This window comes from Streptomyces sp. NPDC088147, assembly GCF_044741565.1.
GTDB lineage: Bacteria > Actinomycetota > Actinomycetes > Streptomycetales > Streptomycetaceae > Streptomyces.
In genome coordinates this window covers 55163-110803 of record NZ_JBIUSY010000008.1, presented here as the reverse complement: position 1 = coordinate 110803, position 55641 = coordinate 55163, and the positions used below count along the sequence as shown (strand labels likewise).

Genomic DNA, 55641 nt, shown 5'->3' with positions numbered 1-55641 from the left:
AGCTCGCCATCCGGCTGGAACAGTCCCTCGAACGAGAGAGCGCGGAGCACCAGGACGAGGAACGCCACGAGGAATTCGCCACGGCGCTGATCGCCCAGATCGACCACCAGGGGCAAACGCTGCTGGTGATCAACCGAGGACACCCCGAGCCCTACCTCATCCGCACCGGCAGCGTCACCGCCCTGACCGCCACCACACCCGACGTCCCCCTCGGAATAGGGGCCCTCACCAGACAGCGCTCCGGCCCCGACCTCTTCCCTCTCGCACCTCGTGACATCCTGCTGTTCGTCACCGACGGCGTCACAGAAGCCCGAGCCCCGGACGGCGCCTTCTACGCCCCGGAAACGGAGCTCCGCCTCCCTCGTACCCGGGACATCACCCCGGCCGCCCTGCTCGATGAACTTGCCGACGCCATCCACCACTGGACCGGCGGCCCCCGCGACGACGACATGGCCACACTCGCCCTCAAGATCCCCTGACGTGGCCGGACGCCCTCCGCGTCGGTCAGTCGCGGTATGGAATCGAGCCGTATCGCGGCTACGGGGACACGATGACCGCCGAGAGCGCCGACGGCCCGGCGGTCCACCATGACCGCGAGACCTCGGTCGTCGTCCTTGAACACGTCGTACACGGCCGGGCGGTCGCCACGGGACGGCCCTACCACAACCACTTCGTCTCCGTGATCACCCTCAGGGACCGCAAGATCACGCACTGGCGTGACCACCTCGATCCGCAGGCCGTCTTTGACGCGATCGGCGCGGCGCGGCAGTGCCGGTGCGCCGTGCCGAAACCGACACCGGCACCGGCTCCTAGCCCCCGCCGAGCCACGCCGCGCGCCCCCCGCACCAGCCGGACAGGTTCCAGCCGGACAGGTTCAGGCCGATTGACCGGCCGCGGCTGCGGCGGCCGGCGTCGACTGCCGGTTGAGCTTCTCCAGGACGCGGTCACGGAGAAGCTCGTACTCCTCGCGGAGTCTGCGCAACTCGGTCACCGGCGGGCGGGGAATGACGATGCCTCCGGTGACGATCTCCTCCGGCCCGAACTGCTCGCGGGTGAGGTCGATCTCGATGCCCATGCCGAGGCGGTTCCACCAGTGGTAGTCCACACGCTCCGCGTTGACGTGGACCTCTCCCCGGATCAGCTCGCCTCCCAGCAGATCATTGAGGACCAGGGCGGTCACCCCGCACTGGTCCCGGGCCGGGTTGTCGTTCTTCCAGCGCGACCGGAACTCAGGCGTGCATGTCTCGGCACTCCAACTGCTGCGGACGGCTTGTTCGATGTCGGTGAGAAGCAACGGTGTCATGCCGGTGATCCTGCCAGGAGGCACTGACAATGGCCGGTGGCGCCCGGCAGGCGGGGCGAACGCCCCTGGATCCCTGAGGACCGGTCGGCGCCCTCACGTCCACCGGGCGACGGCCTGGACCACGTGAAGAGCCGTTGGACCGGGACGGAACCGGCTGTCCCGGTCCACCGCTCCTCGTTATCCGAACTGGCCGGGCTGGTAGTCACCGGCGGGCTGCTGGACGATGACGTTCATGCGGTTGAACGTGTTGATGAGGGCGATCGCCAGCACCAGGGCGGCGAGCTGGTCCTCGTCGTAGTGCTTGGCGGCGTTCGCCCAGACCTCGTCCGTGACTCCACCGGCCGCGTCGGCGATGCGGGTACCCTGCTCGGTCAGCTCCAGGGCGGCGCGTTCGGCATCGGTGAACACCGTGGCCTCACGCCAGGCCGCGACCAGGTTGAGGCGCACCGAGGTCTCCCCGGCGTGCGCGGCGTCCTTGGTGTGCATGTCGGTGCAGAAGCCGCAGCCGTTGATCTGACTGGCGCGGAGCTTCACCAGCTCCTGCGTCGTGGCCGGCAGCGCCGCGTCCGAGAGCACCTTGCCCGCCGCGACGATGTGCTTGAGGGCCTTGGCCGCGATCGGGTTGCCGAAGAGATTCAAGCGGGCATCCATGAGGGACTCCTTGCCGTGTTTGGTGATGACAGCTCACTGACGGAGCGCCTCGGGGAGATGTGACACGACCGGGTGTGACGTGCGTCTCCCTTGCCGCACCGGGGCAAGGACCGCCTGCGACCAGGGTCGGAACCACACCCTCGGCCCGCTCACAGGGCCGCGGGAGCCACGGGCAGCAACGGGCGGCCACGGGCAGCCACGGGAATTCCGGGCCGCCGGCGCCCGAGGGCGCGTTTGCCGTGCGGGAAGCCGGCGAGGGGCGGGTTCGGTTCATCCGCATTAACTTGGTTTTGTCTGCATCCCCGCCCCAGAGGAGACGCCATGAACGACAGCGCGATGGACAAAGCCAAAGGCAAAGCCAAGGAGATGACCGGGAAGGCCACCGGTGACCGGCGCAAGGAAGCCGAGGGCAGGACCGACCAGGCCAAGGGCAAGGCGAAGGACGCCATGGAGGATGCCCGCGACCGCGCCAAGGGCGTGAAGGACTCGATGAGCGACGACGACTGAGCCCGCCCCTCTTCTTGCGGGCCCCGCCGAGCCCGGCGGGGCCCGCGCATGCCGCTCAGGGCCCCGCCGTACTGTGAACGCCCCGGAACGCGATCCGCGCTCCGGGGCGTACGGTCACTCCCGTCCGGGGTCCCGTGCCGGGTGTCAGTCCACGATCATGACGTTGAGCGGCACCGTTCCGGCCGTCCGCGAGAACGCACCGCCGAAGTTGCCCTCGACCTCCGCCTTCTCAGCGGTGTTCGGGTACGGGTTCGTGCAGGTGGTCCCCGCTGTGGAACCGGACATCAGGCTCGAACAGGGGCCGGGCTTGCGGTCCGGCAGGCCCAGGATGTGGCCCAGTTCGTGAGACGAGATGCGGATCGTGTTGTGGCCCTCGTTCACCGCCTGCCGTCCGATGTAGACGGTTCCGTTGCCGAGCGAGGTGGTGATGGCGCGAGGCCAGCCGTTGTCCGCCAGGACCCGTATGTTCGCGCGTTGCCCGGCCGTGACCGGCCGCAGTTCGACGGCGTCGACACTCTCGTTCCATATGGCCGCTCCCCGGTCGACCGCCGACCTGAATTCCGCGGAACCGCTGGCGTCGTAGGTGACGACACGCGCGGCCAGGGCTCTGTCGGCGTCCGCGGACGGAGCGGCCACGGCCTGGCCACCCACCAGGGAAAAGGTCAGGGCCACGGCGGCAGCGAACCCGCTGGTCAACTTACGGACGTGCATGGTCGGCCTCCTTAGAGGAGAGAGATAGTCGTGCACATGACATGACTTCAGCTCACTGCCCAGCGAGGACCGGCACCAATCCGTCAATCCGGCGACCATGTCGAAGGCCATGGCCATCTGGCCCAACCTGTAGGCCTCGGGCGGGAGTTGGTGGCCTCGGGCGGACAACGTCATGTGCGGACAGGGCCTAGCCAGGTGGCCTCCGGTTCGGCATTCTTCAGCCTGACCGGCCCACCACTGAGGGGCGCCGACCGATACCAGGTCCGGAGCCCCGACGAGTCCACACCGGCTGCGATGCTCTGCTTCTCGCAGCACGGCGCCCGGTACAGCGTCCGGCTCGGCGCCTCGGACGACTCCCGGGACAGTGGCGGGTTCGGCTGTATGTGGGCAGACATCAGCGGCAGTTACTGGCCCGACCGAGAGGCGTTGCTCCGATGGCGATCTACACCTACGGCGGCACCCCGTCCGATGTCCTCACCACCGCGACCGGAGGAGTGTTGCCCGACTGCCCCGTCACCGTCCGTGTCGCCGGCACCGGAGAGTTGATCACGGCCCTGTACGAGGCCGATGGCACCACCCCGATCGGCGCTCTGCGCTCCAACCCGGCGAGCCACCCCGCACCGGGGGCGGTCCGCACCTTCAAGATCGACGGCATCGCGGCGATCGAGTACGAGTACCTCGACGCGGCGGGGCGGCCGGTGCGCCGGCACCAGGCCGCGCGTGAGGCCGCGACAAGGGCTCTCGAACACGTCCAGGGCACATTCGACACGACAACCACCCCCGGCCCGCTCGCCGCGGCCCGGTTCGGTTCCTCCGGGCAGAGCCTGTTCGATGTGACGGCGTTCGGGGCGAAGGGCGACGGCATCGCCGACGACACCACACCCATCCAGGCCACGCTGGACGCCGCGTACAACGTCGGCGGCGGCAGCGTGTTGTTCCCGGGCGGCCGTACGTACAACGTCAGCACGTTCATGGTGGTCCGGGCGAACACCACGGTCTGGGCCTACGGGGCGTCCATCCGCTCCACCCACGCGACCACCGGCGTCCTGCGCAACTTCTACGGCACCGATGTCTTCGACGGATATGGCGGGCACTCCCACATCAAGATCCTGGGCGGCACCTGGGACTGCAACGCCTACTCCGCGAGCCTGGGCACAGGTATCGTCACCGCCACGACGAACACCATGTGCTTCATCCACTGCGCGGACATCACCGTGCGGGACTGCCGCCTCCTCGACTCGTCGAGCGCTCACGCGCTGGAATTCAACGCGGTCAAGGGCGCTGTGGTGGAGGCCTGCCGCTTCGAGGGCTTCATCGACAACAGCGGCGACGGCTCACGTCGGTCGTCCGAGGCCGTCCAGATCGACATCGCCAAGTCGGGCAGCAGCAGCATCGGCGCGTTCGACGGAACACCGGCGGTCGACATCCGTGTCTCCGGCTGCTGGTTCGGCCCGAGCGCACGTCTGGGCACCTTCGGCCGCGCGATCGGCTCGCACGCCCAGGTCGCTGCCAGGTATTTCGACGACATCGTCATCGAGAACTGCGTGATCGAGGGAGCGCTGGAGAGCGGAATCCGCGGCTGGAACTGGCGCCGCGCGAAGATCCGCGGCAACACCGTCCGCGACACCGCGGCGTCCGGTGTCCACGTGTCGGTCCCGGACCCGGCCGCCGGCACCGTCTACACCTCGTACGGCATCACCATCACCGACAACATCATCGAGGGCACGCGGACCGGATCCGGGATCCGGGTCCTCGGGTACGACACGGCCCCGATCACCGACGTGGTGATCAACAACAACACGATCAGGGGCGCGGCCGCCACCACCGCGAACGGCATCCAGCCGCAGTGCACGCCGGGCGCGGTCGTGTCCGGCAACACCGTGGACGGTGTGCGGTCGACGGGCATCTTCCCGCAGTACTCGGACGGCGTGAACCTGACCGGCAACACGCTCACGAACACCTTCTCGAACGCGGTCAACGTCGCCGGGTGCACGGCCGCTTCCGTCACGGACAACGTGGTCGACACCACCGGCTCCAACCACGGCATCGTCATCGGCGGCGGCACCGACGGCCGCGCCGGGGCCGGGGCCCTCGTCGCCGGAAACAGGATCCGCGCGGCCGCCGTCGCCGGAATCCGGTTATCGCAGTCCGGCTGCCACATCACCGGCAACAAGGTGATGAAGGGCTCCGGCACGACCGTCAACGGGGTCTCGCTCACCTCGGCCGCGACCGGGTGCGTGATCACCGGCAACGACCTTTCCGGCAACGGCTGGACCGTCGCCGCGGCGCTCCTCACCTCGACGGCGGCCCCGGTCGTGACCGCCAACGGCGGAACCGTCCTGCCGGGATCGAACCTCGTCCACGCCATCGTGTCCAACGGGACGCTCGCCACCGTCGCCGACACGACCACCGAGACCGCCATCGCCACCGTCACCATCCCCGGCAACGATCCTCAGCCCGGCTCCGCCTACCGGGTCCGGGTGTACGGCACGGCGAGCACCACGGCGACGCCGACGCTCGGCTTCGGCCTGAAGATCGGCGGCACGGTGGTCGCCGCACCGGCGACCGTGACGGCCCGATCCGGGGTGTCCGGGAAGGGATGGATGATCGAGGCCGTCCTGCACTGCGTCGGCAACGGCGTCTCCGGCACCTGGGCCGGCGGACTGACGCTCATGCAGCAATACGGCACCACCTCCGTCGTGACGTCCCTGTCCGACGGCGCCATCACGAACGACACCACAACGGACATGGTCGTCGCCGTCACCGCGAAATGGTCTTCGGCCGGCGCGAGCAACACCGCGACGGCGACGGCAGCGGTCATCGAGCGGATCGGCTGACCCCACCGTCCTCCGACGGCCCAACGGGGTGGCCGGACCGGTCAGGAATCGAGAAGCGCGCGTCACGAGCCGCGCCTAGCATGATCGTCATGGACATCACCATTCACACGAGCTTTCTCCCGCATGTCGACCCGGACGCGTCCGTGGCCTTCTACCGCGACGTCCTCGGCTTCGAGGTCCGCACCGATGTCGGACAGGGCACGATGCGCTGGATCACGGTCGGCCCCGTCGGCCAGCCCAGCACGTCCATCCTTCTGGCACCGCCGACCGCCGACCCCGGGATCACCGACGACGAGCGACGCGTCATCACCGAGATGATGGCCAAGGGCACCTACGGCTGGATCCTGCTGGCGACCCGGGACCTCGACGGTGTCTTCGAGCAGGTACAGGCCGGCGACGCCGAGGTCGTCCAGGAGCCGACCGAGCAGCCGTACGGCATCCGCGACTGCGCCTTCCGTGATCCCGCGGGCAACATGGTCCGCATCCAGGAGCTTCGCTGAGCCGTGCGGCGGTGCCGCGTCGTGGCGGCCTCGGCGTCACCGAGGTCCGCCTCGCGGCCGGACCGTCTCAGTCCGACCTGATGATGAGCTCGTCGGTGACCCACCGTGCGACATCGGCGGGGTAGGGCGCCGGCAGTCCGAGGACGATATGCCGGAAGCCGGCGTCGACCGCCTCACCGATCGCGTCGCGCGTGACGGCGGGCCGGTCGTAGGAGACGGGCAAATGGATCGAGCGGGTGATCGAGGCGGGGTCGCGGCCGATCTCGGCGCAGTAGCGGTCCAGCAGTGCGCCGCGGCTGACGACGTCGTCGATGTCGCCGCCCGGGATGTTCCACAGGTCCGCGTGCTCGGCGACCACGCGCAGCGTCGGGGACGAGCGTCCGCCGATGAGGATCGGCGGATGGGGGCGCTGGACGGGCTTGGGGTTGCCGAACGCTCCCGTGAGGTGGTGGTACGTGCCGTGGAAGTCGAACGGTTTCTCCTCGGTCCACAACCGCCGGATCACCGTGCAGGCCTCGGCGAGACTCCCCACCGCGTGCGCGGAGTCGTGGTACGGCAGGCCGTGTGCTTCGTACTCACGGCGGGCCAGGGGATGGCCTGGGCGTGATCCGACGCCGATGCCGAAGTCGAGCCGCCCGCCGGAGACGATGTCGACGGTCGTGGCGATCTTGGCCAGCATCGCGGGTGGCCGGAACCGGTTGCTGGTCACCAGTACGCCGAGCCGCAGTCGTCGGGTGTGGGCGGCGAGGGCCGAGAGCAGCGTCCAGCCCTCGTAGGCCGGTCCGTCCGGGTCACCGCCGATCGGCATGAGGTGATCGAACAACCACGCGTGCTCGATCTCCGGGATCGTGTCCGCCTCGCGCCAGACCCGCAGGACGTCGTGGTAGTCGACCTGCGAGGGGGCGGTCATGATCCCGAAACGAGGCCGGGGTAGGTGCGACATGGAGCTGTTGGTCCTTTCGGCACCGGCAGCGCCGGATGGGGCGCGCTGCCGAGGTTCCAGCGGGAGACTCGTCCGGTACGGTGCGGGACGTGCTCCGCACCGTCAGCGTCGCCGCAGCGACGGGTCGAGCAGCGACGGCGGAGTGTCGTGCTTCTCGTGCGCGGCCAGGTCGACACCGGGGGCCACGATCGCGTCGATCGCGTCGAGTACGTCGGCGGAGAGCACCGTGTCCGCGGCGGCGAGTTGCGAGTGCAGGTGCTCCAGCGTGCGGGGGCCGATGATCGCGCTGGTCACGGCCGGGTGCGCGGTCACGAATCCCAGCGCGAGCTGGATCAGGGTCAGGCCCGCCTCGTCGGCGACTCCGGCCAGCTGCTCGACGGCGTCGAGCCTGGCCCGGTTGGAGGGGATGGTCGTGTCGAAGCGCTGCGGCATCAACGTGGAGCGACTGGTGGTGATGTCCCGGCCCGCGCGGATCGCGCCCGACAGCCAGCCCGAGGCCAGCGGGCTCCACGCCAGCACACCGAGCCCGTACTCCTCGGTCACGGGCAGTACGTGGGTCTCGATCCCGCGCTGGAGGATCGAGTAGCTGGGCTGTTCGGTGACATAACGGCCGAGCTGGTTGTCCCGGGCGGCCCACTGGGCTTGCACGAGCCGGTACGCGGGGAACGTCGAGGAGCCGAAGTACCGGATCTTTCCGGCACGTTGGAGGTCGGTCAGAGCCGACAGCGTCTCCTCGTCGCTGGTGCGCGGGTCCCACCGGTGGATCTGGTAGAGATCGACGTGGTCGACACCGAGACGGCGCAGGCTGTTGTCCAGCTCGGTGACCAGCCAGCGGCGCGAACTGCCCTGATGGTTGCGCTCGCCGCCCATCGGCATGCCCGCCTTCGTGGCCAGCACGATGTCGTCGCGGCGGCCGGCGATGGCCTTGCCGACCATCTCCTCCGACTCACCGTCGCTGTACATGTCGGCGGTGTCGATGAGGTTGATCCCGCCCTCGAGAGCGGCATCGACGACGGCGGTGGCCTCGTCCTGGGTGGTGCGCCCGATCGTGCCGAAGTTCATCGCGCCGAGTGCGAGGGTGCTGACCTGCACGCCGGTGCGGCCCAAAGTGCGGTACTGCATGACCGTGTTCCTCCATTGCGGGTGAGGCGTGGTGGCCTCAGGTGGTGACACACGCGTGGTGACAACGCGTGGTGTGGTCGTCCGGCCCGTACTCCGGCATCATGAGTAAACGGAACCTTGTTCCGGTACGGACGATACGGAACGCTGTTCCGTTTGGCAAGCGTGACAGCGGAGGGGTGCGCGGTGAACGGGGCGCTCGCCCGCCGGCATCACCGCCTCGCTCGGCGAAGCGTGCGGGCAGGGCGGAGCACGGTCATCGCCATCGGGAGTGTGTCGGCGTCATGCGGCCCGTCAGCCGTGACGGGCTGCACGTCGGCGCCCGGTCTCGGTGACCCCGGCCGCTTCGAGGGCCTTGGTCCACCGTGCGCGGACGTGGATGAGAGCGTCCTGCGGTGAGGGCGTCAGTTGCCAGTCGGCAGCAGCATCTTGATCGCCGCGACGGCGGCACGCGGTTCGTCGGCGTGACAGCGGATGGTGTGCACCTCCGTGCGCCGTCCCAACAGGCTTACGGCGGTGACCGGGTGGGCCAGTTCGATGGTGACCGAGGTCTGCGATGCGACGGCCACGGTCAGCACCCCGTCCTCCGACTTGTTCGCGTCGGGGAACCGGAGATCATGGCGTGCGGACACGATCAGATCGAGAGGTAGGTGAAGGTCGAGCCGTGCTCCGCGTCGTATCCGCAGCCCGCCCGGCCCCACGGTGTGCGGGCGTGTGACGGCGGCGGCGTGCAGCCCCAGTGCGAGCAGCACCGTGTAGAGGTCGACCAGCAGCATGACCAGGTGGACGGCCGGATAGGGGGCGAGCATGATCGACACCCCGATCGTCTCGATCACCAGCACGAGCACCAGCCCGTACATCGTGGGTGCTTGAGCGCGCGCATACCCAAGAGCGGTATCCGCGACCCCCACCCCGTTCGTACGCCGAACCGCCCAGAGTCCGAGGCTCGCCATCCAACGCACCTCGTGTGCCGCCAGCCGTCGCGTGCGTGCGATGAGTTCCCCGGTCCCCATACGTCCCAGTGAATCAGAGGAACACCCCGAATTCTCCCGATAAGCCGAAGAGGAGCCAAGGGCAGGACCGGGCCGGGCCTCGCGACCGAGCATCGCCGTGTCCGGCGCACACGCCCCGGCGTAGGGTGCGCATTGACATTCTGATCGATCACGCAGAGACTCCATCGCATGGATGAGGTCCTGCTGCTCACGCGCGAGCTGTGTGTCGACCTCCTTCGTGTGTCCAGCGCACGCTGTTGACCTTCCAGCCCCTCCCCGTATGGCGTCCGCGACGACGGACGGGACGTCGCTCGTCCTGAGGGGCGAGCGTTCGCGCGGCTGCGTGGCGACGTCCTGACCGGTGCCGGACTCGGCGATGTGCCTCGCCGCCCCGACCGCGCGCAGGTGCGGTCCGCCCAACTCGCCGCCACCGCCGCGGTGTCTGCCGAGCAGAGATCGGAATCATGATGAGTCTGGAATTTCTCTGGTACATCCCCAACACCATCGAACCGGGCCACCGCGGCGACGACACGACGACCGGCTGGGGCTCCATCGAGTACTCCACCGAGCTCGCCCGCACGGCGGAGGCGCACGGCTGGGGCGGTGCGCTCCTGGGTACCGGCTGGGGGCGCCCGGACACCTTCACCGTGGCCACCGCGCTGGCCGCCCGGACCAGCACCTTCAAGCCCTTGATCGCGATCCGCCCCGGCTACTGGCAGCCTGCCCACTTCGCCGCCGCGGCGGCGACACTCGACCAGCTCAGCCGCGGCCGGGTCCTGGTCAACATCGTCAGCGGACTCGACCATCTGGCCGCCTACGGCGACACACGCAGCGACCCCGCGCAGCGGTACGCCCGTACCCAGGAGTTTCTGCACCTCGTACGGCGCCTGTGGACCGAGGAGGACGTGACGTTCGACGGCGAGCACTTCCAGGTCGGCGGATCCACGGTCGCGCCACGCCCGTACGCCACCGACACGAGGACGCATCCGACGCTCTACTTCGGCGGCGCCTCCGAGGCCGCGGAACGGGTGTCGGCGGCGGAGGCGGACGTCCAGCTCTTCTGGGGCGAACCGCTCGACGGCCTCGCCGAACGCATCGACCGGCTCAAGGAGTTGAGCGAGCGGGTGGGACGCCGGCACAAGCCCCTCCAGTTCGGACTGCGGATCACCACGCTGGTACGCGACACCACGGAGGAGGCATGGCGGGCGGCCGAGGAGAAGGTCGCGAAGATGGCGGAGGACTCGGGGGAGTCCACCTGGACGGGGAACCGTATGACCGCCGCCGGGCAGCAGCGGCTCTTCGACCTCGCGGCGCGGGGCGAGGTCCTCGACACCTGCCTGTACACCACCCCCGGCAAGGTCGGCGGCGGGGGAGCGGCGACCACCTGGCTGGTCGGCTCCGCCGCCGACGTGGCCACGGCGCTGGACAACTACCGCGCGCTGGGCATCACGCACTTCGTCCTCTCCGACACCCCGTACAAGGAGGAGACCATCCGCATCGGAGACCAACTGCTGCCCAGGCTGCGCTGACCACCGTGAGCGGCGGCGCGGCGCCGGTCGCCCGAGGCTCCGAGGCTCTGTGTTTCTGGACTTGCTGGTCCATTTTTGTCGGCCTAACGTTCAGAACATCGAATCCGCGCGCAACCTGATCGCGGCGGAGCGCGAGGCGACAGGAGAGTTCCCATGCATGCGATATTCGTACGCGAGTACGGCGGCCCGGAGGTCATGGCCTGGACCGAGTTCCCGGACCCTGAGCCCGGTCCCGGGCAGGCACTCGTCCGGCTGGGCGCCGCCGGGGTGAACTTCATGGACGTCGGCGCGCGGACCGGGCCGCTTCCCGCCTGGTCGCTTCCCGCCGTCCTGGGCGTCGAGGGCATGGGCCGGGTCACGGCGGTGGGTGACGGAGTGCACGACCTGACCGTGGGCGACCGCGTGGCCTGGTACTACCACAAGGGCAGCTACGCCGAGCACCTCGCGATCCCGGCGGCCTCCCTGGTGAAGGTCCCGGACGACGTGGACGACGAGACGGCCGCGGCGGTGATGATGCAGGGGCTGACCGCGAGTCACCTCATCACGGACATCTACGCCGTCAAGCCCGGCGATACGGCCGTCGTGCACGCGGCCGCGGGCGGTGTCGGCCTGATGCTCACCCAGATGATCAAGGCGCGCGGCGGCGCGGTGATCGGCCTGGTCTCCCGGGAAGAGAAGGTCGCCGTCGCGAAAGAGGCCGGGGCCGACCACGTCCTGGTCTCCAGTGGGGGCGGCTTCGAGCGGCAGGTCAGGGAACTGACCGACGGCGAGGGCGCGCACGTCGTGTACGACGGCGGGGGGCCTGCGACGCTGCGCTCGTCCCACCTGGCGCTGCGCACGCACGGCGTCCACGCGTACTACGGCGTCCTGATGGGCGACATGCTGCTCAATCCGAGGGACATGCCCCACAGCATCCTGATGTCCTATCCGGTGGTCGGCGACCACGTGCGCACCCGTGGCGCGCTCGTCAGGCACTCCGGCGAGATCTTCGATCTGATCCGGGCCGACCGGGTCACCGCGCGCATCGGAGCGCGCTACCCGCTGGCGGACGCGGCCAGAGCGCACGCCGACATCGAATCGCGCGGCACGACCGGAAAGCTTCTGCTCATACCGTGACGGATGCCGGGTTCCGGGCAGGCCGGCCCTCCACTACAGTGGACTGACTGGTCCAGTATGCGAGGTGGGTCGATGGGCGCCGTGCTGACGCCGAAGGGGCGGGCCACCCGGGCGCGCATCATCGAGGGCGCCGCCCAGGTGCTGCGCGAGCGCGGTGTGGCGCTCGCGACGCTGGATGACGTACGGGCGCGGACGGGCACGAGCAAAAGCCAGTTGTTCCACTATTTCCCCGACGGCAAAGACCAATTGCTGCTGGCGGTGGCGCGGTACGAGGCGGACCGGGTCCTGGACGACCAGCAGCCCTATCTGGGCCGGCTGGACTCCTGGGAGACCTGGTACCGATGGCGGGACGCGGTCGTCGAGCGCTACGAGGCCCAAGGCGACCAGTGCCCACTGGGGTCGCTGTTCCTTCAGGTCGGCCGCTCGAATCCCGGCGCCAGGGCGATCGTGGTCGAATTGATGCGCCAGTGGCAGCAGTACCTCGCCGAGGGGATCCGCGCGTTGCGGGACCGGGGTCTGGTCGGAGCCGACCTCGATGTGGAGCAGGCCGCGGCCGCGCTGCTGGCGGGTATTCAGGGCGGCGTGTCCATCATGCTGTCCACGGGCCGGTCCACACATCTACGGGCCGCGCTCGATGTCGGGATCACGCGTCTGCGGTCCGGCCCGACCGGCGGCTGACGGCAACCGGCGGGGCGGGCAGGCTAAGGGCGCGGCGTGGAGAGCGGCCGTTCCGGAGCGGGAGTGCCGCCAGCTCGGTCGATGGCGCGCAACTCGTCGAGGCTGTCGGCGAGGGTGCGCCCCGCCAGTGCGCCGAGGACAGCCGCCTCGGTCTCGTCGGTGAGCCTGGCGAAGTACTCGGCGGAGTGGTGGGTGACCAGGCACTCCCGGGGCCCCTCGGGCCGGGGGGCCCACAGCGGCTTGTCGCCGACGGATGAGCGGTAGATCTCGCCCAGGGTGATCCGGTCCGCGGGCCGGCCGAGGCGGACGCCCCCGCTGCGGCCTCTGATGGACGCGACGAGAGCGTCCTGCACCAGTGGCACCATCAGTTTGCGTACCAGGCTCGGGTTCGTGTCCAGACTCCTGGCGAGCTGGGTCGAGCTGAGGACGGGACTGCCCTCTTCCTCGGCGTGGCCCAGCAGAAGCATGGCCTTCAGCGCGCTGGAGAACCTTACGTCCAGCATGCTCGTACCTCTCTCTTCCGCCGCTCGGCCGGGTGGATCCCGACGCCTCCATATTAGCAACTTTCACAGTTGCATTTCCGTCGAAGAATATGTACTTTTCACGCGTACGGATTGCGCTCACTTGAGGTGCCCGCCTGCGGAGGACATTGACCGGTCGTCCACCTGCCGCACGAACCCGGACAACGACAGGCACCACTGAGAGAACCGGAGAACGCCATGAGCACGGAAAACGAGATCAGAGAGATCGTCTCCCGGTACACCCGGGCCGCGGACTGGCGCGACGGCGAGACACTGTCGAAGCTCTTCGAGGCCGACGCCGCCGTCGAGATCCACTACCGCGGGCCCGACGGGACGGAGTTGCTGGGAACCCTCTCCGGAGGGGCGCAGATCGCGACGGCCATGTCCACGGCGATGGCGCCGCACGCGCCCCTGGGCTGGAGCCACCACACCACCTACGACCATCTGGTCTCCGTGGATGGCGACGAGGCGAGCATCGACACCCAGTTCATCACCTTCGACGTCACCGCGACCAGCGAGCCCGAGGGCGGGTGGCCCGCCGGCACCTTCGGCGCCCAAGGCGCCATCAAGCCCATCGAGTCCGGCTACTACCGCTTCGCCTTCCGCCGAACCGACGGCGTCTGGCACATCCGTCACCTGGACGTCCTGCACGACCTCCCCTACGTCTTCTGATCACCCGTGTCCCGCGGTGGCTTGCTCTCGACGATCAGCAACCGGTGGGTCAGCCTGACGATGTGCACCCTCGGGTCATACGGCGACGCGATGCGGTACAGCCACATCAGCCGCGAAATCCCAGGCGTCAGCCAGAAGATGCTCACCCAGACCCTGCGCATGCTCGAACGCGACGGCATAGTGAAGCGGACGGCCACACCGACGGTGCCGGTACGCGTCGACTACGAGTTGACCCCGCTCGGGCAAGGGCTCTACGGCCTGCTGTCCCAGGTGCGGGACTGGGCCGTGGACAAGACCGACGAGGTCGACGAGGCCCGCGCACGCTACGACACCCGGCAGGCCGGCGCGTAACCTGCCACACCTCGGTGAGCGGCTTCCGGCCCGGCCGGGAGCCACCGGAGTACCGGGCCGCCGGTTCCGGTCAGGACAGGGCGGAGGGCTTACGGGGCGGTGGCAGCCGGTTGAGGATCTCCCACAGGGGCCGGGACCCTGCGGCCCATTCGCCCAGCAGATGCCGGTCGACGAGGTGGAGGCGCTGGGACTTCGCGTACGGAGGGCACTTCGAGCTGAAGCGGCCGTTCGTGACGAGGACGATGACATCGCCGCCGTGGAGCTGGCGGCCCGTTCCGTTGAGGACGTGGAGGTCGGGGGTGCCGATCGCGGACCCGGACCAGCCGGCCCGGCGGTGTTTGCACTGGATGACCCAGCGGCGCCCGAGCGGATCGGTGGCCTTCACGTCCGCTCCGTTGTCCCCACGGCCGCCCACCTGGACCGCGTCGCGGCAGCCGTCCCGCTTCATCAGATCCCGCACCGCGTACTCGAACTCCCGGTGGCCCAGGGCGTCCAGCTGTGCGAGCTGGTAGCGAAGCCCCCGCTCCTTCACCCGCGCCCACCGCGCGTGCTGTCCACGCCAGTGCGCCCAGGCCACCGCGGCTCCGGCCGCCGGCACACCCAGGACCACCAGCACCCACCCATGCGCCGCCAGCCACTGCACCACCGCCACCGCGACCGACACCCCTGCCACCGCGATGAGCAGCAGTCCCACGCCTTCGATCCGCGCGGACTGCTTCCCGCGCGTCCGACGCCCGGCCGCCCTGCCGCGCCGCGCCGCGGGACGACGCCGGGCCGGCGGCCTGCGCCGGGTCACCGTCCCGCCCCGGAACCACCCATGACGTCCGCGCCTCGGGTCGGCCCGTCACGTAAGCACGCCGGCCTCGGCAACATGACCGCCCGCAGTACCCGGTCCGCGAACTGTCGGCCCCCTGAGACCTGGTGGCCACTGCGCTTCACACGGACGTCAGTCCACATAACTCTCCCCTTGAACGGACCGGCGCTCCCCGCGCCGGCGAACATCCAAGCACTCAGCACTGACAATCCGCGACCGAACGATCGCATAGTGCTACGCGAGTGGTGGGTGGGACTGTGGAGGCGCTCCGTCGCGACCTTCCCGAGGGGGACGAGCCGGGGCTGCGAGACTGTGCGGAATGGCGAAGAACCTGCGATCGGGGAAGAGATGCTGGACGGAGAAGAGCACTGGAACGCGGTGCTGGCCGACATACTGGTGAGCCGGAAGGTCGGTGTGGTCCATGTGAAGCTGGTGGGTGATCTCCTCTCGGTCACCGCCCAGTTGGACATGGCCGACACACGGCGTCGCGGATCGGCCTTCCCGCTGGACAGCATCATCGAGTACGACGAGAGGGTCACTCCGTTGGAGGAGGCGTACCGTGCCGCCTGGCGGGCGGTCGACGCCGCACCTGACAGGGAGCGGCGCTGGCCCGAGCTTGCCCGGCTCAGGGCCGCCTTGGCGGATGCCGTGGAGGGCATCGCGGAGCTGGCCCGGGACTGGGGAGTCCAGGTAGAGCTTCATCGCTTCGGCCCACCCGAGCGGTAGGCTCCCGCGTCCGGAGCACCCCGTGCCACACCGTCCACGTCCCCGACGACGGCGGGCAACGGCACGCATCCGTCGCGGACGCTCGCCAGGCGTACAACGGCGTCGCCGCCGCAGCGCGAACGGCCGGCTCAGGTGGTCGCGGCTTCGTCGAGCAGCGCGTCGGCCGCGGCGAGCGCGTCGGCGACCAAGTCGGCCGTGTCCTCCGTGCCCGCCGCCGACCGGACCAGGCCCGGCGGAACCGATACCGCGATCTGTTCCTCGCTGAGCATCCCGCGCCACATGGACGCCGGATGCACGGCCAGCGATTCCACGCCGCCGAGGCCGGCCGACCGGCGGGGGTACCGCAGCCGGCCGAGGAAGGCGTCGGCCCGCTCGAAACCACCGGCGAACTCGATGCCGAGCACCCCGCCGAAACCGCTCATCTGGTCGGCGGCCAGCGTGTGCTGCGGGTGGGCCGCCAGACCGGGATAGTGCACCGTCGCCACCGCCGGATGCCCGTTCAGCGCCTCCGCGAGCGCCAGGCCGTTGGCGTTGTGGCGCGGCATCCGGAGCGGCAGGGTACGCATGCCGCGCAGTAGCAGCCACGCGTCGACCGGGCCGAGTGTGGCCACGGTGACCAGCTACGTCAGCATGAAGGCGCTCTCCGCCGACACCGCATGACGGTCCATGTCCCGAGCCGGTGGTCCGGACCCGTACCGCTCCAGGATCAGCCGTTCGCACCGGGCTGCCGCGCGCTCGCGCCCCCGTCAGTGGCGAGTTCGGTCACCACCCGCTCCGTCCTCCGTGACGGTCCGCGAGTCGACCACCACGGTCCCGCCGGGGCTCACGCCGCGTCGGGTACCGCCTCGATCCTGCCCCGGAAGGCCGGGTGGTCGCCCAGGCGGCGTACGTAGTCCCGGAGCCGGGGGTACGAGCTGAGGGTGCCGGCCGGGCCGAGATGGACGAGCGCCACCCACAGGTCCACGTCCGCAGCCGTCAGATCTCCGCCCAACACATACGGCCGCGAGGTGAGTTGACGGTCCAGCAGGCTCAGCGCCGCCGATCGTCCCGAGGGCTGGGCAGCCGGGGTGATGTTCCGGTCCAGCAGGTCGCGGAGGGCGTCGATGTCCGGAGCGAGGGCCGGCGGGCCGAGGGGGGAGGGGCGGGCTTCGTCGTGGCCGGAGAACAGGCTCGCGAGGTCGCGGAGGATACCGTCGGTGTCGTTGCTGACGATGCGTCCGCTCCAGCGGTCGCGCAGCGCGGGCGCGGTCAGCGGCCCGTCGTAGTGATGCACCGTGGCCTCGTACGCGCCGCGCAGTGAGGCGAAGGCGTCGGGCGTCTCGGTGGGATGCGTCAGGAGCATGGTGCCGACCGTGTCCTTCAGGCCGAGCAGGTCGAGGGTGATCGAGATGCGCAGTGAGCGGGGACAACACGCCGACAGGTAGAGATCGTAGCGGTGCGGCGCCGGGTAGAAGCCACCGGCAAGACCGACACCGATCCGGCTGGGGAAGCGGTGCGGGCGGGGCGACGCGGTGGCTCCCCTGGGGCGAGGCCTCGACGCGGACGGACTCTGGTGACAGCCACCGGAGGTGGCCGTGCTGGAACTACGCAAAGCTGTCTCGGGCATGACTCTCCCTTGGGGGAACGAGGAAGCCACCGCCGCCTTGTGGGCACCAGCGGCCGGATGCGGAGCGACTGCGCTTTTCGCACGGGTCCGGATCACACGGGTCCGGGATCGCACAGGTCCGGGATCGCACGGATCCGGACCGCACGGACCGTCGGCGGATCAGTAAGCGCTGGAGACACGCAACAGATCGATGTGCAGGCGCCTCGTCAAGCCGTTCCTGGGCATTGCCACCCGTTCCCACCTCCGGGGCTCGCGAGACGCGAGACCGCGCTTGCCCCGCCGCGCCGGCGGGACCCGGTCGTCACCCGGAGCACCCCGTCGCGGTGGAAGGGTTGCCTGTCGGCGGGCCGGGGCCGATGACCACATGAGCGGGCGAACCCGCGCCGTGGCGCTGACAATCGTGACCGTCCACATCAGTCTCGGTGCGCTCCGTGACGCCGTCAAGAAAGCCGGGCGCACGGTCTCACCTGATGGTCACTCGCGTCGACGCGCAGCGGGCCGGCGGGAAGGAGAAGAAATCCCGGCGGCCGGAAGAAAGGGAATAGCCGCGCTGTTGTCGTTGTTCAGTTCCGTGCGGCGAGCTCTGAGGGAGCCGCCGGCGTGAGGCCGGCAAGGCCCCGGGGCCCTGGGGCCGCCGGGCCGGAAGGGCGGAGGTGAGGTACATGCGTCCCGTGTCCTGCCGCCGTGCCGTGAAACCCGCCCCGCCCCGCCGCCTGCATCTGTACTCCCGGACACACATCGACCTGCTGCGCGTGGCCGGCGCGCTCTGTTGCTCGTGACCTGTTGTCCTCCAGCCGCACCCTGAGTACGGGTGTCGGCTCCCTCGTACGGCTGATCAGGAAGGCGTCACTCCCTTGTCCTCGTCACCCTCCCCGCTGCACCTCGCCGTCGCCCTCGACGGTGCCGGCTGGCACCCGGCCGCCTGGCGCGAGCCCGTCGCCCGCCCCGGTGAACTGCTCACCGCCGCCTACTGGACCGACCTCGTGACCGAGGCCGAGCGCGGTCTGCTCGACTTCGTGACCATCGAGGACGCGCTCGGCCTCCAGTCCTCCTCCTTCACCGAACCCGACGGCCGCACCGACCAGGTCCGCGGCCGTCTGGACGCCGTCCTCATCGCCGCGCGGGTCGCCCCGCTGACGCACCACATCGGTGTGGTGCCGACGGTCGTGGCCACCCACACCGAGCCGTTCCACATCTCCAAGGCGATCGCCACCCTCGACTATGTGAGCACCGGCCGCGCGGGCCTGCGTGTACAGATCACGGCACGCCAGAACGAGGCCGCGCACTTCGGACGCCGTACGTTCCCGCCGTTCCGCCGGGAGGACTACGACACGCCCGTGGTACGCGAAGTCGTGGACGATGCCTTCGACGAGGCCGCGGACTACGTCGAGGTCGTGCGCCGGCTCTGGGACAGCTGGGAGGACGACGCGGAGATCCGGGACGTCGCCACCGGCCGCTTCATCGACCGCGACAAGCTGCACTACATCGACTTCGAGGGCAGGCACTTCAGCGTCAAGGGCCCCTCCATCACGCCCCGCCCGCCCCAGGGCCAGCCACTCGTCAGTGCCCTGGCCCACGCGACCAGTACCTACCGGCTGGTGGCACGGGCCGCCGACATCGGTTACGTCACCCCGTCCGACGCCGGCCGGGCCCGAGCCGTCGTCGAGGAGATCCGCGCCGAGCAGACCGCGGCCGGCCGCGCCCACGAGACCCTGCACATCTTCGGCGACCTGGTGGTCTTCCTCGACGACGATCCCGCCGAGGCCGCGGCCCGCCGGGAGCGCCTGGACACCCTCGCGGGATCCCCGTACACCAGCGACGCCCGGATCTTCACCGGCACCCCCGCCCAGCTCGCCGATCTGCTACAGGAACTGGAGTCGGCGGGGCTGTCCGGCTTCCGGCTGCGTCCCGCCGTCGCCGGTCACGACCTTCCGGCGATCACCCAGGGCCTGGTCCCCGAACTCCAGCGCCGGGGCGCCTTCCGCCGCGCGTACGAGGCCGACACCCTGCGCGGGCTGCTCGGGCTCTCCCGCCCGGCCAACCGCTACGCCGCCGCCACGACCGCCTGAGCCCGAAGGAGCCTCGTCCCATGAGCAAGCCGCTCAAGCAGATCCATCTCGCGGCCCATTTCCCCGGCGTCAACAACACCACCGTGTGGAGCGACCCCGAGGCCGGCAGCCACATCGAGTTCAGTTCCTTCGCGCACCTCGCGAAAACCGCCGAACGCGCCAAGTTCGACTTCCTGTTCCTCGCCGAGGGACTGCGGCTGCGCGAACAGGGCGGAAAGATATACGACTTGGACGTCGTCGGCCGCCCCGACACCTTCACCGTCCTCGCCGCGCTGGCCGCCGTCACCGAACACCTCGGCCTCACCGGCACCATCAACTCCACCTTCAACGAGCCCTACGAGGTGGCCCGCCAGTTCGCCAGCCTCGACCACCTCTCGGGCGGACGGGCCGCCTGGAACGTGGTCACCTCCTGGGACGCCTTCACCGGCGAGAACTTCCGGCGCGGCGGCTTCCTCCCGCAGGAGGAGCGCTACTCGCGTGCCAAGGAGTTCCTCTCCACCGCGAACGAACTCTTCGACTCCTGGCACGGGAACGAGATCGTCGCCGACCAGGAGACCGGTACCTTCCTGCGGGACGCGCAGGCCGGAGCCTTCGTCCACCAGGGCCGGCACTTCGACATCCGGGGGCAGTTCAACGTCCCGCGCAGCCCGCAGGGCCGTCCGGTGATCTTCCAGGCTGGGGACTCCGACGAGGGACGCGAGTTCGCCGCGTCGAGCGCCGACGCCATCTTCAGCCGGTATGCCACTCTCAAGGAGGGCCAGGCGTTCTACGCCGACGTCAAGGGCCGCCTGGCCCGGTACGGCCGCACCCACGACCAGCTGCTGATCCTGCCCGCCGCGAGCTTCGTGCTCGGAGACACCGACGCCGAGGCGGAGGAACTGGCCCGGGTGGTGCGCCGCCAGCAGGTGAGCGGGGCCACGGCCATCAAGCACCTGGAATTCGTCTGGAACCGCGACCTGTCCGCGTACGACCCGGACGGCCCGCTGCCCGACATCGACCCCGACCTCGGCGAGCACACCATCGCCCGCGGGCGCGCCCAGGTACGGATGTACCGCGACCCGCTGGCCACGGCCCGCGAGTGGCGCGAACTCGCCGCCGCGAACACGTGGTCGATCCGTGACCTGGTCATCGAGATCGGCAACCGGCAGAGCTTCGTCGGTTCCCCCGCCACCGTCGCCGAGTCCGTCAACGACCTGGTCCAGGCCGACGCCAGCGACGGATTCATCCTCGTCCCGCACATCACCCCCGGCGGTCTCGACTCCTTCGCCGACCAGGTCGTCCCCCTGCTCCAGGAACGCGGTGTGTACCGCACGGAGTACGAGGGCACCACGCTGCGCGAGCACCTCGGCCTGGCCCACCCGGACGAGGTGCGCGACGAGCGAGCGGCGTCATGAAATTCCTCGCCATCACCCTGATCGTGCACGCCCCGCACCCGGTGACGGGCGTACGGAAGACCACCCAGGAGCGGTTCCGCGAGGTGCTCGACAACGCGCTCCTCGCCGAGGAGCTCGGCTTCGACGGATTCGGCGTGGGGGAGCGGCACGAACGGCCCTTCATCTCCTCGTCGCCGCCCGTCGTCCTCAGCCACATCGCCGCCCTCACCTCCCGGATCCGGCTGTTCACCGCGGTCACCACGCTCAGCCTGCTGGACCCGGTGCGGGCGTACGAGGACTACGCGACCCTGGACCATCTCTCCGGCGGACGCCTCGAGCTGATCATCGGCAAGGGCAACGGGGCCGCCCAGCGGGACCTGTTCCAGGTCACCCCCGAGGACCAGTGGGACCGCAACGCCGAGAGCTACGAGGTGTTCCGCACCATCTGGCGCCAGGACAAGGTGACCGCCGCGACCCGCTTCCGCCCGGAACTCACGGACGCCGAGGTGTGGCCCCGGCCGCTCCAGCAGCCGATCCGGGTCTGGCACGGCAGCGCCACCAGCGAGGAGTCGGTCGATCTGGCCGCCCGCTACGGCGACCCGCTCTTCTCCGCCAACGTCACCAACCCCATAGAGCCCTACGCCGAGTTGATCCGCTACTACCGCGAGCGCTGGGAGCACTACGGGCACGATCCGGCCGACCTCGCGGTCGGCGCGGGGACGGCCGGCTTCTACGCGGCCCGTACCTCCCAGGAGGCGATCGCCGCCTACCGGCCCGTGTTCGAGGGAAACCTGGCGTTCCAGAAGCGGCTGGGCCTGGAACCGGTCTTCCCGACCCTGGAGGACTTCGTGGAGCGCAGCTCGGCGCTGATCGGCAGCCCCCAGCAGATCATCGAGAAGGTACGGCGCTACCACGAACGGTTCGGGCACACCGTGCTGCATCTGCACGCGGACGCGGGAGGACTGACAGACCGTCAGCACCGCGACTCCCTCGAACTCTTCCAGTCGGACATCGCTCCGGTACTGCGCCGCGAGATCCCCGATCCGCCGTTCTCCTGGGGACCGGTCCTCGCGGAGCCCGTCCCGGTGTCCGCGCCCGCCGACCACTGAGGAGCCTCGCACATGTCCGACATACCTCTCGGCGTCCTCGACCTGGTCCCGGTCTCGTCCGGTTCCACCGCCACCGAGGCGCTGCGCAACTCCATCGACCTGGCCCGGCGGGCCGAGAGCCTCGGCTACGCCCGCTACTGGTACGCCGAGCACCACCTCAACCCGGGCGTGGCCGGTACCTCGCCCGCGGTCGTCCTCGCCCTGACCGCCTCCGCGACCTCGACCATCCGGCTCGGCTCCGGCGCCGTGCAACTCGGCCACCGCACCGCCCTGTCCACGGTCGAGGAGTTCGGCCTGATCGACGCGCTGCACCCCGGGCGGCTCGACCTGGGCCTCGGCCGCTCCGGCGGCCGGCCGCCCGGCGGGCCCGTCACCCCGTCGCCGACCGCGACCCCCGTGGTCGACGGCCGTACCCCGGGCGGCCTGCGCATCCCCGCCCGCTTCTCCTTCGAGGGCCTGCTCGGCTCACCGCGTATCGCGCTCCAGCGGAAGCTGCTCCTGCTGCCGAACGCCGAATCGCAGGCATACGGCGAGCAGGTCGACGACATTCTGGCGCTGCTGGCGGGCACGTACCGCTCCGTGGACGGCGTCGAGGCGCATGTCGTACCGGGAGAGGGCGCCGACATCGAGATCTGGATCCTGGGCAGCAGCGGCGGCGAGAGCGCCGAGGCCGCGGGCCGCAACGGTCTGCGGTTCGCGGCGAACTACCACGTCAGTCCGGCCACGGTGCTGGAGGCGGTGGAGGGCTACCGCGCCGCGTTCAAGCCTTCCGACGTCCTCGACAAGCCGTACGTCAGTGTGTCCGCGGACGTCGTGGTCGCCCAGGACGACGAGACCGCCCGCGAACTCGCCACCGGCTACGGCCTCTGGGTCCGCAGCATCCGTACGGCCGAGGGCGCGATCCCGTTCCCCACGCCCGACGAGGCACGCGCCCACGCGTGGTCCGACGCGGACCGGGCGCTGGTCCAGGACCGTCTGGACACCCAGTTCGTCGGCTCCCCTGGCCGGGTCGCCGACCAGCTGGCCCAGCTCCAGGAGGCCACCGGCGCCGACGAGTTGCTGATCACCACGATCACCCACGGCCACGCGGACCGGGTGCGGTCCTACGAGCTGCTGGCCGAGGAGTGGCGCACGAGGTAAGCGGGCGCCGGACGAACCGCGGCGGGCACCGCGTCACCGCGCGGTGCCCGCGCACCGCTCACGGCCTCACCGGTGGACCATCATGAGGGACGCCCGGTCACCCGCCGCGCACACGTCGCTGCGCTGGGGTGCGGATTCGCGAGAGCGTACGGTCTCTCGCGAATCTGCACACCGGTCACGCGGGCGGCACATCATCTCCCGGTGGGCTTCGCAGTCCGGTCCGGCGGTCCGTGTGTTGGCATGGAATGTCTTGTTCCGTCGCCGAGGGGGGCCCAGTTCGCGGGACATCACGCCCGCGAAGACGTGGGGATGCTGCCACCACTTCATGAACAAGCCTGCACACCAGGCCGTTTCGGCGCCGCGATACGTCGCGATCGGGAACGATGCGATTGGCAAGGCGGCGCGGCCCCGTGCTTTCATCCTTCGCACCGCGGCAACCGCACAGACGGAAGGCCCCGTTCCGGGGCTCGACGGAGCGTGTGACCGCGGTGGAAATTCCGAGATATCAGCGCGAAGGGAAGCAACCATCATGTCCTTCACCCCGCAGGTCGAGACCCAGGAAATCTCCGACAGCGACCTGGACAACGTGTCCGGTGGCCTCGTCGACGGTCTGGTCGGCACCGTCATCTCCACCGCTGACTCCGTCGCCCCCGTCTCGGAGATCGTCGGAACCGCCACCGGTGTTGTCGGCGGCCTCACGGCCGGTCTCCCGGTCGGCGTCGGCGTCAACCTCTGAGCCGGTGAGGTGCCGCTGAGCGGCACGACCTCGCGTGGTGATCACAGCCACGCGCGGTGACCACGGCGCGTCGGCGGTTTCCCCGGCCGACGGACCGCGCCCTATGCCCCGGTGCCGCTCCAGGTTCCGGGGCATACGGCCGCCCGAGACCCGGCCGGGACCCGACGGCCGTGACCTGACGGCCGGGACCCAACGGCCGGGACTCGACGGCCGGGATGAACGGCCCGGAAGGGAGGAGTGTGTTGTGCAGTTCCGCCGGCAGGCGCTCGCCAAGCTGCGGTCGCCGGAGGAGATAGATCTGCCGGTGCGCTTCGCCCGGCCCCAGGGCTGTCTCGTCCTCGCCGTGACGGTCGTGGTCATGGCCGCCGCCACCGTCTGGGCGGTGACCGGCTCCCTGTCGTCCACCGTCGGCGCCGCCGGAATCCTCACCCACGGGCAGGGCAGCTACGTCCTGCAGAGCCCGGTCGCGGGCCAGGTCACCGAAGTGCTCGTCGAGGAGGGCAAGCGCGTTCCCGCCGGCACACCTCTCCTGAAGGTCCGTACGGCGGGCGGGACCACCGTCGTCCGTACGCTCGCCGCGGGCCGGGTGACGACCCTCGTCGCGACGATCGGCTCCGTGGTCACCACCGGCACGGACGTCGCGGCCGTGGAGCGGATCGACGGCCCGGACGATCCGCTCATGGCGATGTTGTACCTGCCGGCCGACAACGGTGCCGAGATCGCGGTCGGAGCCTCGGTCGATCTCACCGTCCAGTCCGTACCGGCCAAGCGGTACGGCGTTCTGCGCGGTGAGGTGAGGTCGGTGGGCCGGACCGGACTGACGGCCCAGCGGATCGCCGGCACCCTCGGCAGCGACCAGCTGGGCGAACACTTCTCGAAGGACGGACAGCCCGTCCCCGTCCTCGTACAGCTGGACCGCTCCTCGTCCACCACGTCCGGATTCACCTGGTCGACCGCGGACGGCCCGCCGTACGCGGTCGACTCCATGACGCTCGCCGACGGCACCATCCACCTGGCCGAGCAGCGTCCGATCGATTGGCTGCTGCCGTGACCGTACCGAACGCCTCGGCGACGCCGGACGAGCGACCCGAATCACGGGAACGGCCCGTACCGGCCGGGCACGGCCGGCACCGCCCGGGGCCCGCCCGGCCTCCGCGCCCCGGACGGACCGCCAAGTCCGCCAAGTCCACCGAGCCTCCGAAGCCCGGCAGGTCCGCCAAGCGCCCGAAGCGCTCCCGGGGCGCCAGGTCCGCCGCGACCAAGCAGCCGAAGGCCGTACGGACGCCCACCATCCTCCAGATGGAGGCCGTGGAGTGCGGCGCCGCCTCGCTCGCCATGGTGCTCGCCCACTACGGGCGCCACGTCCCGCTCGAAGAACTGCGCATCGCCTGCGGTGTGTCCCGCGACGGCTCCCGCGCCAGCAACCTGCTGAAGGCCGCGCGGAGTTACGGTCTCCAGGCCAAGGGCATGCAGATGGAACCGGCGGCACTCGCCGGGGTGCGGCCACCGGCCATCCTCTTCTGGGACTTCAACCACTACGTCGTCTACGACGGCACGGGACGCAAACTGGGCCGTCGAGGGGTGTACGTCAACGACCCCGGCAAGGGCCGCCGTTTCGTCTCCCCCGAGGACTTCGACACCAGTTTCACCGGGGTCGCGCTCGTCTTCGAGCCGTCGGCCGACTTCCGCGCGGGCGGCCGCAAGCAGGGTGTGCTGGGCGCGGTACCGGCGCGGCTGCGCGGCACGACCGGCACGCTCCTGGCCGCCCTGCTCGCCAGCCTGCTCCTGGTCGGAGTCGGCGCGGTGGTGCCCGCGCTGAGCCGTACGTACATCGACATGTTCCTGATCGGCAAGCAGACCTCGCTGCTCGGGCCCCTGTTCGCGGCGATGGCGACGATGGTGGTGCTCACCGCCACACTGACCGGACTGCAGCAGGCCAATCTCCTGCGCGGACGCATCATCTCGTCGACACTGAGCAGCGCCCGGTTCCTGCGCCACCTGCTCCGGCTGCCGGTCACCTTCTTCGCCCAGCGCGGCCCCGCCGATCTGGTCCAGCGGCTCCAGTCGAACGACACGGTCGCCGAAACACTGGCACGGGACCTCGCGGCGGCCGGCGTGGACGGGGTGGTGGTGATCCTCTACGCCCTCCTGCTGTGGACGTACGACCCGCAGCTCACCGTCGTCGGAGTACTGATCGCGCTGCTCAACGTGGTCGCGATGCGGATCGTCATCCGGCTGCGCGCCACCCACACCCAGAAACTGCGGGCGGACAGCGCCCGGCTGACCAACACCTCGTACACCGGCCTGCAGTTGATCGAGACCCTGAAGGCCACCGGCGGCGAGAACGGCTACTTCCGCCGCTGGGCGGGCCAGCACGCCACCACACTGGAGGTGCAGCAGCGCCTCGGTGTACCCACCGCCGCCCTCGCCGTCGTCGCACCGGCCCTCGCGACACTCAACAGCGCGCTGATCCTCTGGATCGGCGGACTGCGCGCGGTCGAGGGCCATATCTCCATCGGCCTGCTCGTCGCGTTCCAGGCCCTCGTCACCCGCTTCACCGCGCCGATCACCCGGCTGAACGGCGTGGCGGGCCGGGTCCAGGACTTCGCCGCCGACGTGGCCAGGCTGAAGGACGTCGAGAGCTTCCCGGCCGACGAACTGTACACGCGCCCGACGCCGGACGACGCGAACACCCGCAGACTGACGGGCCATGTACGCCTGGAGAACATCACCTTCGGCTACAGCCCGCTGGACGCGCCGCTGCTCAAGGACTTCTCCCTCACGGTCGGACCCGGACGGCAGGTGGCGCTCGTCGGCGGCTCCGGCAGCGGCAAATCCACGGTGTCCAGGCTGATTTCGGGACTCTACCGGCCCTGGGAAGGCACGGTCCGTATCGACGGACAGCCTCTGGAGGACATCTCCCGTGGCGCGCTGGCCGCCTCGGTCTCCTTCGTCGACCAGGACGTCTTCCTCTTCGAAGGGACCGTCCGCGACAACGTGGCCCTGTGGGACCCGTCCATACCGGACGACGCCGTCGTCGAAGCGCTGAAGGACGCCGCGCTGTACGACGTGGTCGCCCGGCGCCCCGGAGGCGTCCACAGCCGGGTCGAACAGGACGGACGCAACTTCTCCGGCGGGCAGCGGCAGCGCCTGGAGATCGCCAGGGCACTCGTCAGGCGACCGAGCATCCTCGTTCTCGACGAGGTCACCAGCGCTCTGGACGCGCGGACCGAACGGCTGGTCATCGACAATCTGCGACGGCGGGGCTGCGCGTGCGTGGTGATCGCGCACCGGCTGAGCACGGTGCGGGACAGCGACGAGATCGTGGTGCTCGACCGCGGCTCGATCGTCGAGCGGGGACGGCACGAAGACCTCGTCGCGGCCGGCGGTCCGTACGCCGAACTCGTCAAGGAGCACTGAGATGGCGTCCGTTCCCCCGCCCGCGGACGGCACCGGCGCGGTGATCCACGCCCTCGGCGCCCTCGGCGCGCCACTCGACCACACCGGTCTCGGCAGCGTGCCACTGGAAGGGCCGCATGTGCTGTGGCTCGTCATGGACGGGACGCTGGACCTCTTCGCCGTCGACGCCGCCGAGCAGGGTCACTGGCACTATCTCGGCCGCCTCGAAGCGGGCGCGCTGCTGCTCGGCCCGGTCGACGGCGCACAGCACACCCTGGCGGGCAAGCCCTCGCAGGAGTGCCTGCTGCGCCGGATCCCCCTGCGCGAGCTGTACCGCGCGGAGTACGACGGGCAGTACGGGGAGCACGAGCAGTACGGCCCGTACGAGCGGCAGTACGACCCGTACGGGCAGCATGACCCGCAACAGGATCCGCGACCGCTCGGACCGTACGCGCGGCCGAGCGCGGACGGGAGCTGGCCACCGGCACCGACTCCGCTGGAGCACGCGTTCGCGCTCGGTATCGGCCGTGGTCTCGGCGTCCTGCTGGAAGCGCCGCTGGACGGCCGCCCCGGCGGCGACGACGCCCTGACCGACGATGACGACCTCCTGTGGATGCAGGTCCCTCCGGGCAGCGTGGCGTACGGCGCCGCGTACAGCGCCGAGGCGGCCGGTGACCTGCTGGTCGACGGCGCGCTGTGGCAGCGGATGGTCGACCAGCAGCAGCGGCTGCTGTCCGCGGTCGACCGCTGGATCGAGCGGCTGGAGAACGCCCACGCCGACCGGACCGCGGCCGGTATCAAGGCCGGTGAGGCGGTACGCGCGCAGGCGGACCAGGCATTGATCGCCTCCATCGACGGGCCCGCCAGAACCGGACGGAGCGCGGCGGGGAAGCCCGGGACGGGCGGTGACGAGGCCGCCTTCGCCATCTGCCAGGTGGTCGCCGAAGCCGGTGGCATCACCCTCTCGGGACCGCCGAGGAACGGCCCGGTCAACGATCGCGTCGGCCCCGTCGAACGTATCGCCGTCGCCGCCCGGATCCGTACCCGTGCGGTCCGGCTCGACGGGAACTGGTGGCGTACGGACGCCGGCCCGCTGGTGGGCCACTGGGCGAAGTCGGGCGCGCCGGTCGCACTGCTGTGGCGGCGCGGCCGGTACGAGGCGGTCAACCCGGCCTCGGGGCTGCGGATGCGGCTCGGCCCGCACAACGCCGGGGAACTGGAGCCGCGTGCCGTCATGTTCTACCGGCCGCTGCCCGACCGGCCCATGACACCGGTGCGGCTCATGCGCTTCGGACTGCGTGGCAGTGGCGCCGACGCCCGGAATCTCGTGCTGAGCGGGCTGGTCACGGTCGGCCTCGGCGCGCTGGTACCGATCGCGACCGGGCAGGTGCTCGGGGTCTTCGTACCGAACGCCGAGACGAGCCTCATCGCGCAGGTCTCGCTGGCCGTCATGATCACCAGCGTGGTGGCCGCCGCGTTCGCGCTGCTGCAGAACCTGACCCTGCTGCGGCTGGAGGGCCGGATCGAGAGCGTGCTCCAGCCCGCCGTCTGGGACCGGCTGCTGCGGTTGCCCGCGCGGTTCTTCACCGGCCGTTCCACCGGCGAACTGGCCAGTGCGGCCATGGGGATCAGCGCCATCCGCCGGGTGCTCTCCGGTGTCGGCCCGGTGGCCGTGCAGGCGGGCACGGTCGGCGCGATGAACCTCGTCCTGCTGCTGTGGTTCAGCGTGCCACTGGCGCTGGCGGCGATCGCCATGCTGATCGTCATCGCGGCCGTGTTCCTCGGGATGGGGCTGTGGCAGGTGCGCTGGCAGCGACGGCTCGTGGAGCTGAGCAACAAGCTCAACAACCAGGCGTTCCAGACCCTGCGCGGGCTGCCCAAGCTGAGGGTCGCGGCTGCCGAGAGCTTCGCGTACGCGGCGTGGGCCGACGAGTTCGCGCGCTCCCGCGAACTTCAGCAGCGTACGGGCCGGATCAGAAACCTGACCACGGTCCTCGACGCGGTCTATCTGCCGCTCTGTTCCCTCGCCATGTTCATGCTCTTGGCGGGCCCGGCGCGCGACAGCATGTCGGCGGCCGAATTCCTCACCTTCAACACCTCCGTGACGATGCTGCTGACCTCCGTCACCCAGCTGACCGGGGCGTTCGTGTCGACGGCAGCCGCACTGCCGATGTTCGAACAGATCAAGCCGGTGCTGGACGAGCCCCCCGAGGTCCGCACCGCCAGCACCCAGCCCGGTGTGCTGTCCGGCGCGATCGAGGCCCGGAACCTCTCCTTCCGCTATTCCGCCGACGGTCCGCTGATTCTGGACGACGTGTCACTGGAGATCCGGCCGGGCGAGTTCGTGGCGATCGTCGGCCCGAGCGGCTGCGGAAAGTCCACCCTGCTCCGGCTCCTCATCGGCTTCGACCAGCCGCTCTCGGGCAGTGTGCTGTATGACGGCCAGGATCTGTCCGCTCTCGACCAGGCGGCCGTGCGCCGGCAGTGCGGGGTCGTCCTCCAGAACGCGCAGCCGTTCACCGGGTCGATCCTGGACTGCGTCAGCGGCGCCGAGACGTTCTCCCAGGAGGAGGTGTGGGAAGCCGCCGAGATGGCCGGCCTCGCCGACGACATCAGAGGCATGCCCATGGGCCTGCACACCCTGATCTCCGGTGGCGGCGCGATCTCCGGCGGGCAGCGCCAGCGCCTGATGATCGCCCAGGCCCTCATCCGCCGTCCCCGCATCCTGTTCTTCGACGAGGCCACCAGCGCCCTGGACAACGCGACACAGCGCGTCGTGACCGAGAGTACGAACAGACTCCGTGCCAGCCGCCTCGTGATCGCCCACCGGCTGTCCACCGTCATGGACGCCGACCGCGTCTTCGTCATGGCGGACGGCCGCGTCGTGGAGCAGGGGCCGCCGGCCGACCTGCTCGCCGACACGAACGGCCGGCTTCATGAGCTGGTACGGCGCCAGCTCACCCATTGACCGCCACGTCAGCGGCGGGAGCCGGCGACCGGTCAGCGGCTTCGCCACGCCACGGGGCGTTCCGGGGCGTGATCAGTCCGGCGCCTCGGCGCTGTCGTCCACCGGCCGGAGATGGCGAAGGAAGCCGTCGACCCGGTCGCCGAGGCGGACGCCGTCGCGGGCGGTCCAGTGGCGGCGCAGCACGCGGACACCCACGCACGTATTGACCGTCGTCACCTCGGGGAAGGCCCCGAGATCCGTGGTGATGAAGCGGGCCAGGTCCTCCTCGTCACGGAAGACGCCGTAGTGGATCACCGACGAGGAGCCGGCCACCATCGACACATAGCGGGCGGAGGGGTGGCTGCCCAGGGTGTCGAGCAGGCCCGGGATGGCCTGGGGGAGGACCGTCAACGACATCAGGGCGTTGAGCGGGAAGCCCAGCAGGGTGGGTTCGATCTCCACCCGGGGCCAGAGGGCGCCGCACTCCAGAAGCGCCTGCGAGGTGCGGTACGCCGTCGAGCGGCTGACGTCCAGCGCGCGGGCGATGTCGGCGGCCGGGATCCGCCCGTTGGCCACCATCAGCTCCGCCGTGCGCCGCTCCAGCTCCGACAACTGCTCCGGCGAGGTCCGTCGTTCCTGTGTGATCTGTACGGCGTGCTCGTGGAGCCGCCCGGTCTGCTCGCCCGTGAGCCGGTGGAGCCGCCAGGTCTGGCCCATGGTGTGGGCGCGCAGGACCAGCTGGGACTCCGTGGAGACGATGCCCGGTATACCGGGCAGGCGGTTGGTCAGCAGATCGAAGATATCGGTCCCGAGCAGCGGGTAGACGCTGCAATAGATGTCGGCGCTCCCGGTCGTCAGCAGCAGCGTCTGCACCTCGGCCAGCTCCAGGATGCGCCGCGCGACCTCCTGGGAGCGTCCCGGTTCGCACGTGATCCACACCTGACGCGGGTTCTCCGTGGTGATCAGCGGCCAGTCCAGTCGGCCGACCACCCGCAGCAGCCGCTCCGTGCGCAGCCGCGACAGACGGCGGGCGACGGTGCTGGGCGAGCTGTCCAGCACCTCCGCGAGCGCGTTGACCGGGGTACGGGGCGCTATCTGGAGCGCCGCGACCAGATCGAGATCGACGTCATCGAGCAACCGTTCCTCCGGGCGCGCGGATGACCGTCGCATGGTGACGGTGGGCGAGGGCATGCCTTGATCCTAATCTCTTCACTGTCAGAAAGTTACACGGTCGAAACAGCTGATAATCAAGGGTTCATTGACACATTCACCCACCATGGGATCCCATGGCGAATCAATCCGCCATGCGGGAAGGGGTCGATGTGGTGACCAAGACGACGGAGGAGCGCCCGGCGGGGTCCGTGGCGTTCACGCTGCGGACGCTCGGCGTCATAGAGCGCGTCGGCAACAGACTGCCGCATCCGTTCTGGCTGTTCGTGATACTCAGCGCGGCCCTGGTCGTCCTGAGCTGGGGGCTGAACGGCCTCGGCGTCTCCGCCGAATCGCCCACGGACGGGGCGACGGTCGTGGTGCGCAGCCTGGTCTCGGACGCCGGCGTGACGATGATGCTCGACGGCCTGATCGACAACTACGCGACGTTCCCGCCGCTCGGGGTCGTCCTCGTCGTCATGCTCGGCGTATCGGTCGCCGACCGGGCCGGGCTCCTCACCGCCATGCTGCGGGCCGCGCTGGCGAAGGTCCCGCTGAGGGCGGTCACCTTCATGATCGCGTTCACGGGGATGGTCGCCCACATCGCCTCCGACGCGGCGTTCGTCGTGATGATCCCGCTGGGTGCGATCGCCTACCGCTCCGTCGGACGCAATCCCGTACTGGGCGCGGTGGTCGCCTTCGTCGCGGTCTCCGGCGGACACGCCGCCAGCCCGCTGGTCACACCGTCGGACGCCACACTGGCCGCGCTGACGACGGCGGCGGCGCACACCATAGATCCCTCGTACACGGTCACACCGGTGGCCAACTACTTCTTCTCGCTCGCCTCATCGGTCATCCTGGCGCTGGTCATCACCCTGGTCGCCGAAACGCTGCTGACCCGCCGACTGGCGATGATGGCGGCCGACGACACCGCGGAGTCGGAAGCAGCGCCCGGCGGCGAGTCCGGGGCACCGGCCGAGACCGAGGAACTCCCGGACCTGTCACTGACGGACGACGAACGCCGGGGGCTGCGCGCCGCCGCGTTCACCGCCCTCGCTCTGATGGCCGCCATCGCCGCGGCCGCGCTGCCGGCCGGCTCACCCCTGCGCGGAGAGCACGGCGCCGTCATCGACTCGCCGCTCGTCCACAACATCGCCGTCTTCCTCTCCCTGCTCTTCTTCGCCACCGGAGTGGCGTACGGCCGGGCGGTGGGGGTGGTCCGCGATGCCAAGGACATCCCCGACATGATGGCTCGGGGACTGCGCGAACTCACCCCCATCCTGGTGCTGTTCTTCGCGATCTCGCAGTTCCTCGCCTACTTCAAGTGGACCGCCATCGGTGAGGTCATGGCCATCACCGGGGCGGGGCTGCTGGATTCCTCCGGGGTGCCGCTCACGGTCATCTTCGTCGGGGTCATCCTCGTCGTCAGTGTGATGAACCTGCTCCTGACCAGCGGCTCCGCCATGTGGGCGCTGATCGGCCCGGTGTTCGTGCCGATGCTGATGCTGCTGAAGGTCGCCCCCGAGACCACCTGGGCGCTGTTCCGGATCGCCGACTCCTGCACCAACGCCATCACCCCCATGAGCCCGTACTTCGTGCTCTGCCTCGGCTTCGTCCGCCGGTACCGGCCCGGCGCGGGCATCGGCACGCTGATGTCGCTGACGCTCCCGGTCGCGTTGGCGATGCTTGTCGTATGGACGCTGCTCTTCATCGCCTGGTACTCCGTGGGCCTTCCGTTCGGCCTTGGAGCCCCGACGAACTGACGCGTCGTACTCCTCCTTCACATCCTTCGGAGACCCGGACCGGACCCAGAGACCCGGACCCGGGCCCGGACCCGGGGAAAACCCAGAGAAACAGGAGAAACACCGAGAACATGTCGGCACCCGTATCCGCATCCGCGCCCCTGCCCGTTCCTGACGGCGACGTGCTGTCCCGTATCGCGTCCTGGTGCCGCGAACCGGACCACCGAAACGGTTACCTCGCCGATCTGCGCCGACTGGTCGAACAGGAATCGCCGAGCGACGACAAGCCACTCCTCGACGCCACCGCCGACTTGCTTCAGGAGTTGCTGTCCGAGCGGCTGGGTGACCCGAGCCGTACCGTACGCCACCGCGATCCTGAGCTCGGCGACGTCATCGAGGCCGAGTACGACGGCACCGCCGGCGGCGCCACGGTGACCGTCGTCGGCCACTACGACACGGTGTGGCCGGCCGGCACCACGGCCGAGTGGCCGTTCACCCTCGCCGACGGGACCGTCTCGGGCCCGGGGGCCTTCGACATGAAGGCCGGTCTGGCGCAGGGGATGTGGGCTCTGCGCGCCCTGCGCGAACTGGGTCTGCCGCGGCCGACCGTGCGTTTCGTGTTCAACGGCGACGAGGAAACCGGCAGCGTCGTGTCCCGGCCGCTCATCGAACGGGCCACCGACGGCGCCGTGGCCACGCTGGTGCTGGAGCCGGGCGGCGAGTGGGGGATCAAGGCGGGCCGCAAGGGTGTTGGCATCTTCACCCTGACCGCGACGGGCCTCGAAGCCCATGCCGGCCTCGACCCGGCGAAGGGGGCCAGCGCCATCCACGCACTGGCCGACGTCATCCGGGACCTGGTCGCCGCCGCCGCTCCGGCACGGGGGACGACCGTCAACATCGGCCGTATCAGCGGCGGTACGGCCCGCAACGTGATCGCGGGGGAGGCGACGTGCCTCGTGGACGTCCGCGTCAGCACGCAGGAGGAGATCGAGCGCGTGGACCGGGTGCTGGCCGGTCTGGTCGCCGCCGACCCCCGGGTCACCATCACCGTGGCCGGCGGCTGGAACCGTCCGCCGATGCAGCCCGGCCCCGGAGGCCGCCGTCTCTTCGCGCTGGCCGACGGTGTCGCGACGCACATCCGGGCGCCCCTGGCCGAACTGTTCGTCGGCGGCGGCAGCGACGCCAACTTCGTCGCCGCCCTCGGCCGCCCGGTCCTGTGCGGCATGGGCGCCACCGGCGACGGGGCGCATGCCCGGCACGAACACGTCCTCGTCGCCGACCTCCCCGACCGTGTCGCCCTCACCGCCGGCACACTGCTGGGCCTGGCGGGAGAACAGGGGGCGGCACGCGAGTAGGAGTCATCGAGGCTCGCGGTTCGCCGCCTCGCGAGGCCGGTCACACGGCTGTGGGGTGGCTTGCCCCCCCGGAACAGGCGGCGTCGCCGCAGTGGGGCCCGCCCGCCGGGCACGGGCGGGCCGATGGCGCCACCGCTACTCCTGGAGCTTCTCCCGGATCGCCTTCAGCGCGGCGGACACGTGCTCCTCGGTCCGCGTCTTGTCGATGCCGAGCCCGCTGAGCACGCCCTCGCCGTCCTCCTGTTCCAGCAGCGCCAGCAACAGATGCTCCGTGCCGATGTAGTTGTGGCCCAGCCGCAGGGCCTCCCGGAAGGTGAGCTCAAGGGCCTTCTTCGCCCGTGCGTCGAAGGGGATGAGGTCGGGCACGGGCTCACCGGAGGGCTCCGGCAGCGCCTCGGTCACGGCCTCCGCGACCGTCGCCAGCTGTACGCCCTGGGCGACGAGCACTTGTGAGGCCAGTCCCGCCGGGTCGTCGAGCAGGCCCAGTACGAGATGCCCCGTGCCGATCTGTGTGTGACCACCGTCGCGGGCCTTGTTCTGGGACGCGACGACGACGCTCCTCGCACGCGGGGTGAACCTGCCGAAGTCCTGGTTCGCGTCGGGCGTCTGTTCGTCCTTCGTCACAAACCGCTTCTGTACGGCCTGCCGTGTGACGCCCATGGACTTGCCGATCTCGGTCCATGAGGCGCCGGAGCGGCGGGCCTGGTCGACGAAGTGGCCGATGAGGTGATCGGCCACGTCGCCGAGATGGTCAGCGGCGACGACAGCGCTCTGGAGCTGATCGAGAGCGTCGCCGTGCACCTTCTTGATGGCCTCGATGAGGTCGTCGAGGCGGACTGGATTGTTTATCTGCGTCGGTTCCACCATGAGGCAACCTTAGGTTGACAGCCTTTCGGGTGTCAACCCGTGGTTGACACCCGGCATGGTGGAGACGCGGGCGATGAGCGGGCCGACAGGCACGGCCGAGATCATTGACGGAACGACCCTCAGCTCAGATGCTTGGCGATCTCCCAGCTGACCGCCAGTTCGACATCACCGTTGATGCGTACGTCGACCAGGACGGGGCCCTCCTCGACGGCCAGCGCCCTGTCGATCTCGCCGAGGTCGTCCGGCGTCCGCACCGTGAAGCCCTTGGCTCCGAAGCCGGCCGCCAGTTTCGCGAAGTCGGGCTGCGGCATCTCGGCGTAGGACGGGTTCAGCTTCTTGTGGATCAGATCATGCTTCTCCTGGCCCAGCGCGTTGTCGTTGAACACCATCACCGTGAGCGGCAGCTTGTGGCGCACCGCAGTCTGGAAATCAGCGACGTTCATCATGAACGAGCCGTCCGCGGTCACATGCGTGACGCGCTCGCGCGGGCGCGCGAAGCAGGCACCGATCGCGATGGCCAGTCCCTGGCCGACGGCGCCGAAATCCCAGCCGATGCTCCAGTTCTCCGCGCGCGGCGCGGTGAGGACCTTCGTACAGACCATGGCCGCGTGGCCGCCGTCCAGCACCAGGATGCGGTCGTCCTTCGGCAGCGCGTCCTCCAGGTAGAGGGCCGCCCGTCGCGGATCCGTCGCGTCCCCGTCGGTGAACCGCACGCTCCGCAGCTTCCTGTCCTGCTCCTGGATCCGCTGCACGAGCCCCGCGTCGGGCTGGCGAGCGGCCATGGTCTCGCCGAGCCGGTCCGCCAGGGCCGCCACGGCTGTTCCGGCATCCGCCGCCATGCCGATGGCGACGCGGGCGAACCAGCCGAAGGCATCGGGCCGGTCATCGATCTGGATGATCCTCTTCCCGTTCTCCAGGATCTTTCCGAAGTGGGTCGTCCATTCGTTCAGACTGGCGCCCACGACCACCATCACATCGCTCTCGGTGAGGGTGTTCACCGTCAGATCCGAACCCAGTCCGCCACTGATGCCCAGATACTGCGGATAGTCCGCACAGAATCCGGAGGCGAGAACGGAGACGGCGACGGGCGCGCCGAGATGCTCGGCCAGTCTGCGGATCTCGGACTCCGCCTGGGCGTTTCTCGCGCCGAGCCCGCAGAGAATGGTCGGGCGCTTGGCCGCCGCGAGCAACGTGGCCGCTTCTTCGACATCCTCTGTACGCGGCGGCTGGAGGGAATGGGAACAGTACATGGGCCGGTACGACCAGTCGGGGTCCGGCATTTCCGTCTGCTGGATGTCCTGGGGCAGGTTCAGGATGAACGGCCCTTTCCGTACCTTGATCTGACGGAACGCCTCACCGAGGCAGTAGTCCATGTTGTGAACGGAATCCAGTCGAACGCCGGCTTCGGTGGTGAGCTTGGCCAGCGCCGTCTGGTCCACCATGCCCTGCGGGTTGTACGGGTCACTCAGTGAGGTATGTCCCGCGATCACCATCAGGGGTGTGCGGTGGAGCCTCGCGGCCACCAGCGAGGTCGTGGCGTTGGTGTAGCCGGGGCCCTGGGTGACCGACGCGAGACCGGGCCTGCCACTGAACCGCGCGTAACCGTCGGCCATGCCGACGGCGCCGGCTTCATGATGTGCGTGCACGAAGGTCGCGCCATGCCGTTCGCCCAGATCCACGATCATGTCCTGATTCGCGTCCCCCATCACGGCAAACAAGTGGTCGAGCCCCTCAGTGGCGATCGCCTCGGTGACGGCCTGGAATGCCTTCATGGGGATTTCCCTTTCCGTTCGATTCATATGAACCAACGGCCGCACCGCTTTCGGGCTGCGGGTCCGTCAGCGTCCTGATCGACCACGGTGTTCGCCGGCGGATCGCGGTACCAGAGGTAGGTACTCGCCGGGTGATGCGCAGCACCGTCGCCGGAGAGCCAGAGGGTAATACGCACCCTGACCTCGGACCCGGACGACAGGGGCGGTGGCTTCCCGCAGCCCTGACCTGGTACCGAATCGGCGTAACCGCGCGAGCCGCTCCGACGGCCGGCTGAGCCGGCGGGGGATCCGGGACGAACCTGATGCGGAAACGGCCTGTCAGAGCCCTGCGCCGGCCTCACCGATCGCCTGGTCCAGAATCGTCAGGCCCAGCGAAAGCTCGTCCTCGGTGGCGGTCAGCGGCGGCGCGATCCGCATGACCCCGCCCATACCGGGGAGCTGGACGATGTTCGTGTGCAGGCCGAGTTCGAGGCACCGACGCGTGACCCGTGCGCCCAGCTCGTCCGAGGTCCGCTTCGTCTCACGGTCGACGACGAGTTCGAGCCCGGCCAGCATGCCCCGGCCGCGGACATCGCCGACGACCGTGTGGCGGTCGGCGATGCCCGCCAGACCGTCGCGGAGAAACGCGCCGAGCGACCGCGCGCGCTCGTCGAGCTTGTCGTCGATCAGGACATCGAGAACGGTATTGCCGACCGCGGCCACCAGCGGATCGGCCACATGCGTGGTGAAGAACAGGAACCCGCGCCTGTGCGCCTCCTCCTCGATCTCGGCGCTGGTCACCACGGCCGCGAGGGGGAGTCCGGCGCCGAGTGTCTTGGACAGCGTGAGGATGTCGGGGACGACGCCGTCGCGCTCGAACGCGTACCACGTCCCCGTGCGGCAGAGGCCCGTCTGGGCCTCGTCGAGGATCAACAGCATGTCGCGTTCCCGGCACTTCTCCCGCAGCGCCGCGAAATACCCGACCGGCGGCTCGATGATTCCGCCCGAGCTCAGAATCGGTTCGACGAGGCACGCGGCCAGGCTGCCGGTCGACTGGGCGTCGATCAGGTCGAAGGCGAAGTCGAGCTGACGGCTCCAGTCCAGTGAGCCGTCGTCCGTGGTGAAGTCGGGCCGGTACGCGTTCGGCACGGGGATGGCGAAATTGCCGGGCGCGGCCGGGCCGTAGCCCTTGCGCCCGGTGCTGTAGGTGGCGGACGCGGCGGCCTGCGTCATCCCGTGCCACGACCGCGCGAACGAGATGATCTCGTGCTTGCCGGTGACGAGCTTGGCCATCCGGATCGCGGCCTCGTTCGATTCGGCGCCGGTGGTCAGCAGCAGCGACTTTTCCAGCGGCGCGGGCAGCGTCCCGGCGAGCCGTCGGGCGAGATCGACCACCGGACGGCTGAGCATGCCGCTGTAGAGGTGATCGAGGGTCGCCACCTGCCGCTGGACGGTCGCGACGATCGACGGGTGCGAGTGCCCGAGGAGCGCGCTCATCTGGCCTGAGGTGAAGTCGAGGATCTTCCGGCCGTCCGCGGTGAACAGGAAACTGCCGGCGGCGCGGTCGATGATCTCGCGGGTGAACTCGCCGCCGTAGCGGACGAGGTGACTTTCGGCGTCGGCCCAGAACGTGTCGGCGGACGGCGGGGAGGTCGAAGCAGCCATGCTCCCGACGGTAAGCCGCGCCGAGCGACACGTCCATCTCACAAATGCGGCTTTCCTGTTCGGTGGAACCGCACAACAATAGGAGCGTGATGAACCCGTGGAGGCTCAAGCTGCTGAGCCGGCTGGACACGCTGGGCACCATTCGGGCGGTCGCGAAAGCCGCCAACCTCAGCCCGTCGAACGTCTCGCAACAGCTCGCCCTGCTCGAGGCCGAGACGCGCACACGACTCCTGGAACGAACGGGACGCCGGGTGCGACTGACCCCGGCCGGGCTGATCCTCGCGCGGCGGGCGCGGGCGATCCTCGATCACATGGACGCCGTCGAGGCGGAGCTGCGCGGGTTCGACGAGGAGCCGGCCGGGCTGGTGAGGATGGGGGCGTTCCAGAGCGCGATTCACTCCATGACCGTGCCGGCGGTGACGCGCCTGGCGCGCGAGCACCCGGGTCTCACCGTCGAGTTGCTGCAAATGGAACCCCACGAAAGCATGCCCGCCCTGCGGGGAGGCGACGCGGACATCATCATCACGACCACGAACTTCGACGAGCTCCCCCTGGGACCGGACCTCGATCTCGTGCCGCTGGCCACGGACCCGATCCTGCTGGTGGTACCGCCGGGGCATCCCGCGACCGGACGCGGCACCGTGGACATCGCGGCCTACGCGGACGAGCCGTGGGCGTTCGACATGCCTCAGTCGTACATGGCGAATCTCGCGCTGCGCCTGTGCCGCCAATCGGGGTTCGAGCCACGGGTGGTGTGCCGGTTCGGCAATTACCTGATGACTCTTCAGCACGTCGAGGCGGGACTGTCGATCGCGTTGCTGCCCGGCCTGGCGGTCGACCCCCGGTATCGCGTGGTCACCAGGGAACTCACGACTCCCGTGACGCGCACGATCACGGCGGTGATCCGTCGCGGCGCACCACCTCGCGCGGCGGTGCGCGTCGTCCTGGACGCGCTGCGTCACCATCCCCACCCACCCCTGCTGGGCGGCGAGTGACCGTGCACGCGCCGCCACGAGGCTGCCGAGCGGTGTCAGTACAGGCTGGGGTGGAGCTCCGGTGGCCCGCCCAGGGTGTAGCGCAGGGAGAGAGGGGCGCCGCCGTCGATGTCGGTGATACCGAGGTGCGCCCCCAGTTCGGCGCCGATCAGCGCCCTGCCGGAGAGCCGCATGAGATCGTCGGACGCGTAGAGGGCCGCGATCACCCGGCCGGTGAACTGCGGTGATTCGCGCCGGCTGGTCGGCCTGGCCTCGGCGGGCAGTGCTGCGAAGTGCGCGCGTACGCGCTCGGTGTCCAGCCCGCCCATCCAGACCGAGACGGCGGCGACGTTGTGCGGGCGCAGCTCCTTGGCCATGTCGGCGGCCATCTTGTCGGAGCCGGCTTTCTGGGCGCCGTAGGCGGGTCCCACGTGGTAGGCCACGGCACCGTAGTGACCTGTGTTGACGATCAGTCCTCGGCCATTGGCGATCAGCAGGGGCGCGGCGTGGAAGCTTGCGACGTAGTGCGACCGCAGGCCGACCGTGATGAGATCGGCTGCCTCCAGCGGCTGTTCCCAGAACCTCCCGGGGGGCGGGGCGTTGACCACCTGGGCCGCGTTGTTGACCAGGATGTCGAGTCGGCCGTGATCGCGTTCTATCCGGGCGAACAGTTCCGCCACGGCCTCGTCGTCGGAATGGTCGACGGCCACCGCGACGCCCTTGCCACCGGCTTCGTCGACGAGCGCGGCGGTCTCCGCGATCGTGCCACCGTAGGGCGAGTCGGACGATTGCCGGCTGCGCCCCGTCACGTAGACGGTCGCCCCCGTCTCTCCGAGTGCGAGGGCGATGCCCTTGCCGGCTCCCCGGCTGGCTCCGGTGACCACCGCCACTCGCGGCCCGCTGATGATCGACTCTGACATGGCACGCCTCACTGGGTTGGATACAGATTGTTAGATGCAGATCTAACACTAGTCACTGTACGATGGTGATCTAACATGTCAAGCCGAGGAGGGGCCGCCATGACCGACCCGGGCGCGCGCCGTGCCAGAAACCTGGTCCACGCCGACCCGGCGGAGGTGAGCCTGCAGGAGGCGCTCGATGCCCTCGCCGATCCGGTACGGCGCTCGATCCTGCGCGAGTGCGCCGGTGAGCCGGACTTCAGCCGGGCATGCGGGACATTCGATCTACCGGTTTCGAAAGCGACCGCAAGCCACCATTTCGCCGTGTTGCGCGCCGCCGGACTGCTGGAGCAGGTGGACAAGGGGTCACGCAGGCTCAACCGTCTTCGGCAGCCCGAGTTCGACGCACGGTTTCCTGGATTGCTGGAACTCGTTCTCGCAGAAGGCACGCCGCCGCACCCGTCTCAGGCTTGAGAGGCTGCCGAGGCGGACGAGGCGAGACCGACCGGGACGGGACCGACCGGGACGGGACATCCCGCATACCGGCGCCGAACCGCGACACCGCTGTCGGTCAGGAGTCGGCCGTCGCTCCTCAGGCGAGGTGGTTGGTGGTGTCGGTGTCGTCCTCGGCGGTGGGCAGCTCGCGGTGACCTTCGGAGTGGTGGTTGACCCAGCCGCACACCCCGCAGCTGTAGCGGCCGTCCAGACCGGCGATGTGCGTGCCGCATTGCCGGCACTCGGCATGGGTGATCTGCGGACCGTCACTGGGCGACGCGGCCGGCGCGGGCCCGCCGTCCTCCGGGGGCCAGTTGCTCCGTGCGCTCATACGCCAAGGCTACCGCTGACCGGGAACGGGAAGCGCCCACGCCCGGCAACCCCTGTTCCCGCGCGGTCCGTACGAGGCGCAGTACGCGACGCGGTCATGGCGGTTTCTGCCAGGATTCGGTGATGACGACGACACCGGATGGACGCCCCGTCCCGCCCGCGCATGCCGATGAGCGCGCCATGCTGGAAGCGTGGCTCGACTTCCACCGCGCGACTCTCGCCCTCAAATGCTCGGGTCTCCATGATGATCAAGTACGGCTGGCCTCGGCGGCGCCCTCGGCGATGACGCTGCTGGGCCTTGTCCAGCACATGGCGGAGGTGGAACGCAACTGGTTCCAGCGTGTGTTCGCCGGTCAGGATGTGCCCCTGGTCTTCGGGGAGAACAACAGAGACGGGTTCGCCCTTCGTCCGGACCAAGGACTCGAAGAGGCAATGGCCCGCTGGCAGGCGGAAGTCGCTCAAGGCCGTGAGCTCACCGCGGCCGCGTCACTTGACGACTCGGGCCGCCTGTCCGAGCGGGATGCCGGCCAGTTAGGCGATCACGGGGTGTCCCTTCGCTGGATCATGGTTCACATGATCGAGGAGTACGCACGTCACAACGGCCACGCCGATCTGCTCCGGGAACGCATCGATGGACTCGCCGGGGCCTGAGATGGGCCGGCAGGGCCGGGGATGACCACGCGAGCGGGCTGCGGGCCGCCCCCGCAGCCGGCACACATGCCCTCGCACGCGACGACTGAGCCGCGACAGGTCTGCCTTCTCGATACGGGGGCACACGCATACCAACTGCTGAAGAGGCCGGTCGGGCCGGGACAGCTGTAACCGGCGCTGACCCGACCGGCCCTTCGGCCGGACGGACATCCGTTACCACCGCACGGTGAGGGCGGAACGCACGCGACGACCGCGATTCCGTCTCGGACAACCCTGTTGAAGGAGACATCATGATGACCTCGCTCACGACGACCGTGGCCGCCGACGCCTCCGCCGCCCCCGCATGGTTACACGTGCTGGTGATGGCGGCGGCTGTGCTGGTCCTCGTCTACAGCCTTGCACGACGCAGTAGTTGACCTGAAGCGAGCCGTTTTCCGTCGGTGATCAGCGGCGCCGTGCCGACGGCCCGGCACGACTTGGCTATCCGTGGTGGCTCCGGCGGTCACTCACGCTTCGGAAGAATGTTCTTATGTCGCCGACCAGCACGTCCGGCTGCTCCATGGCCGCGAAGTGTCCGCCACGGTCGTAACTCGTCCATTGCACGATGTTGTTCGTCCGCTCCGCGATGTGGCGCAGCGGAATGAAGTTGTCGCGTGGGAAGTCGGCCAGCGCGGTCGGCGTCGTCGAGGGCTCGGGCGGCGTGCCCCAGTAGTCGGCATGCGCGCGTTCGTAGTAGATGCGGGCGGACGAGCCCGCTGTGCCGGTCAGCCAGTACAGCATCACGTTGGTGAGCATCTGGTCGCGGTCGACGGCGTCTTCCGGACGGTCGCGGGAGTCGGTCCACTCCTTGAACTTCTCCACGATCCAGGCCAGTTGGCCCACGGGCGAGTCGGTGAGACCGTAGGCCAGGGTCTGCGGACGGGTGGACTGGATGTCGGCGTAACCCTGGCGGTCACGGCTCCATTCCTGCATGCGTGCCCAGGAGGCCAGCGTGCGTTCGCGCTCGGCGGAGTCGAGAGCGTCCAGATCTTCCGCGCCGGGGGCCTGTGTCGCCGCCGAGTTCGGCAGCAGATTGAGGTGTACGCCGATGACATGCTCGGGCCGTGTCCGGCCGAGCTCCCGGGAAATGGCCGCTCCCCAGTCGCCTCCCTGCACCCCGTACCGCTCGTAGCCGAGACGCTCCATCAGCACGGCGAACGCTCCGGCCACCCGCTTGAACTCCCACCCCTGGTCCGTCGTGGGCCCGGACAGCCCGAACCCGGGAATGCCCGGCAGCACCAGGTGGAACGCGTCGGCAGGGTCGCCGCCGTGGGCTCGCGGGTCGGTGAGCGGACCGGCGACCTCGGCGAACTCGACGATCGAGCCCGGCCAGCCGTGCGTCATGACCAGCGGGGTCGCATCGGGCTCGGGCGAACGGAGGTGGGCGAAGTGGATGTTCGCCCCGTCGATCACGGTGGTGAACTGCGGCCACCGGTTCAACCGGGCCTCCGCGGCCCGCCAGTCGTACTCGTGCCGCCAGTACCTCACAAGGTCCTCGAGGTAGTCCCGCGGAACACCGTATGCCCAGCCCACTCCGGGCAGTTCGTCCGGCCAACGGGTGCGGTCAAGGCGCTCGTGGAGATCATCCAGCTCGTCCTGACGGACGTCGATACGGAACGGGTGGATGCTCTCGTCAGCCAACATCGTCATACCTGCACATGCTACGTACGGATGCCCCTGGCAAGGTCGGCGAACCGCCTCCGGCCGGGTCCCGACGCCCGCGCCGCGCTCCGCCTTCGAACCGGCGTGGACGGCGCACGGCGGAGTGGACACGGCGTGGGCCACGCCCCGTTCGGACTCCGCACGCCCTACCGACGGCCACGGGCCGCCGCAATGATGAGCGGACTGCAAGTGATCCAGATGCCTCCGCGCACCCGCCCTCGGCGGGTGGACACGCGGTGGAAGGAGCCCACGTTGTTGCTTCTCATCTCCCCTGACAGCGTCGAGGAGGCCCTCGACTGCGCGAAGGCGGCGGAGTACCTCGACATCGTCGATGTCAAGAAGCCCGACGAGGGCTCGCTCGGCGCGAACTACCCGTGGGTCATCCGGGAGATCCGCGAAGCCGTCCCGGCGGACAAGCCGGTGTCCGCCACCGTGGGAGACGTACCGTACAAGCCCGGCACGGTGGCGCAGGCGGCGCTCGGTGCGGCCGTCTCCGGAGCCACGTACATCAAGGTCGGCCTCTACGGGTGCACAACGCCCGAACAGGCCATCGACGTCATGCGAGGCGTCGTCCGGGCGGTGAAGGACTACCGGCCGGACGCTCTCGTCGTCGCCTCCGGTTACGCCGACGCCCACCGGATCGGCTGCGTCAACCCGCTCGCACTGCCCGACATCGCCCGCCGCTCCGGCTCCGACGCGGCCATGCTCGACACCGCGATCAAGGACGGGACACGGCTGTTCGACCACGTTCCGCCGGACGTCTGCGAGAAGTTCGTCCGGCTGACCCACGAGGCCGGTCTGCTCGCGGCCCTCGCGGGCAGCGTCAAGGGGGGAGATCTCGGCGAGCTGACCCGCATCGGCACGGACATCGTGGGCGTGCGCGGGGCGGTCTGCGAGGGGGGCGACCGCACCGCAGGAAGGATTCAGCCGAGCCTGGTGGCCGCCTTCCGGGCGGAGATGGACCAGCATGCCCGGGAGTACGCGGCTGCCGCCGCCGCGAGCTGACCGCGGGCATGCCGACACGTCAGCCCCCTTACGCGCCCGGGACCCGCGGCACGCGCTTCGCCGTCCTGGATCCGGCAACGGGCGAGGCCTTCGACGACGCTCCCGACCAGCGGCCGGACGAGCTGGACGCCGTCGTCGACCGGGCCCACGAGGCCTGGCGCGGCTGGCGGGCCGACCGTGCCGCCCGCGCCACCGCGCTGCTCGCGGCAGCCGACGCCGTGGAGGCGGCCGGGGCCGAGCTCGCTCCGCTGCTCACCCGTGAACAGGGCAAACCCCTGGCCGAGTCGTACGCGGAGATCGCCCGCACGGCGGCCCGTCTGCGCTACTTCGCGGAGCTGGCTCCGGAATCACGGCCGATCACGGACGGGCGCCCGGTACGCAGCGAGATCCGCTGGCGATCGCTCGGGCCCGTCGCCGCGATCGTCCCGTGGAACTTTCCCCTCCAGCTCGCCTCGGCGAAGTTCGCGCCCGCACTCGCAGCGGGCAACACGGTGGTGCTCAAGCCCTCCCCGTTCACCCCCCTCGCCACACGGCTGCTGGGGTCCGTCCTCTCCACCGCCCTGCCCGAGGGCGTCCTGACGATCGTCACCGGTCGCGAACCTCTCGGCGCCCGCCTCGCGTCCCATCCGGGGATACGCCATGTGACCTTCACCGGTTCGATTCCCACCGGGCGGGCCGTCGCGGAGGGCGCGGCGGCCTCGCTCTCCCGGGTCACCCTGGAGCTGGGCGGTAACGACGCCGCCGTCCTGCTGGAGGACGTGGAGGTGGAGAGGATCGCGGACCGGCTGTTCTGGGCGGCCTTCCGCAACTGCGGGCAGGTCTGCATGGCGGTCAAGCGCGTCTACGCCCCGGTCCGGCTCTACTCCCAGGTGGTCGAGGCCCTCGCACGGCGCGCGAAGAGCACCGTCGTCGGAGCCGGGCTCGACCCGGACTCGCGGCTGGGGCCGGTCAACAACGCCCCCCAACTGGCCCGGGTCGAGCGATACACGGCGCAGGCCCTGGCCGACGGCGCCCGAGCCGTGACCGGCGGCCACCGGCTGGACCGGCCGGGCTACTTCTTCGCCCCGACGATCCTGGCCGATGTCCCACCCGACAGCCCGGTGGTCACGGACGAGCAATTCGGCCCGGTCCTGCCGGTCCTGCCGTACGGGAGCCTCGACGAAGCGATCGAGGCGGCCAACGGCACCGGCTTCGGGCTGGGCGGCTCGGTATGGGGGACCGACCTGGACCGGGCCGAGGCGGTGGCCGACCGGCTGGAGTGCGGGACTGCATGGATCAACCACCATGCCGAACTGTCCCTCGCCCAGCCCTTCGCGGGCATCAAGGAGAGCGGCGTCGGCGTCGCGGGCGGACCGTGGGGGCTCTACGGGAACCTCAGACCGTTCGTCGTGCACCGTCCGGAGGAGGCGCGCCCATGAGGTTCGGCGCGGCGGTACTGCGCTCGTACGAAAGCCGATTCGCCATCGAGGAGGTGATCCTGGCCGCGGGGCCGGCCGACGGCGAGATCCTGGTCAGGATCGCGGGCTGCGGGCTGTGCCGCACCGATCTCGCGGTCCGGCGTTCGGGGGGCCGCTCACCACTGCCGGCGGTACTCGGCCACGAGGGTGCGGGGATCGTGGTGGAGACGGGCGGCCCGGACACCGGCCTGAGCGTCGGAGACCATGTCGTGCTGAGCTTCGACTCCTGCGGACACTGCCGGAACTGCATGGGTGCGGCTCCCGCCTACTGTGACTCCTTCGCCTCGCTCAACCTCTTCGGAGGGCGCCGGGAGAACGCGGCGCGGTTCACCGACACGGCCGGGAGAGAGCTGGCCCCCCGGTGGTTCGGTCAGTCCTCGTTCGCCGAGTACGCGATGGTCCTGGCCCGTAACGCCGTCCGGGTCGACCCCGCGCTGCCCATCGAACTGCTCGGACCGCTCGGCTGTGGCTTCCTCACCGGAGCCGGAGCGGTGCTGAACTCCTTCGGTGTCGGCCCCGGCGACACCGTCGCCGTGTTCGGCGCGGGAGCGGTGGGCCTGGCCGCGGTGATGGCCGCCACCGCCGCCGGGGCGGTGACCGTGGCCGTCGACCGGCACCCCGAACGCCTGGCCCTCGCCGAGCGGTTCCACGCCCTCCCGTTGCACGCCGGCTCGGCCGGCCTGCCCGACCGCATCCGGCGGCTGACCGACGGCGGCGCGCGGTACGCGCTGGACACCACGGGCTCCGGCCAGCTGATCAACGACGCACTGCGGGCCCTGCGCCCGACCGGCCACCTCGGCCTGGTGGCACGGCTGCACACCGCGCTGCCGCTGGAACCGGGGGCACTGGACCGTGGCCGGCGGATCTCCCACATCTGCGAGGGCGACGCGGTGCCGGGACTGCTGATCCCGCGGCTGACAGGACTGTGGCAGGCCGGGCGGTTCCCCTTCGACCAGCTCATCCGTACGTACCCGCTCTCGGACATCAACGAGGCCGAACGCGACTGCGACGCGGGCCGCGTGGTCAAACCCGTCCTGGTTCCGGAGGGGAGGCACCGATGAGCGGGGCTCTCCACGCCGCCGTCTGTCCGCTCGACCGCTCGACCGCCGTCTGACGACCGGTCACGGACGCCGCACGACCGTGGCCGGCCCTCCCGCGATGCTCGTCCGACGCGTCCCTGTCCCGCCCCCCGGTGCGCCCCTCCCCGGCGCGTCCCTGTCCCGGCGGGGGAGACGTACCGGCGGGGGAGACGTACGGGCCCTCGGCCGACGGCGGCGGCGTCAGGGCCGTGGCTTGTTCGCGAACACCCACCGGTTGCCCGCCAGCGCGTCGTTCTCCTCGGGCAGCGGCCCGCGTCCATGCCGACGGGTGAAGTCGAAGGGGGTGTGGACCGACGTGGACCAGCCCTTGCCCCTCAGAGCACCCGCGGAGTCGGGCCGCGGCTCTCTGGCGAACAGATTGAGCAGGTCGATACCGATCTGATCTTTCGTCGAGGTGTAGAGCGGGCTGTCGCGGTATGCCAGCAGGTCCGCCTCGAGCTTGACCTCGAACGCCAGGGCGCTTCCCTCCGCACTCAACCGGTCCACCGACTCGATGAGAGCGGTCTCGGCGGCGTTGGGCAGATAGAACAGCACCCCTTCGGCCAGCCAGACGCTCGGCGCGGCCGTATCGAAACCGGCGTCGGTCAGCGCTCCGACCCAGTCGTCGCGCAGATCGACCGGAAGAGGTACGCGGGCCGCCCTGGGCGTGGCCGACAGCCCGCCGAGCACCTCGTGCTTGAACGCCAGCACGCCTTCCCTGTCGATCTCGAAGATCACGCAGCCGGGAGGCCAGTCGAGTCGGAACGCCCGCGAGTCCAGCCCCGCCCCGAGCAGGACCACTTGGCGCGCGCCCGCACGGACCGACTCGAGAAGGAAGTCGTCGAGGACCCTCGTCCGCAGACCGAAATAGCGCGCGAACCGTCCCCACAGCGGATTCGCGTCCCCGTCCGCGGCCTGTTGCACGCGGACCGGCCAGCCCGCGGACGCCGGTGCGGCGAGCACGAAGTGTTCCGCGTAGATGTCCCGTGTCAGGCTGTCATGGCGGTGAGTCTCGATCGCGCGCGCCGCGGCGACCATGAGGGCGGTGAGACCGACACCCCCTTCCACGCCTTCCACATCGGTGTTCCTATGCGCTGTGCCGACCATGTGTCCTCCCTTGGGGCGAGCTGGGACCACGAGCAGTGAGGAAAGTGAGGAAAGCGACGAATGCGAGAGACGGATCCGCGGTGAACGTACGAGCGGGTTCCGTACGTGTGCGAGGTCGTGCCGGCGGCTCAGGGTGGCGCGAGGAGAATTCGGGAACGACCGGTCACCGCATTCCCGATCTGAATCCGAGCCCGGAGATCGTGCGGCGTCCTCACTATCCAGCCGACGGTCGTCCGCCGCGCGAGACTCCGATCCCGTTCACCTGAACGGGTGAATATCGCCGGGCTGAGGTCAGGCCGACGGCGAGGAGGTGGAGCCGCCGGGGACGCCGGTGGGCGTGAGCGCGATGACGGGGATGATCCGCTCGGTCTTGTGGAGTCCGCACGCCCCGGACAGCCGTGCGGCGCGTAAGCCCCGGGAAACGGGCCGGTCAGCGCGGCGGGCCCACGATGACGTTGCCGTACTTGTCGGCGAGGGCGGGATCGGGCTTCACCTGGAAGTCGGGCGGACGCGGTGTGGACTTGTCGCGACCGGTCTCCCGGAACATCCCCTCGATGCCGGCCGGTGTGTTGATCATCAGCAGGTCGGCCTTCTTGGAGGTGATGCGGTAGCCGTGCGGGATCTGCTTCGGCAGGAACACCACGCCGCCCTCGGTGAGTTCGTACTCCTGGTCGTCGCACCACACCAGGGCGGTGCCCTTGAGCAGCAGGAAGACCTCGTCCTCAAGAGTGTGCTTGTGATAGGGCGGTGCCTCACCCTCTGCGACGTCGAAGCGCCCGATCATGAGCTGACCGTCGGTGGCCTTGCCGTCGAGCAGCATCGCCAGTGTGCCGCCGTCGAGCCATTCGAGTTGCTGCTGCTGTTCGGGTTGCGCGAGATAGACCATGCTCATGACGGGCTCCGTTCAGGTGCGGGGACGCTCGTGCGGGTGAAGCGTCCAGGGGTGCGGACGGTCGTGGTGGTACGTGTCGGTTCCACTCGCGGCCACGCCGGGGGACCCTGGCCGACAGGCCGGCGCCGGGGTCCGTAGAGGCCGGCGCTGACGAGACCTTGACGCGGACACCGACGTCGGTCTCGTCGGCGCTCGCGGACCAGGCGGGCCATTACGTCGACGGGAGCGGTTGCGAGCCCGCCTGCGGCACCGGCGATGAGAACGGCTCCGCCGCTGTTCATGGCATGACTCTTCTGGGCGCCGTGGACACCCGCGCCCTGTCGTACGTATGCGCCTGTGGTAGCCACTAAGCGGACGTTATCGTCCGCTTAGTGGGGTGTCAACGACACCGGCCGGTGCTGGACGGGGGGCGCGTGGGCCATCATCGGGGGTGTGACGAAGGCACAGTCGAACGAAGGCGCCCGGCGGCGGGAGCTGCGCCGTGACGCGGCCGACAACAGGGAGCGGGTGCTGGCGGCGGCCGCCGCCGCGGTCAGACGGGAGGGCGCCGCGGTACCGATGGCGACCGTCGCGGCGGACGCGGGAGTCGGCGTGGGCACCGTCTACCGCCACTTCCCTTCCCGTGAGGCTCTGCTCGGGGCCCTGACGCACCGCTCGTTCCAGCTTGTCCTGGCCGCGGCGGACAGGGCCGCCGAAACCGATCGGTCCGGAATCGAAGCCGTGCGTGGCTTCCTCGACCGGACTGTCGAACACGGGCCCGACCTCGTGATGCCCTTGCACGGAGGTCCGCCGCTGATCGACCAGGACACCGTCGCGATCCAGGCCGACGTGCACCGGAAGCTCGGCTCGTTGCTGTGCAGAGGCCGGGAGGACGGCACGATCCGGCACGACGTGCACACGGCCGACCTGGTGATCTTTGGCGCGCTGATGGCGCAGCGACTCCCGCATGTCTCCGACTGGAACCACACCGCGCGGCGCCTCGTGGACATCTACATCGCCGGCATGGCGCCGGCGACCCGGCCGCTCAGGGACCTCGGCTGAGCGCCGAGGGCGTCCTTCGCCCTTGAGCCGGCCCGGGGCGCTCCCCGGATGGCGGACCGGGCGGCGACGTCCCACGCGGCGCTTCTGCCCTGCCCCGACGTGCCCCCGGTCCTGTCAACCGTCGGCGCGGCCGTGGCTCGCGGCCGGGCCGGCCTGCGCTCCGGCCGGGGCGGGGCTGTCGTGTTCCACCGCCGCCGCGAGTCGTCCGAGCATGCCACGGTGCCGGATCTGCAAGAAAGCGTCCAGGACGAGGTTGTGGGCCGCACCGGCGAAGCCACGCAGGGGATGCTCGTCGACGATCACCAGCGTCTCGTCACCCCAGGGCCGGATGTCGAGGGCGATGCGCGCCGTGCCGAGCGGCCCGCTGTGTGCCTCCAACTCCAGCCACCGCGGGGGCTTATGACGCCGGACGACGGTATATCCCCGCAGCTCCTTGGAGCCCAGCCGCACCGTATAGGTGAGGGAGGAACCGACCTCGGGCCAGCGGCCCTCCCCGGGGAAGGAACGTGCCGTGCCGACCACCCAGTCGGCGTAGCGCGCGGGGTCCGAGAGGACCCGCCAGACAGCGGCCGGCTCGCGGGCGATGAGCTGGTGTCGTACGGCCATGTGCCCTCCCTGACGAATCGCTGTGAACTGTGGTGAGTGCGGGTCCGGGTCCCGGAGGGCGCAGGGCCTTCGGGAGGGAACCGCCGTACGTCGACGAAAGCATCACGCTGGAGTCGCAGGAGCACATATGTCGCGCACCGGCAGCCTTCGCCGATACCCCAGGGCCGCTTTCCGCCTGCCTCCGCCCATCGGTCACCAATAGTGGCGCCTGCCGCCTACGGCATGCCCGACAGCCCCGAGTACCCAGAGGATGGCGCCGATGACGGCGAGGACAATCCCGATGGTCCACAGGACCGAGATGCCGGTGACGAAACCGACCACAAGCAAGATGACGCCGATGAGGATCATCGCGTGCCCCAATCGTCCGCAATTTTCACCAGTCTGCGCCCTCTTGGCTCCCCTCGCGACATGCACAACCAGCGGCGGGTGAACGTGGCCCGCGCCGCTGGGTGTGTCTCCGAGGCACCGGCGGGCCGGAGAGCAGGTGGACGACGAAGCTCGAGCCTGGACCGGGCCCTTGTCAGTGGCGACCTGTTTACTCGGCACATGACCGACAAGATGAATCACAGCGATGCCCACCGGACCACGGCTTTCACGCCCGATACCGAAATGGTCGAGCCGTCGCGGTTCAGGATCCGCAATGTGAGGATCGATGGCCAGGGTGACGTGGTGAAGGTCCGTGGAGGCGGTTCGCACCAGCTCAGTTTCGATGTCTTGCACGATTGTTCGGGGTGCGGCAACGCCATCAACCAGGTGATCGTCGGGCTGGCGGGCCAGGATCGAGCGCAGGCGTCGGTATGGAACGGCAAGCAGCGCAGCGGGGGCGGCTTGAAGGTGGTGAACGCCGGCACACACGTCGAGGCGCTGGCGGAGGACAACCCAGGTCCGGCGGAGTGGGTACATGTGTCGTGCGACCTCGTTGTTCCCGACGCAGTCGGCGTCTACTCGGTTCGAGCGCGTTACGCCCAGGCGTATCAGGGACGCCTGATGACTGCCGAAGGACGTGCGATCCCGCAGCCGGAATACCAGGATGTGCTGGGCTGGTGGAAGGTCGACCGTCCGGAGGGGCCCGGCCCGGAGTCGGCCATAGGCACCATCATCGTCGAGGCGTGACGCTGCTCCGGTTCTCGTTCCGGTGTTCCTCAACCCCCTCGAAGCCCGCGAGTTCACGGAAACTGAAGGCTCCTCGGCGCGAACCCGCGGGTCCACCGGTGTGCGTCAGGCTGATGCATCGGTGAGTTCGGGTGGAACACGAGGATGGTGAGCGATCCGAAGGGCTTCGACGGTGGTGTCGGCGGACATCGTCGCCTATGACGGGCGCCCGCCGAACTGCCGGTTGTGCACCTCAATCGTTCCTTGACCGGGTTCCTCACGCGCGTGCGGCGATCCCCGGAACGGCCTCCGGTGCCCACTCGGGGGCATCCACGGTGACCGTGAGGGCAGTTGACCGGCTGCCCCGAGGTTGCCCCCACGGACCTTCCGCCGCCCTGAGCGGTCCGGTAGAACGAGAAGATCAGCCGTCCAGCGTGAAGGGGATCGTCGTGCGTGCACACCGAACACCGGCCCAGCGGGCCGCTGAGCAGGACAAGGACCGCCGTGTGGCCGTGCCCATCACCCCGGCTCAGCGGATGCTGGCACTACAGCGCTCGGTGGGCAACGCGGCCGTGTGCCGTGCCGTGGAGGAGGAGCGGCACGCGCACGCGGCGGGCAGCGGCCACGACCAGGTCGTGCAGCGCCGGTCGGCGGTGCACGAGGTGCTGCGTTCGTCGGGGCGGCCGCTGGACGTACCGGTGCGCGAGGAGATGGAGGCCCGGCACGGTGCCGACTTCGGCGGGGTGCGCGTCCACACCGACTCCGCGGCCATGGACTCGGCGGCGGAGATCGGCGCGAAGGCGTACACCTCCGGCTCTCACGTGGTGTGGGACGGCAGGGACAAGCACACCCTCGCCCATGAGCTGACCCATGTCATCCAGCAGAGCCGGGGTGTCGTGCCGGGTACGGACAACGGCTCGGGCCTGCACGTCTCCGACCCCTCGGACTGGGCCGAACGCCAGGCGGAGGACACCGCCCGGCAGGTGATGACGGGCCCGGTGCCCGTGCTGCGGGCCATGCGGGACGAGACCACGGCCGGGCGCGTTGCGGCGGCGGGCGCGACCTCCGTGCAGCGCATGGAACTGGCCACCAACCCGACGACCCTCACCGAGAGCGACTCCGACTTCAGCTCGGAGGACGACCTCAGCGCCCAGGAGAAGCAACTGCCGGCACTCACGTCCGAGAGCGCCGTGGCGGCCGCGGTTGCGTCGGGCGGCGAGACGGTGGTCACGCTGTGCCGGGGTGACGATATGCCGAAGATTCGGGCGATGCAGCAGCAGAGTTCGGCCGGCGGCGCGGCCTCCGACTCGGCCACCCCCGCGCCCACTGCCGAACAGGCTACGGCGCAGTACCAGAAGGGCAGGCGCTACCCGGAGTTCACGACCTCGAGGTACACGGCACGGCAATACAGCCGGCAGGGACCGCGAGGCATCGTGGTCGTCCGCATCAAGGCCAAGTACCTCATCAAGGGGGCCGATGCTCCCGAGGACGGTTGGGTCGCACTGCACAGTGCGCCGGTCGAGGTGATCGCCGTGGTCGACCGCAGTAAGGGCAAGTCGGCGTCGGGGAAAGCGGTCAACGCCTCCTGAGCAGCTCAGCCGGGCCGCCCGGCGGACCATAGGGGCAGGCCGTCCGACCCCTTTCCGCCGAGTGCCGCTGGGCGAGTGCCGCAGCACCTTCCCGAAGCACACGTCCCCGTCGGCGGCTTCATGTCCTACAGCGGCCGGCCGAACCGGGACCTGATCTGATCCAGGTGCCCGACGTCCCCGCGGATGGTGCCGTCCGCCGGCCCTGCCGCGGCCCGTGCGAGGACGAACCCGGACAGGACGTCGGTCTCGGACCGCTCCAGCTCCTCCGCCGACGCGGGCGCCCAGTGCTCACGCAGGTCCCGTACGACTGCCGGCGCCGCCAACCCGAGCCTCCTCACCTTCGACCCGACCGCGGATCGGTCGGACGAGATGAGAACGCTTCGGGAATCCCGAAGCTACGTCACAGGTCGGCAGAGCACACGAGGGAGGAAGAGCCCCCGGCCACAGGGACAGGGGCTTCGGCCGGGCTCAGGAGAACTCACGGGCTGTCGCACGGATCGCCGTTCACCACCTCACCGGCAGGACGCGTGGAGCCCGGCTCAGCCGGTCGTCCTTCCATGCGGCGGGACCGGCGGCACGCAGCCGCGGGAAGTGCCGAGTGAGCCCGGTCAGTGCCTCTTGGAGCTGGACACGGGCGAGTTGGGCACCGGCGCAGAAGTGGACCCCGTGTCCGAAGGACAGGTGGGCGGGCGCCTCACGGGTGAGGTCGAGAAGGTCCGGGCGAGGGAAGGTGTCCTCGTCGTGGTTGGCGGAGGCCATGAGCGCGACGACCGCCTCCCCCGCGCCGATGGTGACCCCGCTCAGCGTGACGTCCTCCGTGGCAACGCGCAGGTTGGCTCCCATCGCGGCCTGCGCGTAACGCAGCAATTCCTCCACGGCCGCCGGGACGCGGGCGGGCTCGTCCCGCAGCAGCGCGTACCGCTCCGGGCGGGCCAGGAGCAGGTGGACCATGCCGGCCAGGCGGTTCGCGGTGGTGCCGTAGCCCCCCAGGAGCAGGACGACGCAGAAGGAGACGAGTTCTCCCTCGCTCAGCCGGTCGTCGTCGGTGTCGCGGGCGGCGATCAGCAGGCTCAGCATGTCGTCGGCAGGGTGGGCGCGCTTGGCGGATATCAGCCCCTTCAGGTAGGTGGCCATGTCCTCAACCGCCGCCGTCACCTCGGCGTTCACGGCCGTACGGCTGCGCAGGGTGTCGTCCCAGACGTCCAGCCGGTCGGCGTCCATCCCGTCCGTGCCGAGCAGGTCGCAGATGACGGTCAGCGGCAGCGGGCGTGTGAAGTGGGTGACGAGGTCGACGGGGGCGGGTCGCCGGTCCAGCGCGCCGAGGAGGGTACGCACCGTACGGGCGACACCGCGCCGCATCGCCTCGGCCCGGCGCGCGGTGAGGGCCGGGGCGATCAGCCTGCGCAGCCTGGAGTGGTCCGGCGGGTCGGTGGCGAGGATCGAGTCGGGCAGCGCCGTGGCGCGCGGGCTTCCAGGGCTCTTGCCCCTGGACGCGAGGGCCCGGCTGAAGCACGGGCCGGCGAGGACCTGCCGGACATCGGCGTAGCGCGTCACGAGCCAGGCCGGGGCGCCTCCGGGCAGGCTGACGCGGACGACCGGCGCGTGCCTCCGCAGCTCCGCGAGTTCCGGAAGCGGTTCCAGGCCGGGTGCGTGGTCGAGCGGGAACCGGCGGATGGGGGACTCGGTCGGGCCGCTCATGGGCGAACTCCCTCGCTGTGAGCACGGGCGGACGGGACTTTCTCGGCGCGCAGGGGAGGGCAGGGGCGGGTGATGCCCACCGGGCCGGGACCCACCGGCCGGGGTGCCGCAGGCCGGGTCGTCACCGGCGGGGTGCCACTGGCGGGG

The 55641-nt window shown here is 70.1% G+C and carries 54 protein-coding genes and 1 riboswitch (1 of these 55 running past the window's edge); of the genes, 31 read left to right on the top strand and 23 right to left on the bottom strand.

What is annotated here, in order from left to right; all coding sequences use genetic code 11:
- Nucleotides 1–479: the end of a PP2C family protein-serine/threonine phosphatase gene (locus ACIOGX_RS26820; protein ID WP_401916933.1), read on the top strand. It extends 598 nt beyond the left edge of the window; 479 of the gene's 1077 nt are visible here — the last part of the coding sequence; its start codon lies beyond the left edge, outside the window; the stop codon is at nt 477–479.
- Between the two features lie 395 nt (nt 480–874).
- On the opposite strand, the gene ACIOGX_RS26815 is transcribed toward ACIOGX_RS26820, so the two are convergent.
- The gene (locus tag ACIOGX_RS26815; RefSeq protein WP_387013112.1) at nt 875–1303 is read right to left on the bottom strand and encodes a hypothetical protein; all 429 of its coding nucleotides are present in this window, start codon (nt 1301–1303) and stop codon (nt 875–877) included.
- A gap of 177 nt (nt 1304–1480) precedes the next feature.
- Nucleotides 1481–1954, bottom strand: a complete 474-nt coding sequence (locus ACIOGX_RS26810; RefSeq protein WP_129766518.1) for a carboxymuconolactone decarboxylase family protein — start codon at nt 1952–1954, stop codon at nt 1481–1483.
- 321 nt (nt 1955–2275) lie between these two features.
- Here ACIOGX_RS26810 and ACIOGX_RS26805 point away from each other — a divergent pair, with 321 nt between their 5' ends.
- The gene (locus tag ACIOGX_RS26805; protein ID WP_356513578.1) at nt 2276–2461 is read left to right on the top strand and encodes a CsbD family protein; all 186 of its coding nucleotides are present in this window, start codon (nt 2276–2278) and stop codon (nt 2459–2461) included.
- Nucleotides 2462–2605: 144 nt separating this feature from the next.
- Here the strand turns inward: ACIOGX_RS26805 and ACIOGX_RS26800 are convergent, their stop codons facing one another.
- Nucleotides 2606–3172 (bottom strand): snapalysin family zinc-dependent metalloprotease, encoded by a 567-nt coding sequence (locus tag ACIOGX_RS26800; RefSeq protein ID WP_356513580.1) that lies wholly within the window; start codon nt 3170–3172, stop codon nt 2606–2608.
- A gap of 434 nt (nt 3173–3606) precedes the next feature.
- Between ACIOGX_RS26800 and ACIOGX_RS26795 the strand changes: the two genes are divergently transcribed.
- Both ACIOGX_RS26795 and ACIOGX_RS26790 read left to right on the top strand, forming a co-directional pair.
- Nucleotides 3607–6009, top strand: a complete 2403-nt coding sequence (locus tag ACIOGX_RS26795) for a right-handed parallel beta-helix repeat-containing protein (protein ID WP_401916928.1) — start codon at nt 3607–3609, stop codon at nt 6007–6009.
- An 89-nt stretch (nt 6010–6098) separates the two neighbouring features.
- Nucleotides 6099–6509 carry a VOC family protein gene (locus ACIOGX_RS26790; RefSeq protein ID WP_356513584.1) on the top strand — a complete coding sequence of 137 codons (411 nt, stop codon included), beginning with the start codon at nt 6099–6101 and terminating at the stop codon, nt 6507–6509.
- A 67-nt stretch (nt 6510–6576) separates the two neighbouring features.
- On the opposite strand, the gene ACIOGX_RS26785 is transcribed toward ACIOGX_RS26790, so the two are convergent.
- From ACIOGX_RS26785 to ACIOGX_RS26775, 3 genes are all read right to left on the bottom strand, one after another.
- On the bottom strand, nt 6577–7452 hold the full coding sequence (locus ACIOGX_RS26785; RefSeq protein ID WP_401916925.1) for an LLM class flavin-dependent oxidoreductase: 876 nt from the start codon (nt 7450–7452) through the stop codon (nt 6577–6579).
- Nucleotides 7453–7554: 102 nt separating this feature from the next.
- Entirely contained in the window at nt 7555–8574 is a 1020-nt protein-coding gene (locus ACIOGX_RS26780) for an aldo/keto reductase (protein WP_401916922.1), read from the bottom strand.
- 401 nt (nt 8575–8975) lie between these two features.
- A complete protein-coding gene (locus ACIOGX_RS26775; protein WP_401916919.1) occupies nt 8976–9524 on the bottom strand; it encodes a hypothetical protein in 549 nt (182 codons plus the stop codon).
- Between the two features lie 503 nt (nt 9525–10027).
- Between ACIOGX_RS26775 and ACIOGX_RS26770 the strand changes: the two genes are divergently transcribed.
- The 3 genes from ACIOGX_RS26770 (at nt 10028) to ACIOGX_RS26760 (ending at nt 12886) form a co-directional block, all read left to right on the top strand.
- Nucleotides 10028–11092 (top strand): LLM class flavin-dependent oxidoreductase, encoded by a 1065-nt coding sequence (locus ACIOGX_RS26770; protein WP_356513592.1) that lies wholly within the window; start codon nt 10028–10030, stop codon nt 11090–11092.
- A gap of 153 nt (nt 11093–11245) precedes the next feature.
- Nucleotides 11246–12208 carry a quinone oxidoreductase family protein gene (locus ACIOGX_RS26765; RefSeq protein ID WP_401916916.1) on the top strand — a complete coding sequence of 321 codons (963 nt, stop codon included), beginning with the start codon at nt 11246–11248 and terminating at the stop codon, nt 12206–12208.
- Nucleotides 12209–12280: 72 nt separating this feature from the next.
- The gene (locus ACIOGX_RS26760; RefSeq protein ID WP_401916913.1) at nt 12281–12886 is read left to right on the top strand and encodes a TetR/AcrR family transcriptional regulator; all 606 of its coding nucleotides are present in this window, start codon (nt 12281–12283) and stop codon (nt 12884–12886) included.
- Between the two features lie 23 nt (nt 12887–12909).
- Here the strand turns inward: ACIOGX_RS26760 and ACIOGX_RS26755 are convergent, their stop codons facing one another.
- The gene (locus ACIOGX_RS26755; RefSeq protein ID WP_401916911.1) at nt 12910–13389 is read right to left on the bottom strand and encodes an RrF2 family transcriptional regulator; all 480 of its coding nucleotides are present in this window, start codon (nt 13387–13389) and stop codon (nt 12910–12912) included.
- Between the two features lie 216 nt (nt 13390–13605).
- Between ACIOGX_RS26755 and ACIOGX_RS26750 the strand changes: the two genes are divergently transcribed.
- Both ACIOGX_RS26750 and ACIOGX_RS26745 read left to right on the top strand, forming a co-directional pair.
- Complete coding sequence (locus ACIOGX_RS26750; RefSeq protein WP_401916908.1) at nt 13606–14079, top strand: nuclear transport factor 2 family protein; 474 nt, start codon at nt 13606–13608, stop codon at nt 14077–14079.
- 90 nt (nt 14080–14169) lie between these two features.
- Nucleotides 14170–14430, top strand: a complete 261-nt coding sequence (locus tag ACIOGX_RS26745; RefSeq protein WP_401916905.1) for a winged helix-turn-helix transcriptional regulator — start codon at nt 14170–14172, stop codon at nt 14428–14430.
- A gap of 70 nt (nt 14431–14500) precedes the next feature.
- On the opposite strand, the gene ACIOGX_RS26740 is transcribed toward ACIOGX_RS26745, so the two are convergent.
- Entirely contained in the window at nt 14501–15226 is a 726-nt protein-coding gene (locus ACIOGX_RS26740; protein WP_401916902.1) for a restriction endonuclease, read from the bottom strand.
- Between the two features lie 366 nt (nt 15227–15592).
- Between ACIOGX_RS26740 and ACIOGX_RS26735 the strand changes: the two genes are divergently transcribed.
- Nucleotides 15593–15970: a hypothetical protein gene (locus ACIOGX_RS26735; protein ID WP_401916899.1), complete on the top strand. Its 378-nt coding sequence runs from the start codon at nt 15593–15595 to the stop codon at nt 15968–15970.
- A gap of 128 nt (nt 15971–16098) precedes the next feature.
- Here the strand turns inward: ACIOGX_RS26735 and ACIOGX_RS26730 are convergent, their stop codons facing one another.
- Nucleotides 16099–16581: a PLP-dependent transferase gene (locus ACIOGX_RS26730; protein ID WP_401916896.1), complete on the bottom strand. Its 483-nt coding sequence runs from the start codon at nt 16579–16581 to the stop codon at nt 16099–16101.
- 212 nt (nt 16582–16793) lie between these two features.
- A complete protein-coding gene (locus ACIOGX_RS26725) occupies nt 16794–17576 on the bottom strand; it encodes a glutathione S-transferase family protein (protein WP_401916893.1) in 783 nt (260 codons plus the stop codon).
- Between the two features lie 262 nt (nt 17577–17838).
- A riboswitch (SAM riboswitch) is annotated at nt 17839–17982 on the bottom strand.
- A gap of 256 nt (nt 17983–18238) precedes the next feature.
- On the opposite strand from ACIOGX_RS26725, the gene ACIOGX_RS26720 reads away from it, so the two are divergent.
- From ACIOGX_RS26720 to ACIOGX_RS26680, 9 genes are all read left to right on the top strand, one after another.
- On the top strand, nt 18239–18355 hold the full coding sequence (locus ACIOGX_RS26720; protein WP_401916890.1) for a putative leader peptide: 117 nt from the start codon (nt 18239–18241) through the stop codon (nt 18353–18355).
- A gap of 75 nt (nt 18356–18430) precedes the next feature.
- Nucleotides 18431–19645, top strand: coding sequence for an LLM class flavin-dependent oxidoreductase (locus ACIOGX_RS26715; protein WP_356513612.1), 1215 nt, complete (start codon nt 18431–18433; stop codon nt 19643–19645).
- 20 nt (nt 19646–19665) lie between these two features.
- Nucleotides 19666–21039 (top strand): NtaA/DmoA family FMN-dependent monooxygenase, encoded by a 1374-nt coding sequence (locus ACIOGX_RS26710; RefSeq protein ID WP_401916888.1) that lies wholly within the window; start codon nt 19666–19668, stop codon nt 21037–21039.
- Complete coding sequence (locus ACIOGX_RS26705) at nt 21036–22127, top strand: LLM class flavin-dependent oxidoreductase (RefSeq protein ID WP_401916885.1); 1092 nt, start codon at nt 21036–21038, stop codon at nt 22125–22127. Before ACIOGX_RS26710 ends, ACIOGX_RS26705 begins: the two co-directional genes overlap by 4 nt.
- Nucleotides 22128–22139: 12 nt before the next feature.
- Nucleotides 22140–23267, top strand: a complete 1128-nt coding sequence (locus tag ACIOGX_RS26700) for an LLM class flavin-dependent oxidoreductase (RefSeq protein ID WP_383964308.1) — start codon at nt 22140–22142, stop codon at nt 23265–23267.
- A 529-nt stretch (nt 23268–23796) separates the two neighbouring features.
- A complete protein-coding gene (locus ACIOGX_RS26695) occupies nt 23797–24003 on the top strand; it encodes a type A2 lantipeptide (RefSeq protein ID WP_129766560.1) in 207 nt (68 codons plus the stop codon).
- Nucleotides 24004–24247: 244 nt separating this feature from the next.
- Entirely contained in the window at nt 24248–25054 is an 807-nt protein-coding gene (locus tag ACIOGX_RS26690) for an HlyD family efflux transporter periplasmic adaptor subunit (RefSeq protein WP_401916882.1), read from the top strand.
- 248 nt (nt 25055–25302) lie between these two features.
- On the top strand, nt 25303–27423 hold the full coding sequence (locus ACIOGX_RS26685; protein WP_401917545.1) for an NHLP family bacteriocin export ABC transporter peptidase/permease/ATPase subunit: 2121 nt from the start codon (nt 25303–25305) through the stop codon (nt 27421–27423).
- 1 nt (nt 27424) lies between these two features.
- Nucleotides 27425–30370: an NHLP bacteriocin export ABC transporter permease/ATPase subunit gene (locus tag ACIOGX_RS26680; protein WP_401916879.1), complete on the top strand. Its 2946-nt coding sequence runs from the start codon at nt 27425–27427 to the stop codon at nt 30368–30370.
- 72 nt (nt 30371–30442) lie between these two features.
- Here ACIOGX_RS26680 and ACIOGX_RS26675 read toward each other — a convergent pair whose 3' ends face one another.
- Nucleotides 30443–31540: an Lrp/AsnC family transcriptional regulator gene (locus ACIOGX_RS26675; RefSeq protein WP_401916877.1), complete on the bottom strand. Its 1098-nt coding sequence runs from the start codon at nt 31538–31540 to the stop codon at nt 30443–30445.
- A 95-nt stretch (nt 31541–31635) separates the two neighbouring features.
- On the opposite strand from ACIOGX_RS26675, the gene ACIOGX_RS26670 reads away from it, so the two are divergent.
- Nucleotides 31636–33261, top strand: a complete 1626-nt coding sequence (locus tag ACIOGX_RS26670; RefSeq protein WP_356513626.1) for an AbgT family transporter — start codon at nt 31636–31638, stop codon at nt 33259–33261.
- Nucleotides 33262–33371: 110 nt separating this feature from the next.
- Nucleotides 33372–34595, top strand: coding sequence for a M20 family metallopeptidase (locus tag ACIOGX_RS26665; RefSeq protein WP_401916874.1), 1224 nt, complete (start codon nt 33372–33374; stop codon nt 34593–34595).
- A gap of 135 nt (nt 34596–34730) precedes the next feature.
- Here the strand turns inward: ACIOGX_RS26665 and ACIOGX_RS26660 are convergent, their stop codons facing one another.
- The 3 genes from ACIOGX_RS26660 to ACIOGX_RS26650 form a co-directional block, all read right to left on the bottom strand.
- The gene (locus tag ACIOGX_RS26660; protein ID WP_383964289.1) at nt 34731–35462 is read right to left on the bottom strand and encodes a Clp protease N-terminal domain-containing protein; all 732 of its coding nucleotides are present in this window, start codon (nt 35460–35462) and stop codon (nt 34731–34733) included.
- Nucleotides 35463–35581: 119 nt separating this feature from the next.
- Nucleotides 35582–37234 (bottom strand): thiamine pyrophosphate-binding protein, encoded by a 1653-nt coding sequence (locus ACIOGX_RS26655; protein WP_401768364.1) that lies wholly within the window; start codon nt 37232–37234, stop codon nt 35582–35584.
- Between the two features lie 318 nt (nt 37235–37552).
- On the bottom strand, nt 37553–38878 hold the full coding sequence (locus ACIOGX_RS26650) for an aspartate aminotransferase family protein (RefSeq protein WP_356513634.1): 1326 nt from the start codon (nt 38876–38878) through the stop codon (nt 37553–37555).
- Between the two features lie 44 nt (nt 38879–38922).
- Here ACIOGX_RS26650 and ACIOGX_RS26645 point away from each other — a divergent pair, with 44 nt between their 5' ends.
- Nucleotides 38923–39873 carry a LysR substrate-binding domain-containing protein gene (locus tag ACIOGX_RS26645; protein ID WP_356513636.1) on the top strand — a complete coding sequence of 317 codons (951 nt, stop codon included), beginning with the start codon at nt 38923–38925 and terminating at the stop codon, nt 39871–39873.
- 35 nt (nt 39874–39908) lie between these two features.
- Here the strand turns inward: ACIOGX_RS26645 and ACIOGX_RS26640 are convergent, their stop codons facing one another.
- Entirely contained in the window at nt 39909–40772 is an 864-nt protein-coding gene (locus ACIOGX_RS26640; protein ID WP_401916870.1) for an SDR family NAD(P)-dependent oxidoreductase, read from the bottom strand.
- A gap of 99 nt (nt 40773–40871) precedes the next feature.
- Here ACIOGX_RS26640 and ACIOGX_RS26635 point away from each other — a divergent pair, with 99 nt between their 5' ends.
- Entirely contained in the window at nt 40872–41225 is a 354-nt protein-coding gene (locus ACIOGX_RS26635; RefSeq protein WP_401916868.1) for an ArsR/SmtB family transcription factor, read from the top strand.
- A gap of 118 nt (nt 41226–41343) precedes the next feature.
- Here ACIOGX_RS26635 and ACIOGX_RS26630 read toward each other — a convergent pair whose 3' ends face one another.
- Complete coding sequence (locus tag ACIOGX_RS26630) at nt 41344–41577, bottom strand: hypothetical protein (protein WP_401916865.1); 234 nt, start codon at nt 41575–41577, stop codon at nt 41344–41346.
- Nucleotides 41578–41699: 122 nt separating this feature from the next.
- Between ACIOGX_RS26630 and ACIOGX_RS26625 the strand changes: the two genes are divergently transcribed.
- On the top strand, nt 41700–42227 hold the full coding sequence (locus ACIOGX_RS26625) for a DinB family protein (RefSeq protein ID WP_401916863.1): 528 nt from the start codon (nt 41700–41702) through the stop codon (nt 42225–42227).
- Nucleotides 42228–42517: 290 nt separating this feature from the next.
- The gene (locus ACIOGX_RS26620) at nt 42518–42643 is read left to right on the top strand and encodes a hypothetical protein (protein ID WP_401916860.1); all 126 of its coding nucleotides are present in this window, start codon (nt 42518–42520) and stop codon (nt 42641–42643) included.
- A gap of 64 nt (nt 42644–42707) precedes the next feature.
- On the opposite strand, the gene ACIOGX_RS26615 is transcribed toward ACIOGX_RS26620, so the two are convergent.
- Nucleotides 42708–43916 (bottom strand): epoxide hydrolase family protein, encoded by a 1209-nt coding sequence (locus ACIOGX_RS26615; protein WP_401916858.1) that lies wholly within the window; start codon nt 43914–43916, stop codon nt 42708–42710.
- Between the two features lie 264 nt (nt 43917–44180).
- On the opposite strand from ACIOGX_RS26615, the gene ACIOGX_RS26610 reads away from it, so the two are divergent.
- From ACIOGX_RS26610 to ACIOGX_RS26600, 3 genes are read left to right on the top strand one after another with little or no spacing between them, the layout of a single operon-like run.
- Nucleotides 44181–44933: a (5-formylfuran-3-yl)methyl phosphate synthase gene (locus ACIOGX_RS26610; protein ID WP_401916855.1), complete on the top strand. Its 753-nt coding sequence runs from the start codon at nt 44181–44183 to the stop codon at nt 44931–44933.
- An 8-nt stretch (nt 44934–44941) separates the two neighbouring features.
- The gene (locus ACIOGX_RS26605) at nt 44942–46351 is read left to right on the top strand and encodes an aldehyde dehydrogenase family protein (RefSeq protein ID WP_401916852.1); all 1410 of its coding nucleotides are present in this window, start codon (nt 44942–44944) and stop codon (nt 46349–46351) included.
- Entirely contained in the window at nt 46348–47451 is a 1104-nt protein-coding gene (locus ACIOGX_RS26600; protein ID WP_401916849.1) for an NAD(P)-dependent alcohol dehydrogenase, read from the top strand. Before ACIOGX_RS26605 ends, ACIOGX_RS26600 begins: the two co-directional genes overlap by 4 nt.
- A 219-nt stretch (nt 47452–47670) precedes the next feature.
- Here the strand turns inward: ACIOGX_RS26600 and ACIOGX_RS26595 are convergent, their stop codons facing one another.
- Entirely contained in the window at nt 47671–48576 is a 906-nt protein-coding gene (locus tag ACIOGX_RS26595; protein ID WP_401916846.1) for a class I SAM-dependent methyltransferase, read from the bottom strand.
- A 430-nt stretch (nt 48577–49006) separates the two neighbouring features.
- Entirely contained in the window at nt 49007–49468 is a 462-nt protein-coding gene (locus ACIOGX_RS26590) for a cupin domain-containing protein (protein WP_401916843.1), read from the bottom strand.
- Between the two features lie 432 nt (nt 49469–49900).
- Here ACIOGX_RS26590 and ACIOGX_RS26585 point away from each other — a divergent pair, with 432 nt between their 5' ends.
- Nucleotides 49901–50509 carry a TetR/AcrR family transcriptional regulator gene (locus ACIOGX_RS26585; RefSeq protein ID WP_401768376.1) on the top strand — a complete coding sequence of 203 codons (609 nt, stop codon included), beginning with the start codon at nt 49901–49903 and terminating at the stop codon, nt 50507–50509.
- A gap of 114 nt (nt 50510–50623) precedes the next feature.
- On the opposite strand, the gene ACIOGX_RS26580 is transcribed toward ACIOGX_RS26585, so the two are convergent.
- Both ACIOGX_RS26580 and ACIOGX_RS26575 read right to left on the bottom strand, forming a co-directional pair.
- Nucleotides 50624–51115, bottom strand: a complete 492-nt coding sequence (locus ACIOGX_RS26580) for an SRPBCC family protein (RefSeq protein ID WP_401916840.1) — start codon at nt 51113–51115, stop codon at nt 50624–50626.
- A 192-nt stretch (nt 51116–51307) separates the two neighbouring features.
- Entirely contained in the window at nt 51308–51463 is a 156-nt protein-coding gene (locus ACIOGX_RS26575) for a DUF6131 family protein (protein WP_356513661.1), read from the bottom strand.
- A 198-nt stretch (nt 51464–51661) separates the two neighbouring features.
- Between ACIOGX_RS26575 and ACIOGX_RS26570 the strand changes: the two genes are divergently transcribed.
- The gene (locus ACIOGX_RS26570; protein WP_356513663.1) at nt 51662–52228 is read left to right on the top strand and encodes a hypothetical protein; all 567 of its coding nucleotides are present in this window, start codon (nt 51662–51664) and stop codon (nt 52226–52228) included.
- Between the two features lie 428 nt (nt 52229–52656).
- Nucleotides 52657–53796 carry a DUF4765 family protein gene (locus tag ACIOGX_RS26565; RefSeq protein ID WP_401916837.1) on the top strand — a complete coding sequence of 380 codons (1140 nt, stop codon included), beginning with the start codon at nt 52657–52659 and terminating at the stop codon, nt 53794–53796.
- A gap of 125 nt (nt 53797–53921) precedes the next feature.
- Here ACIOGX_RS26565 and ACIOGX_RS26560 read toward each other — a convergent pair whose 3' ends face one another.
- Together ACIOGX_RS26560 and ACIOGX_RS26555 are read right to left on the bottom strand one after the other, a co-directional pair.
- On the bottom strand, nt 53922–54119 hold the full coding sequence (locus ACIOGX_RS26560; RefSeq protein WP_401916834.1) for a hypothetical protein: 198 nt from the start codon (nt 54117–54119) through the stop codon (nt 53922–53924).
- Between the two features lie 181 nt (nt 54120–54300).
- The gene (locus ACIOGX_RS26555; RefSeq protein ID WP_401916832.1) at nt 54301–55494 is read right to left on the bottom strand and encodes a cytochrome P450; all 1194 of its coding nucleotides are present in this window, start codon (nt 55492–55494) and stop codon (nt 54301–54303) included.
- Between the last annotated feature and the right edge of the window lie 147 nt (nt 55495–55641).

Bases quoted from the DNA above. Each gene is read 5' to 3' on its own strand.
- ACIOGX_RS26780 (WP_401916922.1), bottom strand. From the start codon at position 8,574: ATGCAGTACCGCACTTTGGGCCGCACCGGCGTGCAGGTCAGCACCCTC.
- ACIOGX_RS26620 (WP_401916860.1), top strand. From the start codon at position 42,518: ATGATGACCTCGCTCACGACGACCGTGGCCGCCGACGCCTCCGCCGCC.
- ACIOGX_RS26580 (WP_401916840.1), bottom strand. From the start codon at position 51,115: ATGGCCGTACGACACCAGCTCATCGCCCGCGAGCCGGCCGCTGTCTGG.
- ACIOGX_RS26705 (WP_401916885.1), top strand. From the start codon at position 21,036: ATGAAATTCCTCGCCATCACCCTGATCGTGCACGCCCCGCACCCGGTG.
- ACIOGX_RS26630 (WP_401916865.1), bottom strand. From the start codon at position 41,577: ATGAGCGCACGGAGCAACTGGCCCCCGGAGGACGGCGGGCCCGCGCCG.
- ACIOGX_RS26805 (WP_356513578.1), top strand. From the start codon at position 2,276: ATGAACGACAGCGCGATGGACAAAGCCAAAGGCAAAGCCAAGGAGATG.
- ACIOGX_RS26670 (WP_356513626.1), top strand. From the start codon at position 31,636: ATGGCGAATCAATCCGCCATGCGGGAAGGGGTCGATGTGGTGACCAAG.
- ACIOGX_RS26590 (WP_401916843.1), bottom strand. From the start codon at position 49,468: ATGAGCATGGTCTATCTCGCGCAACCCGAACAGCAGCAGCAACTCGAA.
- ACIOGX_RS26695 (WP_129766560.1), top strand. From the start codon at position 23,797: ATGTCCTTCACCCCGCAGGTCGAGACCCAGGAAATCTCCGACAGCGAC.
- ACIOGX_RS26570 (WP_356513663.1), top strand. From the start codon at position 51,662: ATGACCGACAAGATGAATCACAGCGATGCCCACCGGACCACGGCTTTC.
- ACIOGX_RS26800 (WP_356513580.1), bottom strand. From the start codon at position 3,172: ATGCACGTCCGTAAGTTGACCAGCGGGTTCGCTGCCGCCGTGGCCCTG.
- ACIOGX_RS26640 (WP_401916870.1), bottom strand. From the start codon at position 40,772: ATGTCAGAGTCGATCATCAGCGGGCCGCGAGTGGCGGTGGTCACCGGA.
- ACIOGX_RS26760 (WP_401916913.1), top strand. From the start codon at position 12,281: ATGGGCGCCGTGCTGACGCCGAAGGGGCGGGCCACCCGGGCGCGCATC.
- ACIOGX_RS26650 (WP_356513634.1), bottom strand. From the start codon at position 38,878: ATGGCTGCTTCGACCTCCCCGCCGTCCGCCGACACGTTCTGGGCCGAC.
- ACIOGX_RS26555 (WP_401916832.1), bottom strand. From the start codon at position 55,494: ATGAGCGGCCCGACCGAGTCCCCCATCCGCCGGTTCCCGCTCGACCAC.
- ACIOGX_RS26770 (WP_356513592.1), top strand. From the start codon at position 10,028: ATGATGAGTCTGGAATTTCTCTGGTACATCCCCAACACCATCGAACCG.
- ACIOGX_RS26810 (WP_129766518.1), bottom strand. From the start codon at position 1,954: ATGGATGCCCGCTTGAATCTCTTCGGCAACCCGATCGCGGCCAAGGCC.
- ACIOGX_RS26745 (WP_401916905.1), top strand. From the start codon at position 14,170: ATGCGGTACAGCCACATCAGCCGCGAAATCCCAGGCGTCAGCCAGAAG.
- ACIOGX_RS26645 (WP_356513636.1), top strand. From the start codon at position 38,923: ATGCGGCTTTCCTGTTCGGTGGAACCGCACAACAATAGGAGCGTGATG.
- ACIOGX_RS26665 (WP_401916874.1), top strand. From the start codon at position 33,372: ATGTCGGCACCCGTATCCGCATCCGCGCCCCTGCCCGTTCCTGACGGC.
- ACIOGX_RS26685 (WP_401917545.1), top strand. From the start codon at position 25,303: ATGGAGGCCGTGGAGTGCGGCGCCGCCTCGCTCGCCATGGTGCTCGCC.
- ACIOGX_RS26635 (WP_401916868.1), top strand. From the start codon at position 40,872: ATGACCGACCCGGGCGCGCGCCGTGCCAGAAACCTGGTCCACGCCGAC.
- ACIOGX_RS26775 (WP_401916919.1), bottom strand. From the start codon at position 9,524: ATGGCGAGCCTCGGACTCTGGGCGGTTCGGCGTACGAACGGGGTGGGG.
- ACIOGX_RS26680 (WP_401916879.1), top strand. From the start codon at position 27,425: ATGGCGTCCGTTCCCCCGCCCGCGGACGGCACCGGCGCGGTGATCCAC.
- ACIOGX_RS26750 (WP_401916908.1), top strand. From the start codon at position 13,606: ATGAGCACGGAAAACGAGATCAGAGAGATCGTCTCCCGGTACACCCGG.
- ACIOGX_RS26710 (WP_401916888.1), top strand. From the start codon at position 19,666: ATGAGCAAGCCGCTCAAGCAGATCCATCTCGCGGCCCATTTCCCCGGC.
- ACIOGX_RS26720 (WP_401916890.1), top strand. From the start codon at position 18,239: ATGCGTCCCGTGTCCTGCCGCCGTGCCGTGAAACCCGCCCCGCCCCGC.
- ACIOGX_RS26625 (WP_401916863.1), top strand. From the start codon at position 41,700: ATGACGACGACACCGGATGGACGCCCCGTCCCGCCCGCGCATGCCGAT.
- ACIOGX_RS26795 (WP_401916928.1), top strand. From the start codon at position 3,607: ATGGCGATCTACACCTACGGCGGCACCCCGTCCGATGTCCTCACCACC.
- ACIOGX_RS26675 (WP_401916877.1), bottom strand. From the start codon at position 31,540: ATGCCCTCGCCCACCGTCACCATGCGACGGTCATCCGCGCGCCCGGAG.
- ACIOGX_RS26755 (WP_401916911.1), bottom strand. From the start codon at position 13,389: ATGCTGGACGTAAGGTTCTCCAGCGCGCTGAAGGCCATGCTTCTGCTG.
- ACIOGX_RS26700 (WP_383964308.1), top strand. From the start codon at position 22,140: ATGTCCGACATACCTCTCGGCGTCCTCGACCTGGTCCCGGTCTCGTCC.
- ACIOGX_RS26660 (WP_383964289.1), bottom strand. From the start codon at position 35,462: ATGGTGGAACCGACGCAGATAAACAATCCAGTCCGCCTCGACGACCTC.
- ACIOGX_RS26605 (WP_401916852.1), top strand. From the start codon at position 44,942: ATGCCGACACGTCAGCCCCCTTACGCGCCCGGGACCCGCGGCACGCGC.
- ACIOGX_RS26595 (WP_401916846.1), bottom strand. From the start codon at position 48,576: ATGGTCGGCACAGCGCATAGGAACACCGATGTGGAAGGCGTGGAAGGG.
- ACIOGX_RS26725 (WP_401916893.1), bottom strand. From the start codon at position 17,576: ATGCCCGAGACAGCTTTGCGTAGTTCCAGCACGGCCACCTCCGGTGGC.
- ACIOGX_RS26735 (WP_401916899.1), top strand. From the start codon at position 15,593: ATGCTGGACGGAGAAGAGCACTGGAACGCGGTGCTGGCCGACATACTG.
- ACIOGX_RS26790 (WP_356513584.1), top strand. From the start codon at position 6,099: ATGGACATCACCATTCACACGAGCTTTCTCCCGCATGTCGACCCGGAC.
- ACIOGX_RS26765 (WP_401916916.1), top strand. From the start codon at position 11,246: ATGCATGCGATATTCGTACGCGAGTACGGCGGCCCGGAGGTCATGGCC.
- ACIOGX_RS26600 (WP_401916849.1), top strand. From the start codon at position 46,348: ATGAGGTTCGGCGCGGCGGTACTGCGCTCGTACGAAAGCCGATTCGCC.
- ACIOGX_RS26815 (WP_387013112.1), bottom strand. From the start codon at position 1,303: ATGACACCGTTGCTTCTCACCGACATCGAACAAGCCGTCCGCAGCAGT.
- ACIOGX_RS26785 (WP_401916925.1), bottom strand. From the start codon at position 7,452: ATGTCGCACCTACCCCGGCCTCGTTTCGGGATCATGACCGCCCCCTCG.
- ACIOGX_RS26615 (WP_401916858.1), bottom strand. From the start codon at position 43,916: ATGACGATGTTGGCTGACGAGAGCATCCACCCGTTCCGTATCGACGTC.
- ACIOGX_RS26655 (WP_401768364.1), bottom strand. From the start codon at position 37,234: ATGAAGGCATTCCAGGCCGTCACCGAGGCGATCGCCACTGAGGGGCTC.
- ACIOGX_RS26575 (WP_356513661.1), bottom strand. From the start codon at position 51,463: ATGATCCTCATCGGCGTCATCTTGCTTGTGGTCGGTTTCGTCACCGGC.